A 56046-nucleotide genomic window follows, 5' to 3' on the forward strand; every position below is an offset into this window, starting at 1 on the left:
GTGCAATTCGGTTTCTGCGTGGCGCCGCAGCACCCGTTGGCGGCGCTGGGCCGGCCGCTGGGGGCGGACGATATCGCGGCCTATTGCGCGGTGGTGGTGGCCGACACGGCGCGCCACCTGCCGCCGCTGACGCGCGGCCTGCTGAACAGGCAGCCCCTGATCGTGATGCCCACCATGCAGGCCAAGATCGACGCCCAGGTGCGCGGCCTGGGCTGCGGCTACCTGCCGCTGACGTTGGCCGCGCCGTACATCACGCGCGGCGAGCTGGTGCACTGCGCCATCGACGACGGCGTGCCCATGACCGAGCAGCTGGTTTACGCCTGGCGCGAACCGGCGCCCGGCGCGGCGCTGAAATGGTGGCTGCAGAAGCTGCGCTCGCCGCGGCTATGCGAAAGCCTGCTGGGAATCTAGCGGGCAGCACTCATTCTTCGATACCCAGCTCGCGCAGTTTGCGGGTGATGGTATTGCGGCCGATGCCCAGGCGCGACGCGGCTTCGACGCGGCGGCCGCGGCTGGCGTCCAGCGCGCTTTGCAGCAGGATGCGTTCGAACTGGCGCGTCAGGGTGGCCATGACGGCCGGCTCGCCGCGTTCGAGGCGCTGCCGGGCTTCGCGCAGCAGCGCGGCCTGCCAGTCGGCGGCGCCGGCGTCGGCGCGCACAGCCCCGGCCGACGCGGCGATGGCGGCGGGCGCAGCGGGCGCCGGGAAGCCGCCGTGCACGGCCACGCTGCCCGCGGCTGTTGCTTGCGGCTGCACTTCCATGGCGCGGATCTCGGGCGGCAGGTCGGCGCGTTCGATGGTCTGGCCCGGCGCCATGACGGTGAGCCAATGGCAGAAGTTTTCCAGTTGCCGCACGTTGCCCGGAAAATCGAAGCGCGTCAGCACGGCAACCGCGTCGGGCGTCAGCCGCTTGACCGGCACGCCCAGCGAGCGGGCGCTGGCGGCCAGGAAATGGTTGGCCAGGGCGGGAATGTCTTCGACCCGCTCGCGCAGCGGCGGCAGCCGCAGGCGGATCACGTTCAGGCGATGGAACAAGTCTTCGCGGAACAGCCCTTGTTCGACGCGCTGCTCCAGCGGCTGGTGGGTGGCCGCCACGATGCGCACGTCGACCCGCACAGGCTGGGCGCCGCCCACGCGGTAGAAACTGCCTTCGGCCAGTACGCGCAGCAGGCGGGTCTGCAGCTCGATCGGCATGTCGCCGATTTCATCCAGGAACAGCGTGCCGCCGTGGGCTTCTTCGAAGCGGCCGCGGCGCAGGGTGTTGGCGCCCGTGAAGGCGCCGCGCTCGTGGCCGAACAGTTCGGCCTCGAGCAGGTCGCGCGGGATGGCGGCCGCGTTCAGCGCCACGAACGGCCCGCCGGCGCGCGCGCCATGGCCGTGCAGCGCACGCGCCACCAGTTCTTTGCCGGTGCCGGATTCGCCCGTGATCAGCACCGTGACCTTGGATTGCGCCAGGCGGCCGATGGCGCGGAAGACTTCCTGCATGGCGGTGGAGGACGACTGCGTCATCATCCAGCGTTCGTTGCCCTGCCCCGCGTCGCCGTCCTGGCTTTCGCCCGCGCGCGCGTCCTGCGGCGCCGATTCGTGCACGGCGCGTTCGATCAGCGAAATGGCTTCGTTCACGTCGAAGGGCTTGGCCAGGTAGTCGAAGGCCCCGCCCTGGAACGCCGACACCGTGCTGTCGAGGTCGGCAAAGGCGGTCATCACGATGACCGGCAGGTGCGGATGGCGCTCTTTCAGCTGGCGCAGCAGGTCCAGGCCGTCGCCGCCGGGCATGCGGATATCGGACACCAGCGCCGCGGGGGTTTCGACATCCAGCGCCGCCAGCACGTCGGCGGCCTGCGCGAAGCTGCGCGTGGGAATGCCGGCCCGCGCCAGGGCTTTTTCCAGGACCCAGCGTATGGCCTGGTCATCGTCGACGATCCAAACGGGTTTGCTCACAGCGGTTGCTCCATCGGCAAGACCAGACGGAATTCAGTGTGCCTGGGGCGGGATTCGAATTCGATAATGCCTCCGTGCTGCTGCACGAAATCCTGGGCCAGGCTCAGGCCCAGCCCCGTGCCGCCCGGCCGGGCGGTGACCAGGGGATGGAAAATGCGGTCGCGGATCGATTCGGGCACGCCGGGCCCGTTGTCGATGATGGCCAGCACCAGGGCCAGCCGGTGCTGGCGGTGCGCCAGCATGACCTGCCGGGCCACGCGGGTGCGCAGGATGATCTGCGCCGGCGGCACGTCGACACCCGGCGGCTGCAGCGACAGTTCTTGCGCGGCGTTGCGCGCCACGTTCAGCACGGCCTGGATCAGCCGCGCCGCATCGCCCTGCAGGTCGGGCACCGACGCGTCGTAGTCGCGCACCAGCGCAACCTTGTCGCGGAACTCGGCCTGGACCAGCGCGCACACGCGTTCGCAGACTTCGTGGATGTTGACCGGCCGCGCGGCCAGCGGCACGCGCTGCGGGCCACTGAGGCGGTCGACCAGCACTTGCAGGCGGTCGGCCTCGGAAATAATGACCTGGGTGTATTCGGCCAGCGCCGCACTGGGCAGCTCGGCCTCGAGCAGCTGCGCCGCGCCGCGCAGGCCGCCCAGGGGGTTCTTGACTTCGTGCGCCAGGTTGCGCAGCAATTCGCGATGCGCCTCGATTTCTTCCACCAGCCGGTGGTTGCGGTCGGCCAGCACGCGCTGTTCGATTTCGCGCGCCTCGATCAGCACCGGCCAGGCCTGGCCGGCCAGCGATACTGTGGTGACGGCGACTTCGGCCGATTCGCCGGCGCGCCGCACCGACGACAACTGGCGCACATCGGCGAACTGGCCCGCCACGGCGCGATCGATGGATGACTGCAGGGTTTCGGGATGGCCGAACAGCGTGGCTGCCGACAGGCCGCGCAACTGCTTGCGGGACCGGCCGAACAGGTCTTCGGCCGCGGCGTTGGCATGCTCGACGTGGCCCCGCTCGTTCAGCAGCAGGACGGCTGTGGCCAGTAGGTCAAACGCATCGACATTCATCATTTGCAGCACCGGGGCAGGACGGGCCGGCGAGCCGCCCCGCCCGCCCCGAACAGGGCCCGTTCCCGCTCGGGGAAGCAGGCCCCAGCCAGCAACATCACAGGCTGTAGTACATGTCGAACTCGACCGGGTGCGTGGTCATGCGCAGGCGCTGGACCTCGCCTTCTTTCAGGGCCAGGTAGGCGTCGATCATGTCGTTGCTGAACACGCCGCCGCGGGTCAGGAACTCGCGGTCTTGATCCAGGGCTTCGAGCGCCTGCTCAAGCGACGCGCACACCGTCGGGATCTTCGCGTCTTCTTCGGGCGGCAGGTCGTACAGGTTCTTGTCGGCCGGATCGCCCGGGTGGATCTTGTTCTGCACGCCGTCCAGGCCGGCCATCATCAGGGCCGAGAACGCCAGGTACGGGTTGGCCAGGGGATCCGGGAAGCGCGTTTCGACGCGGCGGGCCTTGGGGTTGCCCACGTACGGGATGCGGATCGAGGCCGAGCGGTTGCGGGCCGAGTAGGCCAGCTTGACCGGAGCTTCGAAGTGCGGCACCAGGCGCTTGTACGAGTTGGTGCCCGGGTTGGTGATGGCGTTGAGCGCGCGGGCGTGCTTGATGATGCCGCCGATGTAGTACATGGCGAACTCGGACAGGCCGGCATAGCCGTTGCCGGCGAACAGGTTCTGGCCGTCTTTCCAGATGGACTGGTGCACGTGCATGCCCGAGCCGTTGTCGCCGACGATGGGCTTGGGCATGAAGGTGGCGGTCTTGCCGTAGGCGTGCGCCACGTTGTGCACGACGTACTTCAGGATCTGGGTCCAGTCGGCGCGCTTGACCAGCGTGCTGAACTTGGTGCCGATTTCCAGCTGGCCCGGGGCCGCGACTTCATGGTGGTGCACTTCGACCGGCACGCCCATCTGTTCGAGCAGCAGGCACATTTCGGAACGCAGGTCCTGGAACGAATCGACCGGCGGCACGGGGAAGTAGCCGCCCTTGACGGCCGGGCGGTGGCCCATGTTGCCGCCTTCGAATTCGGTGCCGGTCGACCACGGGGCTTCTTCGGACTTGATTTTCACGAAGGTGCCCGACATGTCGGTGTTCCAGGTCACGCCGTCGAACACGAAGAATTCGGGTTCCGGACCGAAGTAGGCGGTGTCGCCCAGGCCCGAGGACTTCAGGTAGGCTTCGGCGCGCTTGGCCAGCGAGCGCGGGTCGCGGTCATAGCCCTTCAGGTCGGAAGGCTCGACCACGTCGCAGCTGAGGATCAGGGTGGGCTCTTCGCGGAACGGATCCAGGTTGGCGGTATCCAGGTCGGGGATGAGCAGCATGTCGGAGGCTTCAATGCCCTTCCAGCCCGGAATGGACGAACCGTCGAACGCCTGGCCGCTTTCCAGCTTGTCTTCGTCAACGGCCGTGGTGGGAACGGACACGTGGTGTTCGCGGCCCACCGTGTCGGTGAAGCGGAAATCCACGAACTTCACTTCGTTGTCGGCGATCTGCTTCAGGATGTCTTTCGGGCTTGCCATGTCATCTCCATGTGATAAAAGCGCCGGGGGCTGGGCCTGGTGCCGGCTGGCATGAATAGAAGAAAGCAATATGCATGCCAGGACCCAACGCAGGGCATGCCCACCCAAAATCCGCCATAGCGGGGCACTTACGCACCATAATAGTGCAAAACATGGGGCATGCAAGCACCATAATGGTGCTTTTTATTTACAGGAAGATTTCCTGCAGGTCGTTCAGGAAGCGCCACCCCAGGGCCGTGGCCCGCAGGCGGGTGGGATCGGGATCGAGCAGGCCGCGCGCGGTGGCCGATTGCAGGGGCTGGGCGATCGCGGCCAGCGACAGGCCGGTGCGTTCCTGGAACGAGGCGGCCGCCACGCCGTCTTTCAGGCGCAGGACATTCAGCATGAACTCGAACGGCAGCTCGCCGGCCCCCACCGTGCGGGCTTCGGCGATGTGGCTGCCGTCGCGGGCCGCGGCGGCGGCCATCCAGCTGTCGGGGCTGCGCAGGCGCGCCTCGCGCACGATGCGGTCGTGGAACGACAGCTTGCCGTGCGCGCCCGGGCCTATGCCCAGGTAATCGCCGAACTCCCAGTAATTCAGGTTATGCCGGCAGCGGGCGCCCGGCCGCGCATAGGCCGAGACTTCGTAGCGCAACAGGCCGGCGGCTTCCAGCGCGGCCTCGACGGCATCCTGCATGGCGGCGCTGGCGTCGTCATCGGGCAGTTCCGGCGGGTACTTGGCGAAGACGGTGTTCGGTTCCAGGGTCAGGTGATACAGCGACAGATGCTCGGTGCCGAACGACAGGGCCTGCCGCACGTCGTCCAGGCAGGCTGCCAGGCCCTGCCCAGGCAGCGCGAACATCAGGTCCAGGTTGACCCGCCCGACGGCGCGCCGGGCCATCTCGATGGCGGCCCGGGCCTGGGCGGCATCGTGGATGCGCCCCAGCTTTTTCAACTGGGCGTCATCGAAGCTCTGGATGCCCAGCGACAGCCGGTTCACGCCGCTGGCCGCGTAATCGCGGAACCGCCCCGCCTCGGCCGTGCCGGGGTTGGCTTCCATGGTGATTTCCGCGTCCGGCAGCAAGTTCAGACAGGCGCGCAGCATGGCCAGCAGCTCATCCAGGCCGGCGGCCGACAGCAGGCTGGGCGTGCCGCCGCCCAGGAACACCGACACGACCTGCCGGCCCCATACCGAAGGCAGGGCCTGCTCCAGGTCGGCCCGCAAGGCGTCCAGGTAGGCGCGCTCGGGCAGTTCGGCCGGCGCCGCGTGCGAATTGAAATCGCAGTACGGGCATTTGCGCACGCACCAGGGCACGTGCACATAGACGGACAGCGGCGGCAGGCTGGTCAGGCTGGCCCCGGCGGGCGTCACGACGCGCGCGCCGGATCCGGCCTGGTGGATGGGAATGGTGGTGGCCACGGTATCGAGGGCGGCGGCGCTTAGCGAGGCGCCAGCTTGGCGAGCAGTTGCGCCAGCGCGCGGGCGCGGTGGCTGACACGGTTTTTCTCGGCCGGATCGAGCTCGGCGGCGGTGCGGCCCAGGTCGGGCAGCAGGAAATGCGGATCGTAGCCGAACCCGTGGCCGCCGCGCGGCGCGTCGACGATCTGGCCATGCCACAGCCCCTCGCCGATGAGCGGCTGCGGGTCATCGTGGGCGCGCACCAGCACCAGCAGCGCCACATACCAGGCGTGCCGGTCGGCCACGCCGGCCAGCTTGCTGACCAGCAAGGCATTATTGGCGGCATCGCTGCGCTCGGCGGCGGCGTTGGCCAGCTGCGCATAGCGCGCCGAGTACACGCCGGGCGCGCCGCCCAGCGCCGCCACGCACAGGCCGGAATCGTCGGCCAGGGCCGGCAGGCCGGTCAGCCGGCTGGCATGGCGCGCCTTGGCCAGCGCGTTCTCGACAAACGTGACATGCGGCTCTTCGGCCTCGGGCACGCCCAGTTCGCCCTGCGGAACCAGTTCAATGCCCAGCGGGGCGAACAAGGCGGAGAATTCCCGCAGCTTGCCGGGGTTGTTCGAGGCCAGCACCACGCGGGCCAGGGATGCTTCGGTATTCGTCGAGGTCATGCCGCCATTGTAGTCGGGCGCCCTGGTCACCCGGGTGCGTCCGCGTCGCCCAGGTGTCTGGCTCCCGTCAAGGTGCCAGACACCATACGACTCAGATAGCCGTGCCACACAGCGGTGTCAGGCACCCTGCGGGAGCCAGACACCTGGGGCACCTGGGGCGTTTTGCGCCAGCCGGGCAACGGGCCCGGCGGCCAGCCTGAACACCGCCACGGCGCTGCGCAGCGAGGCCGCCTGCTCTTCCAGGGCCGCGGCCGCGGCGGCGGTCTGCTCGACCATGGCGGCGCTTTCCTGGGTGGCGCGCTCCAGGCTGGCCACCGCGTGGTTCACCGAATCGATGCCGGCGGACTGTTCGCCCGCGGCCTCGGTAATGCCGGACACCAGCCGGGTCACCTGGCCCGCCGCGGCGATGGCGTCGCGCACCGCCACGCCCGCCGCATCGGCCTGGCGCACGCCGTCGCCGACGCGCTGGGCGGCCGCCTGGATCAGGGTGCGGATTTCATCGGCGGCCTGGGCGCTGCGCTGCGCCAGCAGCCGCACTTCGCCGGCCACCACCGCGAACCCCTTGCCCTGCTCGCCGGCATGGGCCGCCTCGACCGCGGCATTCAGCGCCAGGATGTTGGTACGGAACGCAATGCTGTCGACCACTTCCACGATGTCTTCAATGCGCCGGGTGTCGGCGGCGATGTGCTGCATGGCGGCGCCGACGGCGGCCATGGCCTGGCCGCCGTGCTCGGCCAGCCTGGCCGCGTCGCGGGCCTGCCCGTGCGCCTGGCCGGCGTGCCCAGCGGTAATCCGCACCGTATCGGCCAGTGTGGCCATATTGGCGGCCGCCTCTTGCAGCGCGGCGGCCTGCCGGGCGATGCGGTCGGACATCTCGCCGTTGCCGGCGGCGATCTCGCGCGCGCCCACGTGGATTTCCTCGACGCCCTGCCGCACCGCCGCCACCGCGCCGGTCAGCCCGGCCTGCATGCGCCGCATCGCCGAATACAGCACGCCGATCTCGTTGCCGCCGCGCGCCGCAATGGCTTCGCCCAGGTCGCCATCGGCGATCCGGTCGAAATGCGCGCCGGCCTGCTTCAGCGGCCGCAGCACCACCCGGCGGAAGGCCAGCCGGAAAACCAGGCCGAGCGCCGCGACCAGCGCCAGCAAGGCCACGGCGCCCGCCATGGCGCGGTCGAGCACCTGGCCGGCCCGGGCCACGGCGGCCGCGCCCTGCGCGCGCGCATAAGTCTGGAACGCCTCGACCGCGTCCAGGTAGGCGGCGCTGCTTTGCGGCAGCACTTGTTCGACAATGCGGTTGGCCTCGATGCCGTTCCACCCCTGGATGGCTTTTTGCAGCGGCTGCAGCGCCTTGCCGGCCAGGCCCTCGTACGCGGCCTGCACCGCGTCGAACAGCTGCGCGCCCCGCCCCTGCGTATCGGGATTGGCGCGCAGGCGCCCGTGGCTGGCCGCCGCCCGGGCCAGCAGCGCCTGCGCCTGCTGCAGCGCCTGGTCGCGCTGCTCTTCCAGGCCGCCTTCCATATAGGTCTTGGCATCGGTCAGCCAGGCGCGCGCCTGGAACAGCCGGCTGCTCAGGTCGCTGAGGTCGCCGGCGCGTTCGATACTGCCTCGCCCCAGCGCTTCGATGTCGGCGCGGCTGTCGCGCAGCAGCCCGATGCCGGCCGCGGCCGCCGCCACGAACAATGCCACGAATACCGCCAGCATGGCCGACAGTGCCAGGTTCACACTCAGAGTCTTGCGCATAACTTCCCATACAAAGCTTCCGCGGACAGCGCGGAAGTCGGGGCGATTATGCGGGGCGAACTTGGCAGATTCTTGACATTCAGCCCGCGGCGGCCGGCGGCGCGACCTGGCGTTCGTGCTCGGGCACGTCGGCCACCAGCATGTCGACCAGTTCGCGCGCGAAGGCGGGCAGCGCGTCGCGGTCGCGCACGCAGATCTGCAGCTCGCGCAGCGCCCAGTCGTCGGTCAGGGGCACGATGGCGACTTTCAGGGTGCGCGCGAAGCGCAGCGCCACCGATTCCGGAATGACGCCAATGCCCACGCCGGTCTCGATCATGCGGCACACGGCCTCGAAGTTGCCCACTTCGATGCGGAACTTGAAGGTGCGCCCCAGCGCGGCCGCCGCCTGCACCAGGAACGGATGGATGGCGCTCCATTCGGACAGGCCGACATAATCGTTGCCCAGCGTGTCCGCGAAGGCCACGGCGGTCTCGCTGGCCAGCGGATGGCTGGCCGCGGCCACCATCACCAGCCGGTCTTTGCGGTACGGGATGAATTGCAGCCCCTGGTCGGCCGTGCAGCCGGCCACGATGCCCAGGTCGGCCGAGCCTTCGGCCACCGCCCGCACGATCAGGTAGCTGAGGCGTTCGCGCAGCTCGACATTGACGTCGGGATGGGCGGCCAGAAAACGGCCCAGCACGGCCGGCATGAATTCGGTCATGGCGGTGGTGTTGGCCAGCACGCGCACGTGGCCCTTGACCCCGCGGGCGAATTCCTGCATGTCGCCGCGCAGCTGCTCTACCTGGCGCATCACGGTGCGGGCATGGCGCGTCAGGGCCTCGCCCGAGGGCGTCAGGGTGACCCCCTGGCTGGTGCGGTACAGCAGCTGGGTGCCGAAGTGCTCTTCCAGGTTCTTGATGCGCGTGCTGGCCGCCGGCAGCGACAAATGGGTTTTCTCGGCACCGCGGGTCAGGCTGTGCCAGTCGCCGATGTGCACGATCAGCTGCAAGTCGGTCAGATCGAAGTGCCCCGCCATGAATTCCTCTGTTCTTCGGCAATTGCTAACCCGGTATTAAGCAATCATAAATTGGCAATCCGGCCCGGGTTGCGGCAAAGTGCCGGGATTATCTGCAAGCCTCATCATAGAACCCCGCCATGCCCGACACCAATCACGCCTTCCAGGACATCCGCGAAGCCGTACGCGACCTGTGCGCCCAGTTTCCCGGCGAATACTTCCGCAAAATCGACGAAGAACGCGGTTATCCCGAAGAATTCGTGCGCGCCCTGACCGAGGCCGGCTGGCTGGCCGCCCTGATTCCCCAGGAATACGGCGGTTCCGGCCTGGGGCTGACCGAAGCTTCGGTGATCATGGAAGAAATCAACCGCAGCGGCGGCAATTCGGGCGCCTGCCACGGCCAGATGTACAACATGGGCACCCTGCTGCGCCACGGTTCCGAAGCGCAAAAGCGCGAATACCTGCCGCGCATCGCCAACGGCGAGCTGCGCCTGCAGTCGATGGGCGTCACCGAACCCACCACCGGCACCGACACGACCAAGATCAAGACCACCGCGGTGCGGCGCGGCGACCGCTACGTGATCAATGGCCAGAAGGTCTGGATCTCGCGCGTCCAGCATTCCGACCTGATGATCCTGCTGGCCCGCACCACGCCGCTGGACCAGGTGACCCGCAAGTCCGAAGGCATGTCGATCTTCCTGGTCGACCTGCACCATGCGGTCAAGCATGGCATGCAGGTACGCCCCATTCCCAACATGGTCAACCACGAGACCAACGAGCTGTTCTTCGACAACCTGGAAATTTCCGCCGAAAACCTGATCGGCGAAGAAGGCAAGGGCTTCAAGTACATTCTCGACGGCCTGAACGCCGAACGCACCCTGATCGCCGCCGAATGCATCGGCGACGGCTACTGGTTCGTGGACAAGGTGGCGGCCTACGCCAAGGAACGCGTCGTGTTCGGCCGCCCCATCGGCCAAAACCAGGGCGTGCAGTTTCCCATCGCCCGCGCGCACATCAATGTCGAAGCCGCCAGCCTGATGCGCTACGAAGCCTGCCGCCTGTTCGACGCCCACCAGGCCTGCGGCGCCCAGGCCAACATGGCCAAGCTGCTGGCGGCCGATGCGTCCTGGGAAGCGGCCAACGCCTGCCTGCAGTTCCATGGCGGCTTCGGCTTTGCCACCGAATACGACGTCGAGCGCAAATTCCGCGAAACGCGCCTGTACCAGGTGGCGCCGATTTCCACCAACCTGATCCTTTCCTACGTGGCCGAGCACGTGCTGGGCCTGCCCCGTTCGTTCTGATTCCCATGACCGCCAACCATCCCCACCCCAGCGCCGCACTGGCCGAGTTCGCCGCCGGCCTGCGCTTTGAAGACATCCCCGCGCCGGTGCTGCGCCGGGCCGAAGACCTGCTGCTCGACTGCCTGGCCTCGGTCCTGGCGGGCGCCAACGCCCGGGCGGTGCAGGCCATCGAGCGCTATGCGGCCGCCATGGGGCCGGCCGAAGGCGCCGCCCAGGTGCTGATCACGCGGCGCCAGACAACGCCGCTGTTCGCGGCCATGGTCAACGCCGCGGCCGCCCACGTGGTCGAACAGGACGACGTGCACAACGGTTCGGTGTTCCACCCGGCCGCGGTGGTCTTCCCGCCCGCGCTGGCGGTGGCCCAGGCGCTGGGCCGGTCGGGCAAAGACCTGCTGGTGGCGGCGGTGGCCGGCTATGAAGTCGGCATCCGCGTCGGCGAATACCTGGGACGCTCGCACTACAAGATTTTCCATACCACCGGCACGGTCGGCACCGTGGCCGCGGCGGTCACGGTGGGCCGGCTGCTGAACCTGAACGCCGAACAGATGCTGCACGCCCTGGGTTCGGCCGGTACGCAGGCCGCCGGGCTGTGGGAATTCCTGCGCGATGCGGCCGATTCCAAGCAGCTGCATACCGCCAAGGCGGCGGCCGACGGCCTGACCGCGGCCTACCTGGCGCAAGAAGGCTTTACCGGCGCGCGCCGCATCCTGGAAGGCGCGCAAGGCATGGCGGCGGGCATGTCCACCGATGCCGACCCGGCCCGCCTGCTCGACCGCCTGGGCCAGCGCTGGGCGCTGGCCGAGACCTCGTTCAAATACCATGCCTCGTGCCGCCACACGCACCCCGCCGCCGACGCGCTGCAGCAGGCCATGCGCGAATACAAGCTGCGCGACAGCGATCTGGCCGAAGTCGTGGCGCACGTGCACCAGGGCGCCATCGACGTGCTGGGCCCGGTGGTCGACCCCAAGACCGTGCACCAGTCCAAGTTCTCGATGGGCACCGTGCTGGCCCTGATCGCGCGCAGCGGCCGCGCCGGCCTGGCCGAGTTCGACGCCGCGCTGGGCGACCAGGACGTGGCCGGGCTGCGCGGCAAGTTCCGCATGGAACTCGACCCGGAAGTCGACAGCGCCTATCCCGAACGCTGGATCGGCAAGGTCACGGTGCGCACCACCGACGGCCGCATGCTGCATGCGCGCGTGGACGAACCCAAGGGCGACCCGGGCAACACCCTGAGCCGCGCCGAAATCGAAGAAAAGACCCTGCAGCTGGGGGTCTACGCGCAAGCCGCCACCGAAGCCGAAGTGCGCGGCCTGATCGACACCATCTGGAGCCTGGAAAGCCTGCCCCGCGTAGGCGCGCTGCTGCCGCCCAGATAGTTCGCACGCAAGCCCGTGCAGGTGTCTGACTCCCGCGGGGTGTCAGACACCGTTGTGTGGCCTGGCTGTCTCAGTCGTACGGTGTCTGACACCCTGCGGGAGTCAGACACCTGAAGAACAAGAGGCTAAGGCGCCACGGCGGCGCTGTGCGGGGGCGTGGCGCCGCACGCCCGGGAGCCGGGCTGCGGCGGCAGCCACGCGGCATACACGGCGCGGTGATCGGCCCGGGCATAGCGGACCTTCAATGCATTCAGCCTGGCAGTCATTTCCGCCGGGCTGGCGCCGGCATTGATGCCGCCCGCGATCATCATGAACACCGCCCGGGTGCGCAGCTGCCTGTCATCCGGCTGCGCCGCGGTCACCGCCGACAGCACATCGAAATGCCCCCACTCCAGGCCGAAGTCTTCGGCATAGATCAGGTGCGTTTTCGGGTGGTCGAGCACCTTGCGCGCCACCGACTGGATGTCGGTGCGAAAGACGGCATGCTCGGCCGACACCATCACGAACATCTGGCCCAGATAGGGGCTGTTCATGTCGAGTTTGCTGCCCACGTCGCGGAACGCGGCGGGATCGACCAGAATGGGGTAATACGCCATCGGCCGGCCGGCGGCCAGAGACGCCTTCCGGGTTGCCGCGACGCTGCGCGCCACCAGGTCCGCCCGGCCGCCCATGCTGTAGTGCAGGCCGATGAAGCGGCTGCCGGGGTCCTTCACCATGAGCGGCACCATGCTTTCCGGATCGCGCCCATCGAGTTCCACGATGCGCGCCGCGTAGCCATCGCGCACCAGCAACTGCCCGCTGGCCACGGCCAGGCCGCGGTCCCAGTGCGCGCTGAGCGACAGCATGCCGGGGTGCACAAACAGCGTATCGGCGCGGCCGTTCGCGGCAACCTGGGCGCTTGCCGCTGTACATTGCACGGACGCCTGGGCGGCCGGCTGGCCCGCCGGCACGGCAACCCTCCGGTCGGGATGCGCGTAATAGCGTCCGCTGGAGCAGCCTGCCGCCAGAATCAGCAGAGCTGCGCCACAGAATGTTCGCATATTCAAGAATTTTTACCCCCGGACAGGCGCCTTGCTGCCAGGCGAGGCGCGCGGCTTACGCCAGCGCCGCGTGCTGGGCCCGCACCAGTTGGCCGATGCCCTGCTCGGCCAGGGCCAGCATGGCGTCGAGATCGGCGCGCGCAAAGGTGGCGCCCTCGCCGGTACCCTGCACTTCCACAAAAGCGCCCGAGCCCGTCATGACGACATTCACGTCCGCGTCACAGGCCGAGTCTTCCTGGTAGTCCAGGTCGAGCACCGGCCGGCCCGCCACCATGCCCACCGACACGGCGGCCACCGCGTCGCGGATGGGATTGGCGGCCAGGTCGCCGCGCCGCATCAACAGCGCCACCGCATCGGCCGCCGCCACCCAGGCGCCGGTGATGCTGGCGCAGCGGGTGCCGCCATCGGCCTGCAACACGTCGCAGTCCAGGTGCAGCGTGCGCTCGCCCAGCGCCTGCATGTCGAACACCGCGCGCAGGCTGCGGCCGATCAGGCGCTGGATCTCTTGCGTGCGCCCGCTCTGCTTGCCGCGCGCGGCCTCGCGGTCGCCGCGCGTATGGGTGGCGCGCGGCAGCATGCCGTATTCGGCGGTTACCCAGCCTTCGCCGCGTCCCTTCAGGAACGGCGGCACTTTGTCGAGCACGCTGGCGGTGCATAGCACCTGCGTGTCTCCCGCGCACACCAACACCGAGCCCTCGGCGTACCGGGTGTAGCCGCGCTGCAGGCTGAAGGGACGCAATTGATCGACGGCACGGCCGGACGGACGCGGCACGCTGTTAGCGGAAGAAGAGGACACGGGGCAGGCTCCGGACATGGACATTGCGCCGCATTGTACGTGGGGCCGCGCCACCGGACGGCGCCTAAAGTATCTTGAGGTATCCTGCTGTAAAGGGGCCCGCCTGGCGCCCCGCCCTATTTCCGGATTTTCTTCAGGACACCCCCATGATCCGCAGCATGACTGCCTTCGGCAACGCCCGCGCCGACCTCGAACAAGGCACCCTGGCGCTGGAACTGCGCAGTGTCAACAGCCGCTACCTGGACCTGTATTTCCGCCTGCCCGACGAATTGCGCCACGCCGAAACGCCGCTGCGCGAACTGCTGACCACCAGCCTGGGCCGCGGCAAGGTCGAAGTGCGGGCCTCGTACACCCGCAACGCCGGCGCCGAGCTGGCCAGGCTGGACCCCGCCTGGCTGCAGCACCTGGCCGAACAGCTGCAGGCCGCGCGCAACGTGCTGCCCGAAGTGGCGCCGCCGCGCCTGGCGGAACTCTTCAACTGGCCCGGCCAGCGCGGCACCGACGCGCTCGATCCGCAGGCCTGGGGCGCGGCATGCCTGCAGGCGGCCAAACAGGCCCTGGCACAGCTGCAGGAAGGCCGCGAACGCGAAGGCCAGCGCCTGGCCGCCACGATGCTGGAATGCGCCGACGGCGTGGCGCGCATCGTCGAAGCGGTCGAAGCCCATCTGCCCCAATTGCTGGCCGACCACCGGGAAAAGCTGGCGACCAAGCTGCGCGAATCGGTCGAGGCGGCCTTCCCCGGCGGCTTTACCCATATTTCGGGCCCCGAGCTTTCCGAGCGGCTGTCCCAGGAAGCCAACCTGTTCGCCCTGCGCATCGATGTGGCCGAAGAACTGGCCCGGCTGCGCTCGCACCTGGAAGAGCTGCGCCATCTGCTGGGCGGCGGCGGCAAGGCCAAGCCCGACGGCAAGCGCGGCGGCGGCAGCGCCGGCAAGCGCCTGGATTTCCTGTTCCAGGAAATGAACCGCGAAGCCAATACGCTGGGCTCCAAGGCCGGCAGCATGGACGTCACCCGCGCCGCCATGGACCTGAAGCTGCTGATCGAGCAGATGCGCGAGCAGGCGCAGAATATCGAATAGGGCTTCGCCTTTCCCCGGGCAAACCCGAAGGCTGGCGCCCGGCAGTTGGCGCCATAAGTTCACGCTGTGAAAAAGTCGTGCGGCCTCCTGATTCAAATCAGAGGGCTTCGGGAATAACGTTGGACTCCTGTATTTCGACTAAAACGATAAGGAGACCACGTATGTTCAACAAGTTGATCGCGTCCGCCTGCGCCGGCCTGGCCCTGGCCGCCGGCTGCGCCAGCGCAGCGCAGCCCGGCGCGCAAGGCTACCCGGACAAGCCGGTGAGGATCATCGTCGCGGCCGGCACCGCCAGCAGCCCGGACTCCATCAGCCGCCTGCTCGCGGAAAAACTGGGTGAACGGTGGCACCAGCCGGTTGTGATCGAGAACGCGCCCGGCCTGGGCGGCATCATCGGCACTGAACGCGCGTCCAGGGCAACCCCGGATGGCTATACCCTGCTGGTCAGCACCATCGGCGCCATGTCCGTGGGCGTCAGCATCATGGACCACCTGCCCTATGACCCGGTGAAAGATTTCAAGCCGGTGACCATGGTGATGGCCATGCCCAACCTGTTCGTGGTGCACCCCAGCGTGCCCGTCAAGAACCTGGGCGAGCTCCTCACGTATATCAAGCAGCATCCCGACAAACTGCGCTACGGGCACCCCGGCATCGGCACCACGCCCCACCTGTCGGCCGAACTGCTCAAGCAGATGACCAACATCGAGATGCAGGGCATTCCATACAAGACCAGTTCGCAGATGACCACGGATTTTCTGGCGGGCCAGTATGAAGTGCTGTTCCACAACGCCTCGGTGCTGCTGCCCCACATCAAGGCCGGCAAGGCGACCCTGATGGGAATCACCAGCCCCAAGCGCGTGGCGGCGCTGCCGGATGTGCCGACCGTGGCCGAGGCCGGGGGCTCGCTGAAGGGGTTCGCGGTGCATGCGTGGTGGGGCATGTACGTGCCCGCCGGCACGCCTGCCGATATCGTCAAGAAAATCAGCGCCGATGTTTCTGCGGTGTTGGCGCAACCCGATGTCACGCGCTGGGTGGAAGAATGGGGCGGCTCGGTGGGCGGCGGCTCGCCCGACGAACTGGGCGCCTACCAGGCCCAGGAAACCCAAAAATGGCACGACCTCATCGAAAAGGCGCACATCAAGGCGGACTGATCGTCCGCAAGCGCCCTGACACAGCAATGCGGGGCCTGCCGCGCGCAGGCCCCGGACGGGCCGGCATGCGCGCTACAAGGCCTCGACCCGCGGGTACAGGTCGCTGTCTTCACGCAGCATGCGCTCGCGCACTTTCCTGAGCACGATGTTGGCGTCGGCCTTGAAGCCGGCTTCGTTTTCCGCCAGCGCCTGGGCATTGCTCCAGCGATGCGCGAATGCGGCGTAGGCCTGGGCGATCGAGCCCATTTCCTGCTGGAAGCTGCGCCCTTTTTCAGCCAGCGCCGTGTCGGCGCTGCGCGCCAGCGCGGGGTACAGCATGCGGTCTTCGATGGCCAGGTGCAGCTTGATGGTGGAGCTCATGGCGATGATGCCGCGCGCGATGGCCGCCGCATTGCGCCCCACCCCCGCATTGGACAAATGCCGCAGCGCGGCGATGCCCTCCAGGATGTCGAGGTGCTGCTGCTTGAATTTATCGATGTTCATGGTGGCGGTTCCGTAAGGGGGATCAGGCGGGCCGGCCGGCCTGTGCATTGGGGAACAGCACGGTGTTTTCCAGGCGAATGTGATCGGCTAGGTCCTGGCGAAACGCAGCCAGTTGCGCGTACAGCTCGCGCCAGGTGTTGCAGGCGTCGCCCGGCAGCGCCAGCCCGCCGGTCAGCTTGCCCAGCTGCGCCAGGTCTTCGGCATGCTGGTCGTGTTCCATGCGCATCATGGCGATGGGGCCGTCGGCCAGCGCGCCCCGGCCCTGCGCGATCAGGGGAAACAGCACCTGCTCTTCCTTGCGCATGTGGCTTTCCAGCTCTTGCAGCATGGCGTGCAGGTGTTCGGCCAGGCCATGCGGGCAATCGGCATGGCCTTCATGCACCTGCTCGACCTTCATCGCCAGCCGGATCGCCTCGGGCAACTGCTGGCGATGGCGTTCGTGGTAGCGCAGCAGAATATGCTTGATCAGCTCGGACAAAGGCGCCTGCTGCCAGTCGGCAGGCGAGATCGGGGTGGGTGCTGCATGCGGACTCATGAAGATCTCCGTGAAAAGGATTGCTTCTTGTCTTAAGCGAACCGCATGCCAGGAAAATGTTCTTTCGAATCAACGGTGCTTCGTTTGATAGGGTCATATTCACCCTGCTAAAAAGGGTTAATAACACCCCTATCAGGTAGAATTCACCCTTATGGAAAACTTGCTGACGGCCGATCTGGTGGCCGATCTGCCCCCGGCGGTGCGGCTGCAGCGCCTGGTGTCGAGCCTGCGCGCGCACTTTCGCTGCGGCGCGGTGGCCCTGCTGCAACTCGAAGAAGACCACCTGCGCCCCGTCGCGGTGGACGGCCTGGTGCAAGATGCGCTGGGCCGCCGCTACGCCGTCGGCCAGCATCCGCGCCTGGCGGCCATTCTGGGGCGGCGCGGCGTTACCTGCTTTCACCACGACAGCACCCTGCCCGACCCTTATGACGGCCTGATCGACGAACGCGCCGGCCAGCCCCTGCCCGTGCACGACTGCATGGGCGCCAGCCTGCATGTCGAAGGCCAGCCCTGGGGGGTGCTGACGCTGGACGCCCTGCAGGTCGGCACCTTCGACGCCGAGGCCCGCGCCGAGCTGCAGCGCCTGACCATGCTGGTCGAGGCCGCGGTGCGCACCACCCGCCTCGAAGCCGAGATCCGTGCGCTGCGCGCGGTGCGTGGCGCGGCCGCCAGTGATGCGGTGGCGGCGGGCACGGACAGCGAAGTACTGGGACAGAGCCCGGCCATTGCCCACCTGCTGCACGAACTGCACGTCGTGGCCGATTCCGAACTGCCCGTGCTGCTGCTGGGCGAAACCGGCGTGGGCAAAGAGCTGTTCGCGCATCGCCTGCACCAGCTGTCGCGGCGCCGCGCCAAGTCGCTGGTGCATGTGAACTGCGCGGCGCTGCCCGAATCGCTGGCCGAAAGCGAGCTGTTCGGCCATGCCAAGGGCGCCTTTTCGGGCGCCATCAGTGAACGGCCGGGGCGCTTCGATGCCGCCAACCACGGCACGCTGTTCCTGGACGAAGTGGGCGAATTGCCCCTGGCGGTGCAGGCCAAGCTGTTGCGCACCTTGCAGAACGGCGAAATCCAGCGCCTGGGCGACGACCGCCCGCGCCATGTCGATGTGCGCATCATCGCTGCCACCAACCGCAACCTGCGCGACCTGGTGCGCGATGGCGCGTTCCGGGCCGATCTTTACCACCGGCTGTCGGTCTACCCTATCCCCATTCCCCCGCTGCGCGAGCGCGGTGATGACGTCCTGCTGCTGGCCGGGCGCTTCCTGGAAATCAACCGCGCCCGCCTGGGCCTGCGCAGCCTGCGGCTGTCGGGCGATGCACAGGACGCGCTGCGCCGCTATCTTTGGCCGGGCAATGTGCGCGAGCTGGAACACGTACTCAGCCGGGCGGCCATCAAGGCCGTCGGGCGCGGCGTGCGCGCCAATGAAATCGTCACCCTGGAAGCCGCCCTGCTGGATCTGGACGGCCTGCCGGCCGCGCCCGGGCCGGCGGCGCGCCCCGAGGCGCCTCTGCCCGCTTTGGCCCCGCTGCGGGCAACCGTCGAGGCCAGCCAGCGCGAAGCCATCCGCGCGGCGCTGGCCGCGCACGGCGGCCATTGGACACGCGCGGCGCAGGCCCTGGAACTCGATCCCAGCAATCTGCACAAACTGGCGCGGCGGCTGGGGTTGAAGACCAGGCTCTAGGCCAGGACGATGCTGTCGGGCGAAGCCGGATTGGGCCCCTGGGGCGTGCCCGGCACCTGGCCCGGATCGCGGGGCGGCCGGTCAGGATCGGGCGTGGGGGTTTCCGGCTCGGGATGGCCCGGCCAGGCCGGATCATTAGGCGGCGCCCCGGGCGGGCCGTCCGGTTGACGATGATTCGATGCAGACATGGCGTGCTCCATTGCGGCAGGGCCCGTGGGCCAGCAAGCCGCGTGCCGGGCTGCCGGCGTCAGCGGCCGTAGCCGTGCTTGTGTCCGCCCGAGCCGGCGCGTCCTGGCGGCACCTGCGTCTGCGGGGCGGCATCGGGCCGGCCCGGTTCGACGGTGCCCTGCCCGCGCGGCATGGGTTGCGGGGCAGGCTGTTGTGCCGAAGGCCGGGCCCGCCCGTCATCCCGGGATGGATGCGGCGCGCGTGGGCCCGGACTGGCGCTGGGCCGGTCGGGATTCGAATCCGTCTGGCCGCGCGTCGTGGAAGCGCCGTCCGGCGTACGGGCGCTGTCCGGCGCGGCCCGGGACCCCGGCTCGGCCGCCGCAGGGCCTGGCGACGCGGCAGTCTGGGCCAGCAACAGGCCAGGCGCGGCGAACAGGCAGATCGCCAAGGCAGCGCGGCGGGCATGGGCAGATTGCGGACGGAACATGGCGGCCTCCTTGCGGCAATGCCCATCGTGCAGCAATTGCCATACCGCGCTTATTCCGAAGACGCCCGCTTGCGCGCCGCCGTGGCCAGGCGCCGGTATTTCTCGGCGATTTCATTGAGTTCGTCTTCTTCCAGATCTTCGATATCCACCAGCTTGTCGCTGGCGCCTTTCAGGGCCATGAGCAGTTCGTCCAGTTTTACATGCAGCGCGCGGCTGTCCTTGTTCTGGTTCTGCTGGATCAGGAACACCATCAGGAAGGTGATGATGGTGGTGCCGGTATTGACCACCAGTTGCCACACCTCGGAAAATCCGGCCCACGGGCCGGCCACGGCCCACAGCACAATGATCAGCACCGCGCAGCCAAAGGCGATGGGCGAGCCCGTCGCGCGGGCCACCGAGCTGGCGAAATGGTCGAACAGGCGGGCCACGGACGATCCGTGGCGCGGTCCGGCGCCTTCACGGGCCGCGCGGCGCCCGGTCTGATGCTCCGCGCGCGAATGACCGGGTTCGCCGGTATCGGTTTTGTGGCTCATGGCATGCTCCTGGGATGGCGGGGGCACCGCCGCCGGGCCGCTACAGGCCCAGTATGGACAGCATCACGAAAGTGGCGAACAGGGCGAAGTGGGTCATGCCCTCGATGGCGTTGGTCTGGCCGTCGTTCAGGTTGATCGCCGTCACGATCAGCGTGACCAGCACCATCATGGTCTGTATGGGCGTCATCGCCATCTCGAACGGCTGGCCGGTATAAAGCGCCAGGGCTTCCATCAGCGGCACCGTCAGGATGACGGTGGACAGCGAGGCGCCCAGCGCGATATTCACCACCGACTGCATGCGATTGGCCAGCGCCGCGCGCAGGGCGGTCAGTATTTCGGGGCTGGCGGAAATCAGCGCCACCACAATGGCCGGCAGCGCCGGGGGCACCTGCACATGCTCCAGCGACACGCTCAGGCTCTTGGCCATGACTTCGGACAAGGCTCCGATGATGACCACGCCGGCAACCAGCAGGCCTATCGACAGCAGCGTGGAAGGCCCGCGCGCCGGCTGCGCCGCCGGGCGCCGCCGCTTGTCGGGATAGCTGTAGCTGAAAAAATAACTGTGCGGCCCGGTCTGCATGCGCAGGAACACGGTGTACAGCATGATCATGATGACTATCGTGAAGCCCGAATAGAAGTGCCAATGCTCGCGGTCGACGAACTCGGGCACGATCATGGAAATCGCCATGGCGGTCAGGATCATGACGGTGTACACGCGCCCCGAATCGTCGTTGTAGGATTGCTCGCCGTGCTTCAGGCCGCCCATCAGGGCCGCCAGCCCCAGGATGCCGTTGATGTCGAGCATGACGGCCGCGTAGATCGTGTCGCGCACCAGCGTGGGCGACGTGTCGTGCGACATCACGATGCCCAGCACCACCACTTCGACCAGCACCGCGGACAGGGTCAGCACCATGGTGCCGTAGGGGTCGCCCAGCCGATGCGCCAATTGCTCGGCGTGGAAAGCCACCCGCTGCGACGCGCAGATGATGGCGGCGACCAGCAGCACCGTGGCCACGACGGCCGTCGTGGCGCCATTGCCGGTAAGGCGGGCGCCGGCGGCATGGGCCGCCGCGAGCGCCGCGATGGCCAGCAGCAACAGTTTTTCCTGCCTGAGCAGTGCTTGCATGCGGTTTTCCCGGAATCGTACGGCAGCTTACTCCCGGCGCCGCCCCGGCCTCAATCATCGCCGGCCAGCACCGCATCTTCTTCGTGGGAAATGCCCAGCCCATGATACTTGCGCCCCAAGTCCATGGTGGCCTGGAAGAATCCCGCCTTGCCGCCGCAGTCGTAGCGCACGCCGTCGTACTGATAGGCGTGCACCGGGCGCTCGCGCAGCAGCTGGGCAATGCCGTCGGTCAACTGGATCTCGCCCCCCACTCCGGCCTGGGTGGCGCGCAGCAGCTCGAATATCCGGGGCTCGAGAATGTAGCGGCCGACCACCGCCAGCGTGGTCGGCGCATCCGCCGGCAACGGTTTTTCGACGATGCCCTGCAGCCGGACAGTGCGCGCGTCGACGCGGCGCCCCGAAATGATGCCGTACTGGTCGGTCTGGCCGCGCGGCACATTCTGGATGGCCAGCACGCCGCTGTCGTGGCGGTATGCCGTGTCGATAAGCTGCCCGATGGCCGGTACATCCGCATCGATCAGGTCGTCGGCCAGCAGCACGGCAAAGGGCTCGTCGCCCACCAGGGGGGCCGCGCACAGCACGGCATGGCCCAGGCCCAGCGGCGCCGACTGGCGGGTGTACAGGCAGGCCACGTGCGGCGGGATGACGTTGCGCACCGCCTCCAGCAAAGCCGTCTTGTGCTTGGCCTGCAGGCCGGCTTCCAGTTCGGGCATGCTGTCGAAGTGGTCTTCGATGGCGCGCTTGTGGCGCCCTGTGACAAAGATCAGCTCCGTAATCCCCGCCTCGACGGCCTCTTCGACCGCGTACTGGATGAGCGGCTTGTCGACGATCGGCAGCATTTCTTTCGGCATGGCCTTGGTGGCGGGCAGGAAGCGGGTGCCCTGGCCCGCGACGGGAAAGACGGCTTTGCGGATCGGCTTCATGGCGTTCTCGGCAGTGGTGGCGCCACCGCATAGCAAACGCCGTGCCCGCCTGTTATGCCCAAAACGGCGAGGCTGGTATGTCTCCGCCGTAGAGGCTTGTTGCAGTGCTCATGGCTAGTATCGGAACCACCCGCCCGGCGCCGCCGCAGCGCAAGGCGGGAGGATGAAGATACGGGCCACGCCCGCGCGCCTAGAACCAAGGAGACAAGACATGTTGCGATTTTTTGCCGGCTGCATGGCCGCCTTGCTGCTGTCCGGGCAGGCTGCCGCGCAGGAATTTCCCACCAAGCCCATCACCATCATCGTCGGGGTGGCGCCCGGCGGCACGCTGGACACGCTGGCGCGGCTGATCGGCAATTCGTTGTCCAAGACCCTGAAGCAGCCGGTGGTAGTGGAAAACACCACCGGCGCCGGCGGCCTGATCGGCATGCAGCGCCTGTTGAAGTCCGAACCCGACGGCTATACGCTGATGTTCAGCAACCTGTCGATGGCCATCATTCCCCTGCTGCATCCGGATGCCGGCGTGGACCCGGTGCGCGATCTGGCCACGGTGGGCACGGTGGCCACCGTGCCGATGGTGCTGTCGGTCAGCAACAAAAGCGGCATCAAGACCCTGCCGGAACTGCTGGCGCGCATGAAGTCCCCACCGAAACTGAATTTCGGCTCGGGCGGCCCGGGCACCACGGCCCACCTGGCCGAAGGCATGTTCCTGCATCTTTCCGGAACGCAGGGCGAACTGATCCAGTACCGCGGCTCGGGCCCCGCGCTGGCCGACCTGATGGCCGGCGTGATCGATGGCGTCATCGACCAGACCGTCACCATGATGCCGCTGCACAAAGACGGCCGCATCCGCGCGCTGGCGGTGTCGACCCCGAAGCGCCTGCCGCAGATGCCGGACGTGCCGACCTTCGCCGAAGGCGGACTGCCGGCGTTCGACCTGGCCATCTGGAACGGCGTGGTGGCGCCCAAGGGCACGCCGCGCCCGGTCATCGACAAACTGGCCCAGGCCCTGTCGGCCGTGATCGACAGCCCCGAATTCAAGGGCCGCCTGGAACAGCTGGCCGCCCAGGCGCCTAGCCCGGCCGAACGCGGGCCGGACCCATTTGCCAGGCTGCTGGCCCAGGACACCAAACGGGTGGCCGACCTGGCCCAGCAGATCGGCCTGCAACCGCGCTAGGCCGCCTCTTCAACCCAAAGGAACAGTCATGTCAGAAGACACTTACGGATTCATCGGCCTGGGCAACATGGGAGGGCCGATGGCCGGCCGCCTGCTCGATGCCGGCTATGCCCTGGCTGTCTACGACAGCAACCAGGACGCCGTGGCGCGCCTGCGCGAGCGCGGCGCCCGCGCATGCGGCAGCCTGCGTGAAGTGGCCGACACCGCCGCCACCGTGTTCCTGAGCTTGCCCACGCCGGAGATCGTGCAGCAGGTGGCCATCGGCGCCGAAGGCCTGATCGGCGGCGCGCAGGTCAGGCGCGTGGTCGACCTGTCCACCATCGGGCCGCGCGTGGCCGCGCTGGTGGCCAAGGAACTGGACGCGCGCGGCATCCAGTATGTGGACGCCCCGGTCAGCGGCGGCGTGGGCGGCGCCGTGCGCGGCACGCTGGCCGTGATGGCCGCCTGCCCGCGCGGCCACTACGATGCCCTGGAATCCACGCTGAAGCACTTCGGCCCGGTGTTCTACCTAGGTGACAAGGCAGGCATGGGCCAGACCATGAAACTGGCCAACAACCTGCTGTCGGCCGCGGCGGTGGCGGTCACGTCCGAAGCAATGGCAATGGGCGTGAAGGCGGGCCTGGACCCGGCGGTGATGCTGGATGTCATCAACGCCGGCTCGGGCCGCAATTCGGCCACCCAGGATAAGTTCCCCAAGGCCGTGCTGCCAGGCACTTTCGACATCGGCTTCGCCGCGCGGCTGGCTTACAAGGACGTGCGGCTGTGCGTGGACGAGGCCGAGGCCATCGGCGTGCCCATGATCGTGGGCGCGGCCGTGCGCGAAATGCTGGTGCTGACCACGGCGCTGTGCGGCGAGCAGGCCGATTTCACCCACATTGCCAAGGTGGTCGAAACCTGGGGCGGCGTGCCGATCCGCAAGCGCGGCGATTGACCGTTCTGCCTGTGCACTGCCCAGGTGTCAGGCTCCGCCAGGTGCCTGACACCGCACGACCGAGATGGCCGTGGCATACAGCGCTGTCAGGCACCCTGCGGGAGCCTGACACCTGGCACAGCCGCTATCCGGCCCGGATGCCTGCCTTCTTGATGATGGGCTGCCATTTGCGGCGCTCGGCGCGGGCGAAGTCGGCCAGGTCCTGGGCGCTGCCGCCGGCGGGCTCATAGCCCATCTGCAGCAGGTGTTTTCGCGTGGCGGGCTGGCTGAGGATCTGGTTGATGGCCTGGTTCAGGCGCGCCACGATTTCCGGCGGCGTGCCCTTGGGGGCGTACAGCGCGTTCCAGGCAATGACCTCGAATCCGTCCACGCCCTGCGACGCAATCGTGGGCGCGCCCGGCAGCAGCTCGGTGGGCTTGCGGCTGGTCACGCCCAGCACCTTGACCTTGCCGCCCGCGACTTGCGGGCGTGCGGCCGCCACGGTGTCGATGGTCAGCGGAATCTGTTTGCCGATCACGTCGGTCATGGCGGTGGAAGAGCCCTTGTACGGCACGCCGAACAGCGGCGCGCCGGTCTGCTCTTTCAGCAATTCCAGCACCAGCCGCGCCGTGGTGCTGGGCATGCCGACATCCGCGGCGCCTTTCTTGGCGCGCGCGGCGGCCAGCACATCGGGCACTGACTTGAACGCCGAATCGCCGCCCGCCAGCAAGGCCATGGGAAACGTCGCCACCAGCGCGATGGGTTCGAAATCCCGTTCGGCATCGTAGGTCATGGTGGGATACAGGAACTGATTCAGCGCATGGGTGGCATTGGTGCCCATGGTCAGCGTGTAGCCGTCGGGCGCGGCGCGCGCGGCGATGTCGGTGCCGATGTTGCCGCCGGCCCCGCCGCGGTTTTCAACGTAGAAGGTCTGCCCCAGTACTTTGCTGAGCTGTTCGGCAAAATAGCGCGACGCGACGTCGGTGCCCTGCCCCGCCGTATAGGCAACCACGATTTTCACGGGTTTGTCGGGATACGCCTGCTGCGCCGAAGCCGGCGCGGCGGCGGCTGCAAGAACGCAAGCCGCCAGCATGGTGGAACGCAACATGATGATGTCTCCTGAATTATCGGTATGAGAACAACAGGGACTGCTGACGGAGTCAGGTATTTGCGGAACCTGGCTCCTGGGTAATGCCGTTGCCTGCGGGCGCCGGGTCCTGGCCGGATGCTGCCGCCTGCCGCAGCACCGCGTCGCGGTGCTGGTCGAAGCCGGGCGGCGCGGCGCCCGCCTGGCCCGGCGTGACCGAGAGCTTTACCGGCAGGCCGATGCCCTGGTAGGCGCCGTGCGCCACATGCATGTGCCGATGCCGGGCATGGGCATGGGCGAATGCCTGCGGCACCGTATTGACCGGGCCGGCCGCCACGCCCGCCGCCATCAGGTCGCGGCACAGGTCGTCGCGCCGGCATCCCTGCAGCGCAGCCTCGATTTCGGCGCGCAGGGCGGCCGCGTTGCGCAGGCGCAGCGCATTCGACTGGAAGCGCGGATCCTGCGCCAGGCCGGGACGCGCGACCCGCTCGCAGAACTTGCGGAACTGCCCGTCGTTCAATATGCCCAGGAAGATGGGCCCGTCTCCGGCATCGAACTGGTCGTAGGGCGCGATGTTGGGATGCGCGTTGCCGGTCAGCCCCGGCGCCTGCCCCGAGCAGAACCAGTTGGCGGCGTGCGGCACCAGCAGGCTCAGCGCGGTGTCGAACAGCGTGGCCTCCACGCGCTGCCCCGCGCCGCTGTGCTGGCGCGCCAGCAAGGCCATCAAGATGCCCGAGAACGCCACATAGCCGGTCAGGTGATCGACGATAGGCACGCCGATGCGCGTGGGCCCCGATCCGGTGCTGCCGTTCACGCTCATCAGCCCGCACATGGCCTGCAGCACGGCGTCGTAGCCCGGCAGGCCGCCCAGCGGCCCGTCGCCGCCAAAGCCGGTAATGCTGCAGTACACCAGCCCGGGGTAGCGCGGCGCCAGGTCGCGCTCAAAATCCAGCTGCCATTTCTGCATGGTGCCGGGCAGGAAATTCTCGACCAGCACATCCGCGTCGCGCAGCAGGCCGTGCAGCACCTGCCGGTCATCCGGCTGCGCCAGGTTCAGGCCGATGGAACGCTTGCCGCGATTCAGCGCGCCAAAGTAGGCCGCGTCGCCGGACGCCTCGAAAGGCGGCCCCAGCCGCCGGGTCTCGTCGCCGAACGGCGGCTCGACCTTGACGATGTCGGCGCCATGGTCGGCCAGCATCTGTGTGCACAGAGGGCCGGCCAGCACACGCGACAGATCCACTACGCGTATGCCGGCCAGCGCCCCGGCACCCGGGCGCCGCGCCGGCGCATCGCCGGGCAGCTCGGGGGTCCGGGTTTGGGTCATGATGTCTCCTTGGTGGCGCTACTTCCTGCTGGGTAGTTCAACGACGCCGGATCCCACTACCGACAGTTCATCGTGCTGGTTGCGGGCTTCCTGCTCGACGCGCACCAGGTGCCGGCCGTCTTCGACGTACTTGCCCACCACCCTGCCCTTGATGAACAGCATGTCGCCCTCGGGGTTGTGGCGGCGGATCTTGCACTGGGCCTGGCGCAGGAAGCCGTCGTCGCCCATCCAGTTGGTCAGGTGGTGAGTCAGCCACGACGAGCGCTCGGGGCCGTAGTCGTACGCGCCCGGCGCGCCCACTTCGTGCGCGAAGTCTTCTTCCCAGTGCACGCGCTCGGGCACGTCGGGAATGCCGAAGCGGTTGGTGATGCCCACGCCGGGGTGCGCATCGATCAGCTTCCAGGCCAGCTTGTTGGCGCGGATATACAGGCCGCCCCACCCCTGCGCATAGGCGATGAAGCCGGTCACCGTCATCGGCCCCTTGAACATCACGGGCAGCGCCTCGCCCTCGGCCACGTCTTCCCAGTAGCGGGTCTGCGCGCCGCGCACCGGTTCGTCCCGGTACAGCTTATAGGCTTCCTGGATTTCTTCGGCGCTGTAGCGGCGCGGCGCGCGGGCGCGCACTTCGCTGTACTTGGTGCCCTGTTCGCGCGCATGGTCGCGTTCGGTGCGGAAGCACCAGCTGTCGGCCTCGGCCACCCGGTCGCCTTCCTGGTTGTAGAAGTCCACGTGGTAGATCTGCTGGACGGCGCGGCCCGCGAAGCGCGTTTCGTGTTCGACCAGGTCTTTCAGGTAGGCCTCGGTGCGGATTTCGTCGTTGCGCCGCACCGGCCTGTGCCAGGTCCAGTCCGACCCGGACCACATCGCGTGCACGCCAGGCAGCCCGCCCACGTAGCCCGAAACAATGCGGCTGGTGGCGAACAGGAAACTGGGCAGCGCCACGATGCCGCCATGGCGGGTGCGCGCCGCGTAATCGGGATCGCACCACAGCGGGTTGTCGTCGCCGATGCCGTGCGCGTAGTGGCGGATGTTGTCGCGCGTGGCTTCGTGGCACCACGGCTCGGCGGTATTCTCGATTTTGTGGCCAATGCGTTCACGCAGGGCATCGAGGCCTTGTTGCGTGATCTTGGGAAACGTTCTTTCGCCAGTGGCGGACATATTGGAATCTCCTTGGGGGTTGATCAAGCGGCAGCGGCGCGCTGTTCCTGGTCGCGCAGCGCCTTGCGATGGACTTTGCCGGCGGGGGTCTTCGGCAATTCGTCGACAAACACGACATGGCGCGGGTATTCGTGCTGGCTGAGCCGGCTGCGCACCAGGTCCTGGATTTCCTTGATGAAGGGCTCTCCGCCCGGCCGCCCGGCCACCACGAAGGCCTTGACGACCTGGCCGCGCAGCGCGTCGGGCACGCCGATCGCGGCCGCTTCGCGCACGTCCGGGTGTTTCAGGATGGCGTCCTCGATCTCGACGGCGCTCATGGTCCAGCCCGCCGAGATGATCACGTCGTCGGCGCGGCCGGCGTGGTAGAAATAGCCTTCGTCGTCGACGCGCCCCAGGTCTTTGGTGGCCACCCAGGCGCCGCCGCGCCATACCTTCAACTCGCCCGTGACGCCCGGCGCGCATGGCTGGCCCGCCGCATCCTGCACCTGCACCACGCCGCCCGGCACCGGCTTGCCCAGCGAGCCCGGCTTGACGCAGAAATCGTCGGCGCCGGGGTAATTGACCAAAATCACGCCGATTTCCGTCGTGCCGTACATGCTGCAGACCGGCCGGCCGAACGCTTGGCGCACGAACGCCTCGGTCTCGCTGTCCATGGGTTCGCCCGTGAACGACACCTTCTGCAGGCAATAGCGGTAGCGCGCCACCGCGCCCGAGTTGCGCATCATCCGGAAATGCGTGGCAGCGGCGGAAATGCTGTTGAAGCGGCCGTCCTGCAGGGCTTTCAACAGGCGCTCGGCGTTGAATTTGCCGCTGTAGGCGCCGATGGTGATGCCCAGCGCCAGGGGCGCCAGCGTGCCGTGCCACAGGCCATGGCCCCAGGCCGGCGACGACGGGCAGAAAAAGCGGTCGCCGGGCCGCAGGCCGGTGCCGTACAGCCCCGCCAGCATCAGGGTCACCAGGGCGCGATGGGTGTGCTTGACGGCCGCGGGCAGTTCGCGCGTGGTGCCCGACGTGTACTGGAAAATCGCCTCGTCGTCGGCCCGGGTAGCGCTGGCGTAGGTATCCGGGTAGGCCTGCAGCAAGGTATCGAAGCCGGCGTCGGCCACCAGCACCTCGGTGTCGCCCAGTTCGCGGCACATCCCGGCTTTTTCGGTGTTGGTGACCAGCAGGCGCGGCGTGCAGTCGCGCACCCGCAGGCGCACGCCGTCGGGGCCGAACAGCGTGAACAGGGGCACGGCGATGGCGCCGGCCTTCAGCGCGCCGAACATTGCCGCATAGAACGCCGGCGAGGGCTCCAGCATGATGGCCACCCGGTCGCCTTTCTGCACCCCGCGCGCCGCCAGCCAATGGGCGAACCGGCTGGACTGGCGCGCCAGCTGGCGGAAGCTGATCGAGGTTTCGCCGCCATCGGCCTGCGCCACGATGATCGCCGTGCGGTCGCCGGCGGCGTGCCGGTCGACGCATTCATGGGCGATATTGAATGCCTCGCGCGATCCGTCGAACAGGTTCCACAGCTGTTGCGGCGTATACCCGGCCTGAGCCGCGGCGTAGGAAGTCGTGTCGGTAAGCTTGGACATAGTCTGCCAAATTAATTGCGGAATAGGTTTTATGTTTGTACTAATACAATTTTTAGATGCATGGCGCCGACCTCGTCGATCGGCATCCGGCGTGTTGACGGGCAATGGAGCCATTGTTGGAAGCCTGCCTATTTTTTGTCAAATAACACTTTTATTTGTACTGGTACAATCAAAACAGATCCATTCCAAGGAACCCCCATGTCCGCCATTCCGCCCCTTTCTGCCGCCCCGCCCCCGGCCAAGACCCCGCGCCTGCGGCCGGTGCCCGCGGTGTCGCGCGCCGTGGCCATTCTGCGCCTGCTGGGGCGGTCGCCCAATCCCATGGGGGTAAAGGCCATTGCCGAATCGCTGGGCCTGGTCACCAGCACCTGCCTGCACATCGTGCGCGTGCTGGTCGACGAAGGCCTGCTCAAGGTCGATGAAAGCACCAAGCGCTATTCGCTAGGCAGCGGCCTGCTGTCGCTGGCGCGCAATGCCCTGCAGACCAACACCTTTCCGTCGCTGGCGCAGCCGGTGCTGGACCGCATCGCCGCGCAATGGAACGTGACCGCCATCGCCGCCGAAGTCATCGACCTGGACCACATGGTGGTGGTGGCGCTGTCCAAGGCGCATGCGCCGTTCAGGCTGCATGTCGACGTGGGCAGCCGCTTTCCGGGTTTGATCAGCGCCACGGGCCGGCTGATGGCGGCTTTCTCGCGCACGCCCTGGTCGCGCATCGAACAGCGCTTCGGCATGCTGCGCTGGGAATCCCCGCCCAGCTTCGCCGACTGGCGCGCCGAAGTCGAGCTGGCGCGGGTGCAGCGCTACAGCGTCGATGCCGGCAACTACATCGACGGGGTCACGCTGGTGGCCGCGCCGGTATTCGACGCCCAGGGCAAGCTCAGCCATTCGCTGACGGCCGCGGGCATGTCCAGCCACCTGGACGACGAACGCGCCCAGGCGCTGGCCCTGGACGTGCTGCGCGAAGCCGATGCGCTCAGCCGCATGTCGCTGCCCGCCTGAACTGCCCGCCGCGCCTTACGAAAACACCGACGGGTCGGGCGCCCACCGGCCCTGCTCGACCAGATCCTGGATCTGGCGCCGCAGCAGCGTGCTCAGCGCCCGCACGGCATGCGTCGAAGGACGCTGCGTCGATGTGGCGATCACCAGCGTGCGGGTAATGGTGGGCTGCACAATCCGCCAGATCCGCATGCGCCGCTGGGCGATCTGCTCGGCCACGCAGGAATACGACAGCACGGCATAGCCCAGCCCGCTTTCGACCAGGCGCAGCATCGAGTGCATGGCGTCGATTTCCATTTCCACGTTCGGCGCCAGGCCGATGCTGTCCAGCGATTCATCCACCAGTACGCGTATGCCGTGCGGCCGGCTGGGCAGGATCATGGGAATGCGGCTCAGGCGGGCCGCGGGCACCGGGCCGCGGCCTACGCCGGCCGGGTCGCCGGCGGGCCCCAGCAGGAACAGTTCGTCGGTCAGCAGGGCTTCGGTGGGCAAGGCCGGAATGCTGAGGCGCGGCGCGTCGTACAGCACCGAAATATCGGTGCGCCCGGCGGCCAGCCATTCCAGCACGTGGCCGCTGTAGCCTTCCATGAATTTCAGCGACATGCCCGGGTATGCGCCGCGGAACGCTTCGATCAGCGACACCGACAGCACTGTCGATATCGAGGCCGGCATGCCCACCACCACGGGCCCGCTGGGCGCTCCGCCGATTGCCTTGACGGCCGCGGCGGCGCTGCGCGCTGTCTCGACCAGGCCGCGCGCGTATTGCTCCAGCAACGCCCCCGCCTCGGTCAGGGTAACGCCGCGGCCGGTGCGATGGAACAGCGCCACGCCAAGCTCGTCTTCCAGCGCCCGGATCTGGCGGCTGAGAATGGGCTGGCTGATGGACAGCCGCATGGCCGCGCGCGAATACGCCCCCGACTCGGCGATGCCGATGAACAATTCCAGCTGCCGCAGTTCCATGATGCGCCCCGGTCTTGGAAAGCCGTCATCTTAGAGTAGCGGCGCCAGCCTGCGCCGCGCCCGATGCATTACGATCACGGCTGCACGCTGCTGCGCGCGGCTCTGGCCGTACCGCGCGATATTCCGGGATTTGCCCATGACTCCGTTCGACGTGCTGATGGCCGGGTATTACCTGGCCATCGACCCGCTGCTGATACGCCTGCGCAAACAGCCGCGCCTGCGGGCCTGGCCGGCCGGCCCGCAACTGCCGGCCCGGCAGCTGGCCATGCACGCGGCGCAGGCGCACGGCCCCGGCGCCGGCCAGGCGCTGCGGCGCTTTACGCGCATCGCACGGCGCTACGACATGCGCGCCCCCGGCGAAACCGCGGCGGCCGCCGGCCGCCGCGCCACGCCCATGATGCTGGACCTGGCGCAATGCGCGGATGGCGCGGGCTTCGACGCCCTGCTGCGGCGGCATTCCCGCCGCACCCTGCCGAAAATCCGCCAGGCGCAGCGGCTGGGCTATTGCGTCGAACGCTTTGCATTGCCCATGCACGTGCACGACGTGCATGCAGTGAAAACCTCGATGGCGCTGCGCAGCGGCGGGCCGGTGCTGGCGCGCTGGCTGCTCAAGCCGCGCCACATCGGCACGCCGGCCTGCGCCCCCGTCGCATGGCAGGCCCCCGGCTGCGCCACCCACTGGACCACCTGGTGGGGCGTGTTCCTGCCCGAACCCGGTCACTGCAACGGCACGCTGCAGACTGATCGCCGCCTGGTCGCCTACGTGAAGCTCACGCGTTGCGGCGACCTGGTGCATTACCTGGACCTGATGGGCCACAAAGACCATCTGGCCCATGGCGTGATGCCGTTGATGCACGATGCCATCGTGCGCTGGCTGCTCGATGCCGCCGAACCTTGCGCGGCCGGCGTGCAGGCCGTGTGGTACGGCGCGCTGGAACATGGCGGCCCGGGCCTGCTGACCTGGAAAAAGCGCGCCGGATTCGAGCCGGTGCGCGTGATTCTGCAAGCCTGAACCGGCGGGCTCAGCGCAGCGATTTCACCATCGGGTGAGCGTGCAGGTGCGTCAGCAGGTTCTGCTGCTGGCGCGCGGTAAGGGCCGATGCGGCGATCAGGGCCGGCCATTGCGCATGCGCGGCCTTGACGCAATCGCCCACCACCCTGGCCGCGGGTTTTTCGGGAATGCCCAGGCCGGCGCAGAATGCCCGCAGCATGGCCGGCGACAACCCGGGCTTGGCACCGGCGTCCTGCCCCTTGCGGCGGCGCGGCTGCATGGCCGGCGGCACGATATGCAGGGCATGGCCCTGGCAGGCCTGGTAGGCCGCATAGCCCACGATGTCGTAGGCGGGCGCCAGGCGCGGCGTCCTGCCGTCGGGATACACCAGGCCCATGTTCTTCAGGTGCATGTCCGGGTTGCCCAGCATTTCGTTGACCACCATGCGGCGCAGCAGTTCGTGCACGGCGGGTTCGCCCAGCGACTCGAACGCCAGCAGCGCCGCGGCGACATCCAGGTAAGTGGCGGCGCGGTATTTTTCTTCCGGCATGGCGCCCAGTATCTGCGCGAAATCTTCGCAGTGGATGCGCCGGCCCGGCTCGCGGTCGTAGCGCACCACCGCCAGGAAGCGGGTGCGCGCATCGGCATCGCCCAGGTCGTAGCCGTGTTCGGCCGACAGTTTTTCCAGCGGTTCCAGGTAGGCCTGGCAGATCTCGACGCCGGCGGCGCGCGCCAGCTGCAGCGACAGGTCTTCGAGTTCGGGCAGCAGCGGCTGGCCCACCACCGGCAGCTTGGCGATGATGTGGGTGTCGTGGTCGCGCGTGCGCCCCACGTACCGCTCGCCCTGCTTGATGACGCCCAGCTTGGGCTGCACGCCCGACAGCGACACGCCCTGCTCCATCGGGTCGGCGGTAACCGTCATCTCGAGCGCATCCTGGTCTTGCGTGACGTAGTGCGCCAGCGCATCGCGCGACAGCTCCACGGGGCGGGCATAGACATTGCCCGGCAGGTCGGCCCCGCAGGCCGCCAGCATTTCGAAATGGTCTTTGGGATCGCAGCCGCGAATGCGCGCCACGTGGTCGCGGAACACGCCTTCGGGCAGCAGGTTCTGGAAGAAAGCCGGCAGCAGCCAGCCGTTTTGCGGCGAATGGCGGCCATTGAGCGGCTCGCTGCGCACGTCGGCCCAGAAAGCCGCCTGGTCGGCGGGCGACTCGGCAAGATAGGCCGCCGATACCACGGGCGCATCGGCCTGGCGCGCGAAGGCGTCGTCGGCCACGAACCGGGTAACGACCTCGGCTCCGGGCATGCTGTAGCGGAACAGCACGCCGACGCGCCGGGCGCCGATGAATACGGCCAGGGCCTGCACGTTCATTCTGATGCTCCGCCGGCCTGGCGGCGCGCCACGCCGATGCGCGTGGGCACCTTGGGCTTGACGGTGGCCCCGGCATCGACCGCCGCGGCGGCGCCCTTGGGCACCAGGATCATTTCCAGGCCCAGGCGGTCGGCCAGCGCCAACAAGGTGCTGACCTTGAAATCCTGTTCGCCGCTGAGCACATTGGTGAGCGTGCGCTGCGCGATGCCGGCCGCATCGCGCAGGCCGGCCTGGGTCAGGCCCTGCTGGCGCAGGCGGCTGCGCAGGGCATCAGCGATGGCAGGCAAGGTTTTCATGGCAATAAAGTAGTCTTTACGAATCAATTACCACTATAGTGCCAGAATTTTTTGCCAGAAGCTAGGCATTAAAGTAGTAATTATTTAAAAAACACTACTTTAATGCCTATTGAAAAGCGGTTTCCATGAAAGTGCGCAATTTGCGCGAATGGAGCCGTTCGGGCGGCATGTCGCGCAGGCGCTCCAGGGCCCGGATGCCGATCTCCAGGTGCTGGTTGACCTGGTCGCGATAAAAGGCGCTGGCCATGCCGGGCAGTTTCAGTTCGCCATGCAGGGGCTTGTCGGACACGCACAGCAGGGTGCCGTACGGCACGCGGAACCGGAACCCGTTGGCGGCAATAGTGGCCGACTCCATGTCGAGCGCAATGGCGCGCGACTGGGTAAAACGCTGCACCAGTTCGTTGTGGTCGCGCAATTCCCAGTTGCGGTTGTCGATGCTGGCCACCGTGCCGGTGCGCATGATGCGCTTCAGTTCCCAGCCGGACAGCCCGGCGACCTCTTCCACTGCCTGCTCCAGCGCCACCTGCACCTCGGCCAGCGGCGGCACGGGCACCCAGGTGGGCAGGTCGTCGTCCAGTACATGGTCTTCGCGCACGTAGCCATGCGCCAGCACGTAGTCGCCCAGGCGTTGCGAGTCGCGCAGGCCGGCGCAATGGCCCAGCATCAGCCAGGCGTGGGGGCGCAGCACGGCGATATGGTCGGTGATGGTCTTGGCGTTGGACGGCCCCACGCCGATATTCACCAGCGTGATGCCCGAATGGTTCGGCCGCACCAGGTGGTAGGCCGGCATCTGCGGCAGGCGCACGCCCCCGGCCGGCGCGGGCGGCGGCGCATTGTCGCCGCGACGGGTGACACGGTTGCCGGGTTCGACCAGCGCGTCGTAGTCGCCGCTGCCGCTGGCCATCAGGGCGCGGGCCCGCGCGCAGAATTCGTCGACATAGAACTGGTAGTTGGTAAACAGCACGAAATTCTGGAAATACGCGGGCGCCGTGGCCGTGTAGTGCTGCAGGCGATGCAGCGAATAATCGACCCGCGGCGCCGTGAACGGCGCCAGGGGGCGCGGCTCGCCCTCGCGGCCGCGCCACGAGCCATTGACGATGGCATCGTCGGTTACCGCCAGGTCGGGCACGTCGAACAGATCGCGCAGCGGCCGGCGCATGCTTTCCAGGCGCTCGCCCTCGACATAGGCGCCTTCGGGAAAGGCGAAATGCAGCGGAATGGGCGAATCGGACTCTCCCACTTCGACCGCCACGCCATGGTTCTGCAGCAGCAGGCCGATCTGCTCCAGGTAGTAGTCGCGGAACAGCGTGGGCTGGGTGACAGTGGTCTGGTAGATGCCCGGCTCGGCCACGTGGCCGAACGACAGGCGGGTATCGATGGGATCGTAGGTGTCGACGGCAATGCGGATGGCCGGATAGCAGGCCCGCACCGGCCCGGGCAGATCGCGCCCGTTGACCACGTCCTGGAAGGCGGCGCGGATATACGCGGTATTGCGCCCGTAGATCCCGGTCAGCCGGTCGACGGCGGCCTGGGCCTGGTCGAACCGCTCGAAGCCCAGAGGGTCGGGGCTATGGATGGAAGCGGTTAAAAAGTCAACTGTCATATTGCGGTTCCGGTAAGGCGAGGTGCCGGCGGCAGCTTGCTTCCGATTATGCCGCAACGGCATGACGCCTCGAGCGCGCCGCAAGCCAGCGCCATCTGCGTGCATCGCCTCAGTAATAACCCGTAAATGCAAAGAAACATCAATCCTGTAAAATGCCCCGTGGCCACGTTGTATGTGCGCCACACTTTCGCCGGCTTGACGCAGTCAGCCATCCCGCCCGCTCCGAATTCTGAAGTGTCGCAATGACTCCACCGACGCGAAAAGTCCGTCTTGCCCTGTCCGCACTACCCGCTATCCTGGCCGCGCCCCTCCTGGCAGCAGGCCTGTCCTGGTCTCCCCCCGCCCAAGCCACCATCGCGACCGACGCACTGGCCTCATTCCAGGGCCTGCGCCTGATCGACCCGCTTACCGTGCCCTCTTTGCCCGACATGGTCGTGCGCGCCGGCCTGGACACCCTGGGCACCCCCTACGTCTGGGGCGGCGAAGACCCCGACGGCGGTTTCGATTGCAGCGGCCTGACGCAATTCGTGTACCGCGAGATCGCCGGCGTCGAGCTGCCCCGCACCGCGCGCGCGCAGCGCCGCGCCGGCACCGCGGTCAGCAAGAAGCACCTCAAGCCGGGCGACCTGGTGTTTTTCGCCACGCGCCGCCGCGGCGGGGTATCGCACGTGGGCATCTACATCGGCCAGGGCCAGTTCGTGCATGCGCCCACCCGCGGCTCCAGCGTGCGCGTCGACAATCTCGACAACACCTATTGGTCGCGCCACTACGTCACCGCGCGCCGCTACCTGGACACCGCGCCCGCCGCGCCGCAGGGCCACCTGATCGCCACGGCCGACACCGCGCAGTAACCCCCGTTTCGTTCCAAAAAAAAGCGCCCGCGGGCGCTTTTCTTTTTTGCTGCGGCGCAGCCTCAGCCCCGGCCCACGAACGGCATGTTGGTGGCCATGATGGTCATGAACTGCACGTTGGCGTCCAGCGGCAGGTTGGCCATGGACACCACGGCATGGGCCACGTGCGCCACGTCCATGCGGGGCTCGACGCGCTTGTTGCCGTCGGCCTGCAGAATGCCGGCCGCCATGCGCTGGGTCATGTCGGTGGCGGCGTTGCCGATGTCGATCTGTCCGCAGGCAATGCCGTAGCTGCGGCAATCCAGCGAAATCGATTTGGTCAGCCCCGTGACCGCGTGCTTGGTGGCCGTGTAGGCGATCGACAGCGGCCGCGGCGCATGCGCCGAGATCGAGCCGTTGTTGATGATGCGGCCGCCGCCGGGCTGCTGCGCTTTCATCAGCCGGATGGCCGCCTGGGCGCACAGGAACATGCCGGTCAGGTTGACGTCGACCACTTCGCGCCAGGTCTCGACCGGCAGGTCTTCGATCGGCACGGCCGGCGTGTTGCGGCCGGCGTTGTTGAACAGCACGTCCAGGCGGCCATAGGCGCGCTGGGTTTCGTCGAACAGTTCACGCACGGCCTGCTCGTCGCTGACGTCGGTGGGCACCACCAGGGCGCGCGCGCCGTCTTCGCCCGCCGCGGTGCGGGTCTGTTCCAGCATTTCGCGGCGGCGGCCGGCCAGCACCACGCGGTAGCCCTGGGCCAGGAATTCCAGCGCCACGGCGCGTCCGATACCGGTGCCGGCGCCGGTTACCAGGGCGACCTGGGCCCCGGGCTGCTCATTGGATTGCATCGGGTTCTCCCTTTGTTGAACCGCGAAATCCTAACGCAATAGTGAGGCGAAGGTTGCAAGCGGCCGTGACGAGGCCCGCCGCAGGCCTGCCGAGATAAATTATAATATTTGGAAATCTATATATGCTTTTTAGCAATATAACGCCCGGGGCGCCATCTGCGCAGGCCATGCGGCCAGGGCAGCCGCCAATTTGCTATTCTTCGCGTCTTACCCTGTCTGTTTCCGATCCATGTCCGAACACCCCGGCAATGTTTTCATGGTCGTCGCCCCCAGCGGCGCCGGCAAATCCAGCCTGGTCAAGGCTCTGCTCGACCATGACAAATCGCTTGTGCTGTCGGTATCGTGCACCACGCGGGCGCCGCGCAAAGGCGAAGCCGACGGGCGCGAATACCGCTTCATCAGCGCCGAACAATTCGAAGCCCTGCGCCAGAAACAGGCTTTGCTCGAGTGGGCCGAGGTGCATGGCAATTTCTATGGCACGCCGCGCGACCTGATCGACCAGGCCACCCGCGCAGGCCAGGATGTGCTGCTGGAAATCGACTGGCAGGGCGCCCGCCAGGTGCGCCAGCACTACCCGGCCGCCATCGGCATTTTCATCCTGCCCCCTTCCATCGAAGAACTCGAGCATCGCCTGAAGGCGCGCGGCCAGGATGCCCCGCAAGTGATCGCGCGCCGCCTGCTGGCGGCCGGCGGCGAAATCGCGCACGCGCCGGAATGCGAATATGTTATTATTAATCAAGAATTTAGCGTAGCCTTGGCGGAACTTGCGCAGATCATCAGCGCCGCCCGGCTACGCTTTTCGTCTCAGGCTGTCCGCCACGCGCCGCTGTTCGCGCAGCTGGGCATTCCGGCGGCCCACTGAAACGCCCAACCTTTTCACAGCACGTTCCAGGTGTAATCCATGGCCCGAATTACCGTCGAAGACTGTCTGAACCAAGTCCCCAACCGCTTCAAGCTCACGCTGGCCGCCACCTACCGCGCCCGCGAGCTGGCGCAGGGCCATGCTCCGCGCATCGACAGCAAAGACAAGCCCACGGTTACCGCCCTGCGCGAAATCGCCGGCGGCCACACCGGCCTGGAAATGCTGCGCAAAGTCCCGACCTGATCCGGGCCTGGGGGCGGCAACATGGCTTTTCCCCGGCTGAAGTATGCTTCCACGGGCCTGCTCGCCGCCTTGCGCGCGGGCTCCCGGCTGGGGCGCCGCCCCGGTAAAAAGGGCTCTCCCGCCCAGTTGCCCGCTGCCGCGGGCGGCGCCGACGAAACCGGCGCTGTTTCATCGCCAGTGGCATCGCTGGCGCCGCTGACCGAAATCATCGGCAGCTATCTCGACAAGAAAGACATCGAGCGCGTGCGCGAGGCATACCGCTTCGCCGACCAGGCGCACCTGGGGCAGTTCCGCGCCAGCGGCTCGCCTTATATCTCGCATCCCATCGCCGTCACCGAAATCTGCGCGGCCTGGAAGCTCGACGCCAACGCGCTGTCGGCGGCCCTGCTGCACGACGTCATCGAAGACCAGGGCATCGCCAAGCACGAGCTGGCCGAGAAATTCGGCACCGAAGTCGCCGAACTGGTCGACGGCCTGTCCAAACTCGACCGCCTGGACTTCGCCACCAAGGCCGAGCAGCAAGCCGAAAGTTTCCGCAAGATGCTGCTGGCGATGGCGCGCGACGTGCGCGTCATCCTGATCAAGCTGGCCGACCGCCTGCACAACATGCGCACGCTGGACGCGGTCAACCCCGAGAAGCGCCGCCGCATCGCCCGCGAAACCCTCGACATCTATGCGCCCATCGCCCATCGCCTGGGCCTGAATGTACTGTTCCGCGAACTGCAGGACCTGTGCTTCGCGGCCATGTACCCCAACCGCTACCAGGTGCTGTACAAGGCCGTGCTGGCCGCGCGCGGCAACCGCCGCGAAGTCATCAGCAAGATCGGCGACGCGGTGCGCGCCGCCCTGCCCGCCGCCGGCATCGAGGCCGAGGTGTCGGGCCGCGAGAAAACCCTGTTCGGCATCTACACCAAGATGACCGAACAGAAGAAGTCGTTCTCGGAAGTGCTCGACATCTACGGCTTCCGCGTCATTGTGCATACGCTGCCCGAATGCTACCTGGCGCTGGGCACGCTGCACCAGCTGTACCGGCCGGTGCCGGGCAAGTTCAAAGACTACATCGCCATTCCCAAGGTCAACGGCTACCAGTCGCTGCACACCACGCTGGTGGGCCCGTACGGCACGCCCGTGGAATTCCAGTTCCGCACGCGCGACATGCATCACATCGCCGAAGAAGGCGTGGCCTCGCACTGGCTGTACAAGGGCGCCGACGTCTCGCTGAACGACCTGCAGAAGCGCACGCACCAGTGGCTGCAGTCGCTGCTCGACATTCAAAGCCAGACCGGCGATTCGGGTGAGTTCCTCGAGCACGTCAAGGTCGACCTGTTCCCCGACGCGGTCTATGTGTTCACCCCGCGCGGCAAGATCATTTCGCTGCCGCGCGGCGCCACGCCGGTCGATTTTGCCTACGCCATCCACACCGACATCGGCAACCAGGCGGTGGCCGCCAAGGTCAACAACGAATTCGTGCCGCTGCGCACCGAACTGAGCAGCGGCGACGCGGTCGAGATCATCACCTCGCCCGCCTCGCGCCCCAATGCGCAATGGCTGAACTACGTGCGCACCGGCCGCGCGCGCTCGGAAATCCGCCACTACCTGCGCACGGTCAAGTACGAAGAATCCGTGGCGTTCGGCGAACGGCTGCTGGAACAGGCGCTGCAGGAATTGCACCTGGACCTGCCCACGCCCGACGACCCCGCCTGGCAGAAGCTGGCGCGCAGCACGGGCGCCAGCTCGCGCGACGAGATCCTGGCCGATATCGGGCTGGGCAAGCGGCTGGCTACGGTGGTGGCGCGCCGCTTCGCCCCCGAACACCAGCTGGTGGCCACCACCGCGGCCGCCGTGGACGAAATCACCTCGGCCCGCAGCGCGCCCATCCTGATCCAGGGCAACGAAGGCCAGGCCGTGCAGTTGGCGCCGTGCTGCGGCCCGCTGCCGGGCGACCCCATCGTGGCCGGCCTGCGGCTGGGCCAGGGCCTGGTGGTGCACACCGCCGACTGCCCCATCGCCGTGCGCCAGCGCGCGCGCGAGCCCGAGCGCTGGGTCAACGTGGCCTGGGACACGCAAACCGCCAAGCACCTGTCGACCCGGCTGGATGTGATCACCCGCAACGAACGCGGGGTGCTGGGCCGGCTGGCGGCCGAAGTCACGGCGGCCGACGCCAACATCGTGCAGATCACCATGCACGACGACGCCGTCTCGACCGTGTCGCTGCACCTGACCATCCAGGTCGACAGCCGCAAGCACCTGGCGCAGGTCATCCGCGCCATCCGGCACGTGCCGCAGGTGCAGAAAATCGTGCGGGTGAAGGGCTAGCCGCGCCCTGCCCCGCGCCTGCCGCTATTCCACCTTGCCGATGCGCTGCACCGCCTTGGCCATGGCCTGGGCGTCCGTCTTCCAGTAGGCGGCGAACTCGGGCGCGTCCATGTACTGCACCGGGCTGCCCGCCGCCAGGATGGACTGCCGCACTTTCGGATCGTTGAGCACCTTGCGCGAGGCTTCGCGCAGGCGGTCGACCACCGGCGCCGGCGTGCCGGCCGGCACGAAGATGGCGGACCATTGCACGAACTTGACGTCATAGCCCTGCGAGGCCAGCGTGGGCACCTTGGGCAGCGCCGCCAGCTGCGAATCGCCCCAGTGCGCCAGGGCGCGCAGCTTGCCGGCCTGGATGTGCTGCACCACACTGGACGGCCCGGTGGAAATGGCATCCACCTGGCCGCCCAGCAGCGCCGCCACGGCCGGACCGGCGCCGGTAAAGGGCACGTGCGTCAGGTTGATATCGGCGGCGCTCTTGAGCATTTCCATGGGCACGTGCATCGAGCCGTAAATGCCCGAACTGCCGTAGTTCAAGGCGCCGGGCCGGCGCTTGGCGTCGGCCACGAAATCCTGCAGCGTCTTCCATGGCGAGTCGGCCCGCACGACCAGCACCGTGGGGTCGGCCGTCACGCGGGCAATCGGGGCGAACTGGTCGATCTGGAAGGCGGCCTTGCGGCCCAGGATCTTGTCGGCCTCGGGCAGGATCGAAATCGACGACAGGCTCATCAGCACCGTGTAGCCGTCGGGCTCGGCACGCGCGGCCTGCCCGATGCCGACCGCGCCGCCGGCGCCCGCCTTGTTCTCGATGACCACGCTCTGGCCCAGTTCATGCGACAGGGCCTCGGCCACCGGCCGCGCCACGGTATCCGTGACGCCGCCCGGCGGAAACGGCACGATCATGGTGACCGCCCTTTCGGGATATTGCGCCTGGGCGCAACATGCCGCCAGCGCCAGGGCCACGCCGCACCACCATTTGCTTGCAGGAACAACCATGTCTCCAACCCTCCTGAGGCGCGCCGGCGCCGGCCGGCGGGCGCGCATTGATGAACCAATTGGATCGTATTGTTTTGATGCCTGCGTGCCGGGCATGTGGCGCGCAACGCCGCATGCCCCGGGCAAGGCAAGGGCCACTCTAGAACCGTATCGGTTCGAAGGCAAGCATTTTTCGGGGCACAATTTGACCAATTGGTTCGAATCATCTACCCTGCCGCTACTACCGGAGAAAGGATGTGGATGACGTCGTGGCGGGCAGCAGCCTGCGCGCCGAAGGGGCCAAGGCCCTGGCGCATTTTCTAATGGAATCGATGGCCAGCGGCCGCCTGCGCGAAGGCATGCGGCTGCCGCCCGAACGCGCCCTGAGCGAGCGCTTCGGCGCCTCGCGCGGGTCGGTGCGGCGGGTGCTGGCCGAATTGCGCGAACGCGGGCTGATCGTCCAGGCGGTAGGCAGCGGCACCTTCGTGGCCGCGGGCGTGCACGCGCTGGCGCCCCCCGCGGCGGGCCAGCCGGCCCTGAACACCAGCCCCGCCGAACTGATGCAGGCGCGGCTGCTGATCGAACCGCTGATGCCGATGCTGATCGCGCGCAATGCCACCGGCGCTGACTTCACCCGCATGGGTGAATGCCTGGAACGCTCGGAAGCGGCGGCAAGCATCGAAGAGTTCGAACACTGGGACGGCGAGCTGCACAAGGCATTCGCCATGGCCACGCACAATACTTTTTTCCTGCAGATCCTGGAACTGGCCAATCGCGTGCGCGAACAGGGCGAATGGGGCCGGCTCAAGTCCAATTCACTGACGCCCGAGCGGCGCGAACAGTACCAGCAGCAGCACCGCGCCATCGTGGCGGCCCTGAAAGACCGCGATGCCGGACAGGCGCGCGTGCTGCTGCACGCACACCTGGAACAGATCCAGCAGAACCTGTTCGGCTGAGCCCGTTCCAGGTGTCTGACACCCTGCGGGAGTCAGACACCTGGCTGGCCTGGCTCAGGCCACGTGCTGCAGGAAGTCGCGCAGGCGCTGGCTGGGCGGATTCGACAGCAGTTCGGCGGGCGGGCCGTCGTGCGCGACTTTGCCGGCGTCGATGAAGATCAGCCGGCTGCCCACCTTGCGCGCGAATTCCATTTCGTGGGTGACCACCACCATGGTCATGCCCTCTTCGGCCAGGTCGCGCATGACCTTCAGCACTTCATGGCGCAGTTCCGGGTCGAGCGCCGAGGTGGGCTCGTCGAACAGCATCAGCTTGGGCTTGATGGCCAACGCCCGCGCGATGGCCACGCGCTGCTGCTGGCCGCCGGAAAGCTCGGCGGGATAGTGCCCCATGCGCTCGCCCAGCCCCACTTTGCGCAACAGCTCTTCAGCCAGTTTGCGCGCCTCCTGGCGCGGGGCTCCGCGCGTGTGGACGGGGCCGAACATGACGTTTTCCAGCGCCGTCATCTGCGGAAACAGGTTGAACTGCTGGAACACCATGCCGGCCTCGCGGCGGATTTCGCGCACCTGGGCGGGCGAGCCCTTGACGCTCTGGCCGTCGACCAGCAGGTCGCCGCCCTCGATGGTTTCGAGCACATTGATGCAGCGCAGGAAGGTGGACTTGCCCGAGCCCGAGGGCCCCACCACCACCACGACCTCGCCGGCGTCGATGTTCAGGGAAATGCCGTCGAGCACGGTGGAATCGCCGAAGCGCTTGGTGACGTTGTGGAACTCGACCATGCTCATAGTATGCGCATCCTTTTTTCGGCCAGGCGCAGCGCCAGGGCCAGCGCGCCGGTCAGGATCAGGTAGATGATGGCCACCGCCGACCAGATTTCCACCGCCCGGAAGTTGCTGGCCATGATTTCCTGGCCCTGCCGGGTCAGCTCGGCCACGCCGATCACGATGAACAGCGACGAGTCTTTCAGGCTGATGATGCACTGGTTGCCCAGCGGCGGAATCATGCGGCGAAACGCCACCGGTCCGATGATGTGCAGCAGGATCTTGTAGAACGGCAGGCCCATGGCCTGCCCGGCCTCTTTCAGCCCCTTGTGCACCGACAGCAGCGAGCCGCGCACGATCTCGGCGATGTAGGCGCCCGAATTGATGATCAGGGTGGCGATGGCCGCCCAGATCGCATCCACCCGCAGGCCCGGCACCATCAGGGGCAGCGCGAAGTAGATGAACATGACCTGCACCACGATGGGCGTGCCGCGGATGACCGCGATGTACACCTGCGCAATGGCCGACAGCAGCCACGGCCCGTAGGCGCGGGCCACGCCGGCCAGCGCCCCCAGCACGAAGCCGCCCACCAGGCCCCAGAATGTGATCTTGACGGTCATCAGCGTGCCGTCGAGCAGGTTGGGCATGGATGCCCAGATGACAGACCAGTCGAATTGCACGGTCTTCCCCTATTTTGTGCGGCCCGCCAGGCCGTTGCGGCGTGAATTGCGGGGCCGGCGGGGGCCTTGCCCCGCAGCGGCCCCGGCCCGCGCGCCCGCGCTCAGGGCTGCTTGCCGAACCACTTGGTGTAGATGGCGTCGTACTGGCCGTTGGCCTTCAGGGTGGCCAGGGCCTTGTTCACCTTGGCGACCAGGTCGCTGCCCTTGGGAAAGGCGATGCCGTAGAAATCGCCGCTCTTGACCGTGCCCACGACCTTCACGCGGCCCTTGCCGGCGGTATTGGCGTAGTACTGGACGTTGGGCGTGTCGTGCACGGCGGCGTCGACGCGGCCGGTGGCCAGTTCGAGATAGGCGTTGTCGATGTTGGGAAACAGGCGCAGCTTGGCGTCGGGCACTTCTTTCTTCATGAAATCGACGGTGGCAGTGCCGGTCTTGACGGCCACGCTCTTGCCGGCGAGATCCTTGGCCGACTTGATGGAAGTGTCGTTCTCGGCAACCAGGATGGCCAGGCCGCTTTCATAGTAGGGATCGGAGAAATCGATGACCTGCTTGCGATCGTCGCGGATGGTGATACCGGCCAGCGCCGCGTCGATGTTCTTGGTCTGCAGGCCCGGGATGATGCCGTTGAAGTCCATCGGCTGCAGCTTGTACTTCAGGTTGAGCTCTTTGGCGATGGCGGCCCACAGGTCGATGTCGAAGCCGGTGTAGGTGCTGCCCTGCTTGAATTCGAACGGAACAAAGGCCGTATCGGTGGCAACGATCAATTCCTTGTCCTGGGCTGCGGCGGTGGACACGGCGCCGATCAGGCTCAGGCCCACCAGCGCGGCAGCGATTTTGCGCTTAATCATCGAAATTCTCCTGTAGAGACAACGGGCCCCGGTGCAGGCCCGGGGGTGCCAATCTGCATGCCGCGGCGGATGGCCGGGCACGCTCGCCGGCCCATGTTAACGCATCTGTCCCCATGGCAGCCGCGCGCCGGGAAATTACAATCGGATCATTCGCCGGAGGTTATCCATGCCGTTCAAGCCCGTACGCATCGCAGGCACCCGCCGCCAGATTGGCCAGGCGCTGGGCAAGCTGGCCCGCCCGCTGATGGCCGTGTACCTGGACCAGAGCACTACCTGGCGGGCGTTGCGCCCCTGGCGCGGCCACGCCTATCTGCAGGAACTGGCTGGCCACGCGCAGGAAGCCCTGCCCGGCGTCTGGGAAGAATTCGAGGGGCTGGCCGAGGGCCTGCGCATGCCGGCCGACGACCTGCTGCTGTGGCACTGCCGCGGCGACCTGCTGCACAAGACCACCGACGGCTGCACCTCGGTGGCGCTGCAGGCGGCCGGCGGCGCACGCTGGATCGCGCACAACGAAGACGGCGACCCGTATCTGTACGGCCGCTGCCCGGTGGTCGACGTACAACCCGACGACGCGCCGGGCTATGTCAGCTTTTATTACCCGGGCTCGCTGCCGGGGCATACGTTCGGCGCCAACCGCGCCGGCCTGGTGCAAACCATCAACAACCTGCGCACCCGGGCGCGGCGTGCCGGCGTGCCGCGCATGTTCCTGGCCCGCGCCGTGCTCGATTGCGGCACGCTCGACCAGGCCGTCGAGCTGCTGGCGCACATGCCGCGCGCCGGCGCCTTCCACCACACCCTGGGGGCGGCGGGCGACGCGCGCCTGCTCAGCATCGAGGCCACCCCGGGCGCCTGCTCGGTGGAAACCGTGGCGCGCCGCTACGGGCACGCCAACCACCTGATCCACCAGGGCACGCAGGATATCCCGCAGGTCATCACCGATTCGTCGCGGGCCCGCCAGAACCGCATCGACGCGCTGGTCGACACCTGGAACGAAGCCACTGGCGAAGCCGACCTGGTGGCCGCGCTACACGACACCGACGGCAACCTGCCCATTCTGCGCCGCGCCGCCGACGACCCCGACGAAGAAAACACCCTGGCCACGGCCGTGTTCGCCCTGGACGACGAGCACGTCACCCTGCGCATCTACGACCGCAAGGCTCGCGCCGCGCAGGATATCAGCGTCAAGTAAAACGACAGTACGGTGTCTGACACCCTGGCGGGAGTCAGACACCCGGCAAATGGAAAGCCGCCTACTTTTCCCCGTATCCGCCGCCTCCGGGGGTTTCAACGACAAACACGTCTCCCGCCCGCAGGCTGGCGCTGTCTTGCGGCCCCAGTTCCTGGATGCTGCCGTCGGCGCGCTCGATGTAGTTGCGACCCACCTGGCCGGCGCCGCCGCCGGCCAGCCCGAACGGCGCATGAACGCGGTTGTTCGACAGGATGGCCGCGGTCATGTCTTCCAGGAAGCGCACCTTGCGCACGCCGCCGTCGCCGCCGCGGTAGCGGCCGGCTCCGCCCGAGCCGGGACGGATTTCGTACGACTCCAGCCGCACCGGGAAGCGCAGTTCCAGCACCTCGGGGTCAGTCAGGCGCGAATTGGTCATGTGCGCCTGCACCACCGAGGCGCCGGCAAAGCCCTCGTCGCGCGGGCCGGCCGCATCGATGCGCAGCGGCCCTGCCCCCGTGCCGCCCGAGATGGTTTCGTAATACTGGTAGCGCGCATTGCCGAACGTGAAGTTGTTCATGGTGCCCTGGCTGGCCGCCAGCACGCCCAGCGCCCCGTACAGCGCATTGACGATGCACATGGACGTTTCCACATTGCCCGCCACCACCGAGGCCGGCGGGTTCGGCCGCAGCATCGAACCCTCGGGCACAATGATGTCCAGCGGCTTCAGGCAGCCCGCGTTCAGCGGAATGTCGTCATCCACCATGGTGCGGAACACATACAGCACGGCCGCCACGGCAATGGCGCTGGGCGCGTTGAAGTTGTTGTCCAGTTGCGCCGACGAGCCGGTGAAATCGACCACTGCGCTGCGCGCCTGGCGATCCACCCGCACCGCCACGCGGATGACCGCGCCATTGTCCAGCGGGTACTCGTAGCGGCCGTCTTTCAGCACCGAGATCACGCGGCGCACCGCCTCTTCGGCGTTGTCCTGCACGTGGCCCATGTAGGCGCGCACCACGTCCAGCCCGAAGTGGTCGCACATGCGCAGCAGTTCCTGCACGCCCTTTTCGTTGGCGGCGATCTGCGCATGCAGGTCGGCGATGTTCTGGTCGGGGTTGCGCGCGGGCCAGCGTCCCGACGCCAGGATCTCGCGCGCCGCCTGGTCGCGGAATTCGCCGTCGCGCACCAGCTGGAAGTTGGTGAACAGCACGCCCTCGTCTTCCACCGTCCTGGAATCGGGCGGCATCGAGCCGGGCGTGGTGCCGCCGATATCGGCATGGTGCCCGCGCGACCCGACGAAGAACAGGATCTCGCGGCCGGCGCGGTCGAACACCGGCGTAATGACCGTGACATCGGGCAGGTGCGTGCCGCCATGGTAGGGATCATTGACCACGTAGGCGTCGCCGGGCCGCATGCGCCCGGCATTGGCGTGCATGATGGTCTTGATGGACTCGCCCATGGAACCCAGGTGCACCGGCATGTGCGGCGCATTGGCGATCAGGCTGCCTTCGGCGTCGAAAATCGCGCAGGAAAAATCCAGGCGCTCTTTGATGTTGACCGAGTAAGCCGTGTTCTGCAGCCGGTAGCCCATCTGCTCGGCGATGGACATGAACAGGTTATTGAATACTTCCAGCATGACCGGATCGGCCTGCGTGCCGATCGCGCGGCGTTCGGGCCGGGCCTCGACGCGCTTGAGCAGGATGTGGTCCAGCGGCGTCAGTTCGGCCTGCCAGCCCGCCTCGACCACGGTGGTCTGGTTGGGCTCGGAAATGATGGCGGGCCCGGCCAGCACGTCGCCCGGCACCAGGTCGCCGCGCACGTACAGCGGCGCGTCGCGCCAGGCGCCCTGCCCGTACATCTTGACGGTCCGGCGCACCGGCGGCGCGCCGGCGCGGCTGCGCCTGGCCGGCGCCTCGGTGGCGGGCTCGCCGCCGCCGGTGGCCTCGACCGAAATGGTTTCCACCACCAGTTCGCGGCCGGGCATCAGGAACGAATAGCGCTGCCGGTAGGCGGCTTCGAAGTCCTGCCGCACCTGGGCCAGTTCGCCGTAAGCCACTTCCAGCGCGGTGTCGGTGCCGCGGTATTTCAGGTGCAGGCGGCGCTGCACCTGGATCAGCTCGGCCGGCACATGCTGGCGGCGCAGTTCGCCTTCGGCCTGCCCGGCCAGTTCATCCAGCTCGGACTGCAATTCGGGCATCAGCGCCGCGTCCAGCACTTTTTCCACGGTTTTCTGCCGCATGTCGGTCTGGTCGGCCAGGCCCATGCCATAGGCCGACAGCACCCCGCCCAGCGGATGGGCGAACACCGTCGTCATGCCCAGCGCATCGGCCACCAGGCAGGCATGCTGCCCGCCGGCGCCGCCGAACACCGTCAGGGCGTATTCGGTGACGTCGTGGCCGCGCTGCACCGAGATGCGCTTGATGGCCTCGGCCATGTTACCCACGGCGATTTCCAGAAAGCCCTCGGCCAGCTGTTCGGGGGCCATGTCGCGGCCGGTGGCCGCGCGCACCTCGGCGGCCATGGCTTCGAAACGCTGCCGCACCGCGTCGCGGTCCAGCGGCTGGTCGGCCGCCGGGCCGAACACACGCGGGAAGAAATCGGGCTGGATTTTGCCCAGCAGCACATTGCAGTCCGTCACGGCCAGCGGGCCGCCGCGCCGGTAGCAGGCCGGCCCCGGGTTGGCGCCGGCCGAATCGGGCCCCACGCGCAGGCGCGCGCCGTCGAAATGCAGGATCGACCCGCCGCCGGCGGCCACGGTATGGATGCTCATCATGGGCGCGCGCATGCGCACGCCGGCCACCAGGGTCTCGAACTCGCGTTCGAATTCGCCCGCATAGTGCGACACGTCGGTAGACGTGCCGCCCATGTCGAAACCGATGATGCGCGGCAGGCCGGCCAGCTCGCTGGTGCGCGCCATGCCGACAATGCCGCCGGCCGGGCCGGACAGGATGGCGTCCTTGCCGCGGAAGCGGTGCGCGTCGGTCAGGCCGCCGCTGGACTGCATGAACATCAGGCGGATGCCGGGCAGTTCGGACGCAACCTGGTCGACATAGCGCATCAGGATGGGCGACAGATACGCATCGACCACCGTGGTGTCGCCGCGCGAGACGAACTTGATCAGCGGGCTGACCTCGTGCGAGGCCGACACCTGCGTGAAGCCGATTTCACGCGCCAGCGCGGCGGCGCGCTGCTCATGCGCGGGCGCGTGCCAGGCGTGCATGAAAACCACGGCCACGGCCCGGATGCCGCTGTCGTACGCCTGCTGCAGATGCTGGCGCAGGCTGTTTTCGTCGAGCGCACGCACCACGGCGCCGCCGGCATCGACCCGTTCGTCGGCTTCCACGACCGATTCGTACAGCATCTCGGGCAGCGTCACGTTGCGGTCGAACAGGCGCGGCCGGTTCTGGTAGGCAATGCGCAGGCCGTCGCGGAAACCCCGCGTGGTTACCAGCAAGGTGCGTTCGCCCTTGCGCTCGAGCAGGGCGTTGGTGGCCACGGTGGTGCCCATCTTTACGCACTCCACCCGTTCGGCCGGCACCGGTTCGCCCGCGGCCAGGCCCAGCAGCTGGCGGATGCCGGCGACGGCCGCATCGCGGTACTGCTCGGGGTTTTCCGACAGCAGCTTGGCGGTGGCCGTGCTGCCATCGGGGCGGCGCGCCACGATATCGGTGAACGTGCCCCCACGGTCAATCCAGAATTGCCACTTCATAGTGTCCTCGACAAGTAGAAGGAATGGCGCGGCGGGCCGGGCTTGCGGCCCGCCGCCGGCCGAAACGGGTTATAGCGAGGTGGCCGCGCGGGCCGCCTGGTCGTACAGGCCGGACAGCGCGCGCAAGGCCTTGGCCAGCTGCCGGTTGAATTCCACGCCCGCGCCGGCGCCGGCTTCCAGGCCGTCGATCAGGCACTGCTCGCGGATTTCGGTATAGCGCTTGATAAACGCGGCGCCCTCGCCGGTCACGCTGTAGAACACCTCTTTACCGCTGCGTTCGCCGCCCACCACGCCCAGGCGCTCGAGCTTCTTCAGCGAGTAATTGACGATGTGCGTGTCTTCGACATTCAGCGTGAAGCAGATGTCGGCCAGCTTTTTGCTGCGCTGGCGGTGATAGACGTGGTGCAGCACCATGACATCGGTGGCCGTCAGATCGGGCAGCCCGGCAGCCGCCATGCAGCGCACGGTCCAGCGGTCGAACGCATGGCCGGCGATCATCAGGCCGAACTCCACTTCGGAAAGATCCGGCGCGCGGCTGCTGGCCAGATGCGCCGACGAGGCGATGAGATGAGGGTTCACGGAACGCTCCGTAAAATCGATGTGGACGAAATACTAATAATTTATCTATATTTCATCAACAAAAAATTAATCCAACCGGCCCCGCGTCGCTGCGCGGCAGGTTCTTACAGGGGCGTCTTCCGTGAATATCCGCTTTCTGGAAACCTTCATCTGGGTAGCGCGGCTGCGCAGCTTCAAGGCCGCGGCCGGCAAGCTGAACCTGACCCAGGCGGCCATCTCGGGCCGCATCGCCGCCCTGGAAAACGACCTGGGCCAGCAGTTGTTCGAACGCGGCAGCCGCGACACCCGCCTGACCCAGGCGGGCAGCACGCTGCTGGACTATGCGCAGCGCATGCTGGACACCGACCAGGCCATGCGCGAAGCCCTGGCCGGGCCGCCGCGGCTGCGCGGCACGGTGCGGCTGGGCGTGGTCGAGTCCATTGTGCACACCTGGTTCACGCCCCTGATCCGGCAATTGCACGACACCTATCCCGAGCTGGAAATCGAGCTGACGGCAGAATCGACGCGGCGCCTGCAGGACTTGCTCAAGCACGGCAACCTGGACGTGGCCCTGCAGACCGACCCGGTGGTGGGCGACGGGGTACGCAACCGCGACATGGGCATGCTGAAAATGGGCTGGGTGCGCAGCGCGGGCAGCGGGCTGCCGGCCTGCGCCACGGTGGCGGAGCTGGCCGCGCAGCCGCTGGTGACGTTTCCGCGCCATTCGCAGCCGCACCTGCAGCTGCTCGATGTGCTCGATGCGGCCGGCGTGCAGCCTGGGCACATCCATTTCGTGTCGTCCATCGCCGCCTGCACGCAATTCATCGAAGCCGGCCTGGGCGTGGCCACGCTGCCCGTGGCGGCGGTACGGCCCGGCCTGCAGGCCGGACGCTATGAGCTGGTGCAATGCCCGCAGCAATTGCCGCATCTGCGGCTGGTGGCCAGCTGGCGGCCCGATCCGGTGGCGGGGCTGGCCGAAGCCGTGGTGCGCCTGGCCCTGGAACAGATGCGGCATTACGCCCAGCACAACGACGACGCCCTGCCGCCGCTGGATAGCGGCGTGCTGGCGCTGTAACCGGCGCATCGGGGTTTTCCCGGCGGCGGCCGCGCGCGCACGCCATGTACAGGCCGCGCTGGCGCGGCGCGCCGCAGCGATAAGTTTTTCTTTATCGGCGGCACCGGAATAAACCGTTTGTCGCTGCCGCCCCCGCTGCACAGAATGCTTCGCGTAGCGGCCGGCTGTGCGGCCGCGCGATGGAGAAACACGTGGCAGCCCCGATTCGACAAGACCGCGACGCCATGGGCGAACTGTTCATCTGGACGGACATCGACCCGGCGCACGAAGACGACTTCAACCAGTGGTACGACCGCGAGCACATGGCCGAGCGTGCCGGCATCGACGGCTTCCACTGGGCGCGCCGCTATCGCGCGCCGCACGGCGAGCGCCGCTACCTGGCGCTGTACCGCACGGAATCGCTGCATGTATTCGGCAGCCCGGCGTACCGGCAGGCCTTCGAGCACCAGACACCCTGGTCGCTGACCAACTTCGCGCGCATGCGCAACACCAACCGCCGCGTCAGCGTGGTATCGCCGCTGGCCGGCGCCGGCACCGGCGCATCGCTGGGCCTGCTGCCGCTGGGCAGCGTGGAAGCCGCCGCGCGCGCGGCGGCGCTGGCCGAATCGGCGCTGGACATCGACGGCGTGCTGGCGCTGCGCGTGCTGACGCCCGATCCGGACTTGTCGACCCCCCTGCCTTCCGAAGACCCGGCCACGCGCACGCTGGAGCCGGTGCTGCTGGTGGATGCCACCACCGAGCCGGCCGCGGCCGCCGCGGTGCGCCTGATGGCCGACCAGCTGGAATTGCCCAGCGAGCAGGCGCGCACGTTCCACTTGCTGTGGGACCTGCGCTCGGATGACCTGCGCCCCGCGCGCTGACCCTATCCCCCCAAGAAGACAACAAGAGGAAACCCCATGAAGAAGACCTTACTGTGCCTGGCCGCGACGCTGGCCGTCGGCGGCGCCCACGCCGCCACCACCTGGACCATGACGGCCGAACAGCCCGATGCCAACTACCTGACGCAGAACGTGCGCCAGTTCGCCGACGACGTCAAGGCCGCCACCCAGGGCGCGCTGCAGATCAACGTCACGTCCAACAGCACGCTGCTCAAGCGGCCTGAAGTCAAGCGCGGCGTGCAGCAAGGCGTGGTGCAGATCGGCGAAGTACTGGTATCGGCCATGGGCAACGAAGACCCCATGTTCGAAATCGACAGCGTGCCGTTCCTGGCCTCGTCGTTCGACGAATCCGAGAAGCTGTGGAAAGCCACCCGGCCGCTCTTGGCCCAGCGCCTGGACAAACAGGGCGTCGTGCTGATCTACGGTTCGCCGTGGCCCCCGCAAGGCATCTACACCAAGAAGCCGGTCGCGCGCCTGGCCGACCTGGCCGGCACGCGCTTTCGCGCCTACAGCGCCTCGACCAGCCGCATGGCTTCGCTGATGGGCGCCGTGCCCACCACCGTGCAGACGCCGGAAGTGCCGCAGGCGTTCTCGACCGGCGTCATCGACGCCATGCTGACCTCGCCGGCCACCGGCGTGGACACGCAGGCCTGGGACTACGTCAAGTATTACTACGACGCGCAGGCGTTCATTCCGCAGAGCTTCGTCATTGCCAACAAGCGCGCCTTCAAGCGCCTGCCCGAGGCGGCGCAGAAAGCCGTGCTGGAAGCCGGCGCCCGGGCCGAGGCGCGCGGCTGGAAGACCGCCCGCGCCAAGACCGACGAACTGACGCAGACGCTGGCCAGTCATGGCATGGCCGTCGAACCGCTGCCGCCCGAGCTCGCCAGGGAACTGAAGGCCGTGGGCGAAACCATGGTCAAGGAATGGCAGGCCAAGGCCGGCGCCGACGGCAAGCAAGTGCTGGACGCCTACCGCCGGTAAGCGGAAACCGCCATGTCCAGATCCCCAGTCCCCCTGTTCGAGCGGCTGGCCATCGCCAGCGGCGCGCTGGCGGCGTTGTTCCTGGCCCTGATCGGGGTGATCATCGCCGCCCAGATCGCCGGGCGCCTGGCCGGGGTGCAGATCCCGGCCTCGGACGACTTCGCCGCGTGGTCGATGGCCGCGTCGATTTTCCTGGCCCTGCCCTACGCCATGCTGCGCGGCGACCATATCCGCGTGACGCTGCTGCTGCATGTGCTGCCGGCGCGCAGCCAGCGCGGCTACGAGGTGCTGGCGACGCTGATCGGCACCGGCCTGGCCGCATGGGCGGCGTGGCAGGCCGCGCAGTTCGTGTACGAATCGTACGCCTACGGCGAAGTGGCCCAGGGCATGCTGGCCGTGCCGCTGTGGATTCCGCAGATCTGCATGCCCATCGGGCTAGCGCTGTTGGCGGCCATGCTGCTGCGCCGGCTGGGCATCGTGCTGCGCGGCGGCCAACCCGAGGAGACGGCCCATGGGTGACCTGACTCAATCCCTGGTCATCATCTGCAGCCTGCTGGCCCTGCTGGCATGCGGCGTGTGGGTGTCGCTGGCGCTGGTGGCCTGCGGCCTGATCGGCCTGGCCCTGTACACCGACGCGCCGGCCGGCATCATCTTCGCCACCAAGGCGTGGGACGCCTCGGCCAGCTGGGCGCTGACGGCACTGCCGCTGTTCATCTGGATGGGCGAGATCCTGTACCGCACGCGCCTGGCCGAAGACATGTTCACCGGCCTGGGGCCATGGGTGCGGCGGCTGCCGGGCCGGCTGGTGCACGTCAACGTGCTGGGCTGCGGCATCTTCGCCGCCGTCAGCGGCTCGTCGGCGGCCACCGCGGCCACCATCGGCCGCATCTCGCTGCCGGAACTGAAAGCGCGCGGCTACGACGACGGCATCGCGATCGGCTCGCTGGCCGGGGCCGGCACGCTGGGCCTGCTGATTCCGCCCTCGATCGTGATGATCGTCTACGGCGTGGCCGCGCAGGTATCGCTGATCAAGCTCTTCATCGGCGGCGTGCTGCCGGGCCTGATGCTGATGCTGCTGTTCTCGGGCTACATCGGCCTGTGGTCGCTGCGCCATCCCGACAAGGTGCCGCCGCGCGAGCCGGCCGTGCCGCTGAAGGCCATGCTGGCGCGGCTGCGGCTGCTGGCGCCGGTGTCGCTGCTGATCGCGGGCGTCATCGGCTCGATCTACGCGGGCATCGCCACTGCCACCGAGGCGGCCACCATCGGGGTTATCGGCGCGCTGCTGATCGCCGCGGCCGGCAAGTCGCTGACCCGGGCGTCGTTCATCGACAGCCTGATGGGCGCGGTCCGCACCTCATGCATGATCTCGTTCATCCTGCTGGGCGCGGCGTACCTGACCAGCGCCATGAGCTTTACCGGCCTGCCGGCCAACCTGGCGGCCTGGATCTCGTCGCTGGGGCTCAGCCAGTTCGGGCTGATCGCCGTGCTGACGCTGTTCTTCGTTCTGCTGGGCATGTTCCTGGACGGGATATCCATCGTGGTGCTGACCGCCGCGGTGCTGATGCCCGCCGTGCAGGCGGCCGGCATCGACCCGCTGTGGTTCGGCATCTACCTGATCCTGGTGGTGGAAATGGCCCAGATCACGCCGCCGGTGGGGTTCAACCTGTTCGTGCTGCAAGGCATCACGGGGCGCAACCTGTTCGAACTGGTGCGCATGGCGTTCCCGTTTTTCCTGCTGCTGGTGCTGGCCACCGCGCTGATCACCCTGTTCCCGGGCATCGTGACCCTGCTGCCGGCGGCCATGCAATAAGCGGTCACGGCCACGGTTGCAAAACCACCCTAGGAATTACCCCTACGCAGCCCTTTCGGGGGCCTGCCGGGGGGTCTTGCGTCTTAGAATTGCACGGTTTGTGACAGCCGCGGCGGGTGCGCCGCGGCGTACCCGCGATGCCCCCAAGGCCATCCGTCCATGACTGCCTACGAAGGATCTCCCATGAACAAGAAACTTTCCCTGCTGGCCGGCAGCTTCGTGCTGGCCTTCAGCGCCGGCGCCGCCGCCCAGACCACCTGGGACCTGCCCAGTGCCTACCCCGCCAGCAATTTCCATGTCGAGAACCTGAACACGTTCATCAAAGATGTCGAAAGCCTGTCCGGCGGCAAGCTGAAGATCACGCTGCACAACAATGCGTCGCTGTACAAGGCGCCCGAGATCAAGCGCGCCGTGCAGGGCAACCAGGCCCAGATCGGCGAGATCCTGCTCACCAATTACGCCAACGAAGACCCGGTGTACGCGCTGGACGGCCTGCCCTTCCTGGCCACCGGCTACCCCGCCTCGTTCAAGCTGTACCAGGCCCAGAAGCCCTACCTGGAAAAGAAACTGGCCTCGCAGGGCATGATGCTGCTGTACGCGGTGGCCTGGCCGCCGCAGGGCATTTTCGCCAACAAAGACCTGAAGAAAGTCGAAGACCTGAAGGGCCTGAAATGGCGCGCCTACAGCCCGGTCACGGCCAAGATCGCCGAACTGGTCGGCGCGCAGCCGGTGACCGTGCAGCAGGCGGAACTGGCCCAGGCCATGGCCACCGGCGTGATCGATTCGTACATGTCGTCGGCGTCCACCGGCTACGACACCAAGACCTACGAATACATCAAGAAGTGGTACGACACCCAGGCCTGGCTGCCCAAGAACGCCGTCATCGTCAACAAGAAAGCCTATGACGCCCTGGATGCCGCCACCCAGGCGGCCCTGAAGAAGGCCGGCGCCCAGGCCGAAGAGCGCGGCTGGAAGCTGTCGGAAGAAAAGAACAAGTGGTACCAGCAAGAGCTGACCAAGAACGGCCTGGAAATCATCACCCCCACGCCCGAACTGCAATCCGGCCTGACCAAGGTGGGCGAGCGCATGATCAACGACTGGCTGGAGCGTTCCGGCGCCGA

General features: G+C 67.7%; 52 protein-coding genes (2 of these 52 running past the window's edge). 22 read left to right on the forward strand and 30 right to left on the reverse strand.

The window, feature by feature from the left end; genetic code table 11:
• Positions 1 to 411: the end of a LysR family transcriptional regulator gene (locus J2P76_RS03445; protein ID WP_207404478.1), read on the forward strand. 501 nt of this gene lie to the left of the window's left edge; the window shows 411 of its 912 coding nt (coding positions 502–912); its start codon lies beyond the left edge, outside the window; its stop codon occupies positions 409 to 411.
• Between the two features lie 10 nt (positions 412 to 421).
• On the opposite strand, the gene ntrC is transcribed toward J2P76_RS03445, so the two are convergent.
• The 7 genes from ntrC to J2P76_RS03480 form a co-directional block, all read right to left on the reverse strand.
• On the reverse strand, positions 422 to 1939 hold the full coding sequence (gene ntrC / locus J2P76_RS03450) for a nitrogen regulation protein NR(I) (RefSeq protein ID WP_207404480.1): 1518 nt from the start codon (positions 1937 to 1939) through the stop codon (positions 422 to 424).
• Positions 1936 to 3000 (reverse strand): nitrogen regulation protein NR(II), encoded by a 1065-nt coding sequence (gene glnL, locus J2P76_RS03455; protein ID WP_207409104.1) that lies wholly within the window; start codon positions 2998 to 3000, stop codon positions 1936 to 1938. Before glnL ends, ntrC begins: the two co-directional genes overlap by 4 nt.
• A 97-nt stretch (positions 3001 to 3097) precedes the next feature.
• A complete protein-coding gene (glnA, locus tag J2P76_RS03460) occupies positions 3098 to 4510 on the reverse strand; it encodes a type I glutamate--ammonia ligase (RefSeq protein ID WP_207404481.1) in 1413 nt (470 codons plus the stop codon).
• A gap of 187 nt (positions 4511 to 4697) precedes the next feature.
• The gene (hemW, locus tag J2P76_RS03465; protein WP_207404482.1) at positions 4698 to 5909 is read right to left on the reverse strand and encodes a radical SAM family heme chaperone HemW; all 1212 of its coding nucleotides are present in this window, start codon (positions 5907 to 5909) and stop codon (positions 4698 to 4700) included.
• A gap of 20 nt (positions 5910 to 5929) precedes the next feature.
• Positions 5930 to 6559 (reverse strand): RdgB/HAM1 family non-canonical purine NTP pyrophosphatase, encoded by a 630-nt coding sequence (gene rdgB / locus J2P76_RS03470; RefSeq protein WP_207404484.1) that lies wholly within the window; start codon positions 6557 to 6559, stop codon positions 5930 to 5932.
• A 117-nt stretch (positions 6560 to 6676) separates the two neighbouring features.
• Positions 6677 to 8302 (reverse strand): methyl-accepting chemotaxis protein, encoded by a 1626-nt coding sequence (locus J2P76_RS03475; RefSeq protein WP_207404485.1) that lies wholly within the window; start codon positions 8300 to 8302, stop codon positions 6677 to 6679.
• A 79-nt stretch (positions 8303 to 8381) separates the two neighbouring features.
• On the reverse strand, positions 8382 to 9317 hold the full coding sequence (locus J2P76_RS03480; RefSeq protein WP_207404487.1) for a LysR family transcriptional regulator: 936 nt from the start codon (positions 9315 to 9317) through the stop codon (positions 8382 to 8384).
• A 119-nt stretch (positions 9318 to 9436) separates the two neighbouring features.
• On the opposite strand from J2P76_RS03480, the gene J2P76_RS03485 reads away from it, so the two are divergent.
• Together J2P76_RS03485 and J2P76_RS03490 are read left to right on the forward strand one after the other, a co-directional pair.
• A complete protein-coding gene (locus J2P76_RS03485) occupies positions 9437 to 10597 on the forward strand; it encodes an acyl-CoA dehydrogenase family protein (protein WP_207404488.1) in 1161 nt (386 codons plus the stop codon).
• A 5-nt stretch (positions 10598 to 10602) separates the two neighbouring features.
• Entirely contained in the window at positions 10603 to 11973 is a 1371-nt protein-coding gene (locus tag J2P76_RS03490; protein WP_207404489.1) for an MmgE/PrpD family protein, read from the forward strand.
• Positions 11974 to 12098: 125 nt separating this feature from the next.
• Here the strand turns inward: J2P76_RS03490 and J2P76_RS03495 are convergent, their stop codons facing one another.
• Together J2P76_RS03495 and rph are read right to left on the reverse strand one after the other, a co-directional pair.
• Positions 12099 to 13013: a hypothetical protein gene (locus tag J2P76_RS03495; protein ID WP_207404491.1), complete on the reverse strand. Its 915-nt coding sequence runs from the start codon at positions 13011 to 13013 to the stop codon at positions 12099 to 12101.
• A gap of 55 nt (positions 13014 to 13068) precedes the next feature.
• Positions 13069 to 13809 (reverse strand): ribonuclease PH, encoded by a 741-nt coding sequence (rph, locus tag J2P76_RS03500; RefSeq protein ID WP_207404492.1) that lies wholly within the window; start codon positions 13807 to 13809, stop codon positions 13069 to 13071.
• Positions 13810 to 13955: 146 nt separating this feature from the next.
• On the opposite strand from rph, the gene J2P76_RS03505 reads away from it, so the two are divergent.
• Both J2P76_RS03505 and J2P76_RS03510 read left to right on the forward strand, forming a co-directional pair.
• Positions 13956 to 14888, forward strand: a complete 933-nt coding sequence (locus J2P76_RS03505) for a YicC/YloC family endoribonuclease (RefSeq protein ID WP_207404493.1) — start codon at positions 13956 to 13958, stop codon at positions 14886 to 14888.
• A 161-nt stretch (positions 14889 to 15049) separates the two neighbouring features.
• Entirely contained in the window at positions 15050 to 16039 is a 990-nt protein-coding gene (locus J2P76_RS03510; RefSeq protein ID WP_207404495.1) for a Bug family tripartite tricarboxylate transporter substrate binding protein, read from the forward strand.
• A 72-nt stretch (positions 16040 to 16111) separates the two neighbouring features.
• On the opposite strand, the gene J2P76_RS03515 is transcribed toward J2P76_RS03510, so the two are convergent.
• Entirely contained in the window at positions 16112 to 16522 is a 411-nt protein-coding gene (locus J2P76_RS03515; RefSeq protein ID WP_207404496.1) for a hemerythrin domain-containing protein, read from the reverse strand.
• Between the two features lie 22 nt (positions 16523 to 16544).
• Positions 16545 to 17057, reverse strand: coding sequence for a hemerythrin domain-containing protein (locus J2P76_RS03520; protein WP_207404498.1), 513 nt, complete (start codon positions 17055 to 17057; stop codon positions 16545 to 16547).
• A gap of 151 nt (positions 17058 to 17208) precedes the next feature.
• Here J2P76_RS03520 and norR point away from each other — a divergent pair, with 151 nt between their 5' ends.
• On the forward strand, positions 17209 to 18738 hold the full coding sequence (gene norR, locus J2P76_RS03525; protein ID WP_207404499.1) for a nitric oxide reductase transcriptional regulator NorR: 1530 nt from the start codon (positions 17209 to 17211) through the stop codon (positions 18736 to 18738).
• On the opposite strand, the gene J2P76_RS03530 is transcribed toward norR, so the two are convergent.
• The 4 genes from J2P76_RS03530 to galU form a co-directional block, all read right to left on the reverse strand.
• Positions 18735 to 18926, reverse strand: coding sequence for a hypothetical protein (locus J2P76_RS03530; protein WP_207404500.1), 192 nt, complete (start codon positions 18924 to 18926; stop codon positions 18735 to 18737). The two genes, norR and J2P76_RS03530, sit on opposite strands and share 4 nt — an antisense overlap.
• A 517-nt stretch (positions 18927 to 19443) precedes the next feature.
• On the reverse strand, positions 19444 to 19926 hold the full coding sequence (locus tag J2P76_RS03535) for a low affinity iron permease family protein (protein ID WP_207404502.1): 483 nt from the start codon (positions 19924 to 19926) through the stop codon (positions 19444 to 19446).
• Positions 19927 to 19966: 40 nt separating this feature from the next.
• The gene (locus J2P76_RS03540; protein WP_207404503.1) at positions 19967 to 21052 is read right to left on the reverse strand and encodes a calcium:proton antiporter; all 1086 of its coding nucleotides are present in this window, start codon (positions 21050 to 21052) and stop codon (positions 19967 to 19969) included.
• Between the two features lie 50 nt (positions 21053 to 21102).
• Positions 21103 to 21975 (reverse strand): UTP--glucose-1-phosphate uridylyltransferase GalU, encoded by an 873-nt coding sequence (gene galU / locus J2P76_RS03545; protein ID WP_207404504.1) that lies wholly within the window; start codon positions 21973 to 21975, stop codon positions 21103 to 21105.
• A gap of 211 nt (positions 21976 to 22186) precedes the next feature.
• Between galU and J2P76_RS03550 the strand changes: the two genes are divergently transcribed.
• Together J2P76_RS03550 and J2P76_RS03555 are read left to right on the forward strand one after the other, a co-directional pair.
• A complete protein-coding gene (locus J2P76_RS03550) occupies positions 22187 to 23152 on the forward strand; it encodes a Bug family tripartite tricarboxylate transporter substrate binding protein (RefSeq protein WP_207404506.1) in 966 nt (321 codons plus the stop codon).
• A 28-nt stretch (positions 23153 to 23180) separates the two neighbouring features.
• Positions 23181 to 24083: an NAD(P)-dependent oxidoreductase gene (locus J2P76_RS03555; protein ID WP_207404507.1), complete on the forward strand. Its 903-nt coding sequence runs from the start codon at positions 23181 to 23183 to the stop codon at positions 24081 to 24083.
• Positions 24084 to 24207: 124 nt separating this feature from the next.
• Here J2P76_RS03555 and J2P76_RS03560 read toward each other — a convergent pair whose 3' ends face one another.
• The 4 genes from J2P76_RS03560 to J2P76_RS03575 are packed head-to-tail and all read right to left on the reverse strand — an operon-like array spanning position 24208 to position 29208.
• On the reverse strand, positions 24208 to 25170 hold the full coding sequence (locus J2P76_RS03560; RefSeq protein WP_207404508.1) for a Bug family tripartite tricarboxylate transporter substrate binding protein: 963 nt from the start codon (positions 25168 to 25170) through the stop codon (positions 24208 to 24210).
• A gap of 52 nt (positions 25171 to 25222) precedes the next feature.
• Positions 25223 to 26473 carry a CaiB/BaiF CoA transferase family protein gene (locus J2P76_RS03565; protein WP_207404510.1) on the reverse strand — a complete coding sequence of 417 codons (1251 nt, stop codon included), beginning with the start codon at positions 26471 to 26473 and terminating at the stop codon, positions 25223 to 25225.
• Between the two features lie 18 nt (positions 26474 to 26491).
• Entirely contained in the window at positions 26492 to 27631 is a 1140-nt protein-coding gene (locus J2P76_RS03570) for an FAS1-like dehydratase domain-containing protein (RefSeq protein WP_207404511.1), read from the reverse strand.
• A gap of 23 nt (positions 27632 to 27654) precedes the next feature.
• The gene (locus tag J2P76_RS03575; protein WP_207404512.1) at positions 27655 to 29208 is read right to left on the reverse strand and encodes an acyl-CoA synthetase; all 1554 of its coding nucleotides are present in this window, start codon (positions 29206 to 29208) and stop codon (positions 27655 to 27657) included.
• Positions 29209 to 29406: 198 nt separating this feature from the next.
• On the opposite strand from J2P76_RS03575, the gene J2P76_RS03580 reads away from it, so the two are divergent.
• The gene (locus J2P76_RS03580) at positions 29407 to 30210 is read left to right on the forward strand and encodes an IclR family transcriptional regulator (RefSeq protein ID WP_207404514.1); all 804 of its coding nucleotides are present in this window, start codon (positions 29407 to 29409) and stop codon (positions 30208 to 30210) included.
• 15 nt (positions 30211 to 30225) lie between these two features.
• Here J2P76_RS03580 and J2P76_RS03585 read toward each other — a convergent pair whose 3' ends face one another.
• Positions 30226 to 31167 (reverse strand): LysR family transcriptional regulator, encoded by a 942-nt coding sequence (locus tag J2P76_RS03585; RefSeq protein WP_207404515.1) that lies wholly within the window; start codon positions 31165 to 31167, stop codon positions 30226 to 30228.
• 136 nt (positions 31168 to 31303) lie between these two features.
• Here J2P76_RS03585 and J2P76_RS03590 point away from each other — a divergent pair, with 136 nt between their 5' ends.
• Positions 31304 to 32179 carry a hypothetical protein gene (locus J2P76_RS03590; protein ID WP_207404517.1) on the forward strand — a complete coding sequence of 292 codons (876 nt, stop codon included), beginning with the start codon at positions 31304 to 31306 and terminating at the stop codon, positions 32177 to 32179.
• 10 nt (positions 32180 to 32189) lie between these two features.
• Here J2P76_RS03590 and J2P76_RS03595 read toward each other — a convergent pair whose 3' ends face one another.
• The 3 genes from J2P76_RS03595 to J2P76_RS03605 all read right to left on the reverse strand — a co-directional run bounded on the left by J2P76_RS03595 (position 32190) and on the right by J2P76_RS03605 (position 35429).
• Positions 32190 to 33530 (reverse strand): type II toxin-antitoxin system HipA family toxin, encoded by a 1341-nt coding sequence (locus tag J2P76_RS03595; RefSeq protein WP_207404518.1) that lies wholly within the window; start codon positions 33528 to 33530, stop codon positions 32190 to 32192.
• Positions 33527 to 33826: a helix-turn-helix domain-containing protein gene (locus tag J2P76_RS03600; protein WP_207404519.1), complete on the reverse strand. Its 300-nt coding sequence runs from the start codon at positions 33824 to 33826 to the stop codon at positions 33527 to 33529. The genes J2P76_RS03595 and J2P76_RS03600 overlap by 4 nt, the downstream gene beginning before the upstream one ends.
• Positions 33827 to 33932: 106 nt before the next feature.
• Positions 33933 to 35429, reverse strand: a complete 1497-nt coding sequence (locus tag J2P76_RS03605; RefSeq protein WP_207404521.1) for an AMP nucleosidase — start codon at positions 35427 to 35429, stop codon at positions 33933 to 33935.
• Positions 35430 to 35671: 242 nt separating this feature from the next.
• On the opposite strand from J2P76_RS03605, the gene J2P76_RS03610 reads away from it, so the two are divergent.
• Positions 35672 to 36280, forward strand: coding sequence for a C40 family peptidase (locus J2P76_RS03610; RefSeq protein WP_207404522.1), 609 nt, complete (start codon positions 35672 to 35674; stop codon positions 36278 to 36280).
• Positions 36281 to 36342: 62 nt separating this feature from the next.
• Here J2P76_RS03610 and J2P76_RS03615 read toward each other — a convergent pair whose 3' ends face one another.
• Positions 36343 to 37113 (reverse strand): SDR family oxidoreductase, encoded by a 771-nt coding sequence (locus tag J2P76_RS03615; RefSeq protein ID WP_207404523.1) that lies wholly within the window; start codon positions 37111 to 37113, stop codon positions 36343 to 36345.
• Between the two features lie 229 nt (positions 37114 to 37342).
• On the opposite strand from J2P76_RS03615, the gene gmk reads away from it, so the two are divergent.
• From gmk to J2P76_RS03630, 3 genes are read left to right on the forward strand one after another with little or no spacing between them, the layout of a single operon-like run.
• Positions 37343 to 37975: a guanylate kinase gene (gene gmk, locus J2P76_RS03620; protein ID WP_207404524.1), complete on the forward strand. Its 633-nt coding sequence runs from the start codon at positions 37343 to 37345 to the stop codon at positions 37973 to 37975.
• A 39-nt stretch (positions 37976 to 38014) separates the two neighbouring features.
• Positions 38015 to 38218: a DNA-directed RNA polymerase subunit omega gene (gene rpoZ / locus J2P76_RS03625; protein ID WP_012249158.1), complete on the forward strand. Its 204-nt coding sequence runs from the start codon at positions 38015 to 38017 to the stop codon at positions 38216 to 38218.
• A 21-nt stretch (positions 38219 to 38239) separates the two neighbouring features.
• Entirely contained in the window at positions 38240 to 40534 is a 2295-nt protein-coding gene (locus J2P76_RS03630) for a RelA/SpoT family protein (RefSeq protein ID WP_207404525.1), read from the forward strand.
• 24 nt (positions 40535 to 40558) lie between these two features.
• Here the strand turns inward: J2P76_RS03630 and J2P76_RS03635 are convergent, their stop codons facing one another.
• Complete coding sequence (locus J2P76_RS03635; protein WP_207404526.1) at positions 40559 to 41527, reverse strand: tripartite tricarboxylate transporter substrate binding protein; 969 nt, start codon at positions 41525 to 41527, stop codon at positions 40559 to 40561.
• 236 nt (positions 41528 to 41763) lie between these two features.
• On the opposite strand from J2P76_RS03635, the gene J2P76_RS03640 reads away from it, so the two are divergent.
• Positions 41764 to 42462 (forward strand): FCD domain-containing protein, encoded by a 699-nt coding sequence (locus J2P76_RS03640; protein ID WP_207404527.1) that lies wholly within the window; start codon positions 41764 to 41766, stop codon positions 42460 to 42462.
• 54 nt (positions 42463 to 42516) lie between these two features.
• Here J2P76_RS03640 and glnQ read toward each other — a convergent pair whose 3' ends face one another.
• The 3 genes from glnQ to glnH all read right to left on the reverse strand — a co-directional run bounded on the left by glnQ (position 42517) and on the right by glnH (position 44749).
• Positions 42517 to 43245 carry a glutamine ABC transporter ATP-binding protein GlnQ gene (gene glnQ / locus J2P76_RS03645; RefSeq protein WP_242697282.1) on the reverse strand — a complete coding sequence of 243 codons (729 nt, stop codon included), beginning with the start codon at positions 43243 to 43245 and terminating at the stop codon, positions 42517 to 42519.
• Entirely contained in the window at positions 43242 to 43901 is a 660-nt protein-coding gene (glnP, locus tag J2P76_RS03650; RefSeq protein WP_207404528.1) for a glutamine ABC transporter permease GlnP, read from the reverse strand. The genes glnQ and glnP overlap by 4 nt, the downstream gene beginning before the upstream one ends.
• Before the next feature lie 101 nt (positions 43902 to 44002).
• A complete protein-coding gene (glnH, locus tag J2P76_RS03655) occupies positions 44003 to 44749 on the reverse strand; it encodes a glutamine ABC transporter substrate-binding protein GlnH (RefSeq protein WP_207404529.1) in 747 nt (248 codons plus the stop codon).
• Between the two features lie 166 nt (positions 44750 to 44915).
• Here glnH and J2P76_RS03660 point away from each other — a divergent pair, with 166 nt between their 5' ends.
• Positions 44916 to 45938, forward strand: a complete 1023-nt coding sequence (locus J2P76_RS03660) for a C45 family autoproteolytic acyltransferase/hydolase (RefSeq protein ID WP_207404530.1) — start codon at positions 44916 to 44918, stop codon at positions 45936 to 45938.
• Positions 45939 to 45999: 61 nt separating this feature from the next.
• Here the strand turns inward: J2P76_RS03660 and J2P76_RS03665 are convergent, their stop codons facing one another.
• Positions 46000 to 49623, reverse strand: a complete 3624-nt coding sequence (locus tag J2P76_RS03665) for a hydantoinase B/oxoprolinase family protein (protein WP_207404532.1) — start codon at positions 49621 to 49623, stop codon at positions 46000 to 46002.
• A gap of 69 nt (positions 49624 to 49692) precedes the next feature.
• Complete coding sequence (locus J2P76_RS03670; RefSeq protein ID WP_207404533.1) at positions 49693 to 50202, reverse strand: winged helix DNA-binding protein; 510 nt, start codon at positions 50200 to 50202, stop codon at positions 49693 to 49695.
• A gap of 121 nt (positions 50203 to 50323) precedes the next feature.
• Between J2P76_RS03670 and J2P76_RS03675 the strand changes: the two genes are divergently transcribed.
• The 6 genes from J2P76_RS03675 to J2P76_RS03700 form a co-directional block, all read left to right on the forward strand.
• Positions 50324 to 51256 (forward strand): LysR substrate-binding domain-containing protein, encoded by a 933-nt coding sequence (locus J2P76_RS03675; RefSeq protein ID WP_207404534.1) that lies wholly within the window; start codon positions 50324 to 50326, stop codon positions 51254 to 51256.
• A 179-nt stretch (positions 51257 to 51435) separates the two neighbouring features.
• Positions 51436 to 52116: a DUF4286 family protein gene (locus tag J2P76_RS03680; protein WP_207404536.1), complete on the forward strand. Its 681-nt coding sequence runs from the start codon at positions 51436 to 51438 to the stop codon at positions 52114 to 52116.
• A 36-nt stretch (positions 52117 to 52152) separates the two neighbouring features.
• On the forward strand, positions 52153 to 53115 hold the full coding sequence (locus J2P76_RS03685; protein WP_207404537.1) for a TRAP transporter substrate-binding protein: 963 nt from the start codon (positions 52153 to 52155) through the stop codon (positions 53113 to 53115).
• Between the two features lie 12 nt (positions 53116 to 53127).
• Positions 53128 to 53634 carry a TRAP transporter small permease gene (locus J2P76_RS03690; RefSeq protein ID WP_207404538.1) on the forward strand — a complete coding sequence of 169 codons (507 nt, stop codon included), beginning with the start codon at positions 53128 to 53130 and terminating at the stop codon, positions 53632 to 53634.
• Positions 53627 to 54925 (forward strand): TRAP transporter large permease, encoded by a 1299-nt coding sequence (locus J2P76_RS03695; protein ID WP_207404540.1) that lies wholly within the window; start codon positions 53627 to 53629, stop codon positions 54923 to 54925. The genes J2P76_RS03690 and J2P76_RS03695 overlap by 8 nt, the downstream gene beginning before the upstream one ends.
• A 183-nt stretch (positions 54926 to 55108) precedes the next feature.
• Positions 55109 to 56046: the 5' portion of a TRAP transporter substrate-binding protein gene (locus J2P76_RS03700; protein ID WP_207404541.1), read on the forward strand. Its footprint extends 37 nt past the window's final position; the window shows 938 of its 975 coding nt (coding positions 1–938); it begins with the start codon at positions 55109 to 55111; the stop codon falls past the right edge of the window.

This window comes from Bordetella petrii (assembly GCF_017356245.1).
In the GTDB taxonomy this organism is placed as follows: Bacteria; Pseudomonadota; Gammaproteobacteria; order Burkholderiales; family Burkholderiaceae_B; genus Bordetella_A; species Bordetella_A petrii_D.

Bases quoted from the DNA above. Each gene is read 5' to 3' on its own strand.
- glnL (WP_207409104.1), bottom strand. From the start codon at position 3,000: ATGAATGTCGATGCGTTTGACCTACTGGCCACAGCCGTCCTGCTGCTG.
- glnA (WP_207404481.1), bottom strand. From the start codon at position 4,510: ATGGCAAGCCCGAAAGACATCCTGAAGCAGATCGCCGACAACGAAGTG.
- rdgB (WP_207404484.1), bottom strand. From the start codon at position 6,559: ATGACCTCGACGAATACCGAAGCATCCCTGGCCCGCGTGGTGCTGGCC.
- J2P76_RS03475 (WP_207404485.1), bottom strand. From the start codon at position 8,302: ATGCGCAAGACTCTGAGTGTGAACCTGGCACTGTCGGCCATGCTGGCG.
- J2P76_RS03480 (WP_207404487.1), bottom strand. From the start codon at position 9,317: ATGGCGGGGCACTTCGATCTGACCGACTTGCAGCTGATCGTGCACATC.
- J2P76_RS03485 (WP_207404488.1), top strand. From the start codon at position 9,437: ATGCCCGACACCAATCACGCCTTCCAGGACATCCGCGAAGCCGTACGC.
- J2P76_RS03490 (WP_207404489.1), top strand. From the start codon at position 10,603: ATGACCGCCAACCATCCCCACCCCAGCGCCGCACTGGCCGAGTTCGCC.
- J2P76_RS03495 (WP_207404491.1), bottom strand. From the start codon at position 13,013: ATGCGAACATTCTGTGGCGCAGCTCTGCTGATTCTGGCGGCAGGCTGC.
- J2P76_RS03505 (WP_207404493.1), top strand. From the start codon at position 13,956: ATGATCCGCAGCATGACTGCCTTCGGCAACGCCCGCGCCGACCTCGAA.
- J2P76_RS03510 (WP_207404495.1), top strand. From the start codon at position 15,050: ATGTTCAACAAGTTGATCGCGTCCGCCTGCGCCGGCCTGGCCCTGGCC.
- J2P76_RS03515 (WP_207404496.1), bottom strand. From the start codon at position 16,522: ATGAACATCGATAAATTCAAGCAGCAGCACCTCGACATCCTGGAGGGC.
- J2P76_RS03520 (WP_207404498.1), bottom strand. From the start codon at position 17,057: ATGAGTCCGCATGCAGCACCCACCCCGATCTCGCCTGCCGACTGGCAG.
- norR (WP_207404499.1), top strand. From the start codon at position 17,209: ATGGAAAACTTGCTGACGGCCGATCTGGTGGCCGATCTGCCCCCGGCG.
- J2P76_RS03530 (WP_207404500.1), bottom strand. From the start codon at position 18,926: ATGTCTGCATCGAATCATCGTCAACCGGACGGCCCGCCCGGGGCGCCG.
- J2P76_RS03535 (WP_207404502.1), bottom strand. From the start codon at position 19,926: ATGAGCCACAAAACCGATACCGGCGAACCCGGTCATTCGCGCGCGGAG.
- J2P76_RS03540 (WP_207404503.1), bottom strand. From the start codon at position 21,052: ATGCAAGCACTGCTCAGGCAGGAAAAACTGTTGCTGCTGGCCATCGCG.
- galU (WP_207404504.1), bottom strand. From the start codon at position 21,975: ATGAAGCCGATCCGCAAAGCCGTCTTTCCCGTCGCGGGCCAGGGCACC.
- J2P76_RS03550 (WP_207404506.1), top strand. From the start codon at position 22,187: ATGTTGCGATTTTTTGCCGGCTGCATGGCCGCCTTGCTGCTGTCCGGG.
- J2P76_RS03555 (WP_207404507.1), top strand. From the start codon at position 23,181: ATGTCAGAAGACACTTACGGATTCATCGGCCTGGGCAACATGGGAGGG.
- J2P76_RS03560 (WP_207404508.1), bottom strand. From the start codon at position 25,170: ATGTTGCGTTCCACCATGCTGGCGGCTTGCGTTCTTGCAGCCGCCGCC.
- J2P76_RS03565 (WP_207404510.1), bottom strand. From the start codon at position 26,473: ATGACCCAAACCCGGACCCCCGAGCTGCCCGGCGATGCGCCGGCGCGG.
- J2P76_RS03570 (WP_207404511.1), bottom strand. From the start codon at position 27,631: ATGTCCGCCACTGGCGAAAGAACGTTTCCCAAGATCACGCAACAAGGC.
- J2P76_RS03575 (WP_207404512.1), bottom strand. From the start codon at position 29,208: ATGTCCAAGCTTACCGACACGACTTCCTACGCCGCGGCTCAGGCCGGG.
- J2P76_RS03580 (WP_207404514.1), top strand. From the start codon at position 29,407: ATGTCCGCCATTCCGCCCCTTTCTGCCGCCCCGCCCCCGGCCAAGACC.
- J2P76_RS03585 (WP_207404515.1), bottom strand. From the start codon at position 31,167: ATGGAACTGCGGCAGCTGGAATTGTTCATCGGCATCGCCGAGTCGGGG.
- J2P76_RS03590 (WP_207404517.1), top strand. From the start codon at position 31,304: ATGACTCCGTTCGACGTGCTGATGGCCGGGTATTACCTGGCCATCGAC.
- J2P76_RS03595 (WP_207404518.1), bottom strand. From the start codon at position 33,530: ATGAACGTGCAGGCCCTGGCCGTATTCATCGGCGCCCGGCGCGTCGGC.
- J2P76_RS03600 (WP_207404519.1), bottom strand. From the start codon at position 33,826: ATGAAAACCTTGCCTGCCATCGCTGATGCCCTGCGCAGCCGCCTGCGC.
- J2P76_RS03605 (WP_207404521.1), bottom strand. From the start codon at position 35,429: ATGACAGTTGACTTTTTAACCGCTTCCATCCATAGCCCCGACCCTCTG.
- J2P76_RS03610 (WP_207404522.1), top strand. From the start codon at position 35,672: ATGACTCCACCGACGCGAAAAGTCCGTCTTGCCCTGTCCGCACTACCC.
- J2P76_RS03615 (WP_207404523.1), bottom strand. From the start codon at position 37,113: ATGCAATCCAATGAGCAGCCCGGGGCCCAGGTCGCCCTGGTAACCGGC.
- gmk (WP_207404524.1), top strand. From the start codon at position 37,343: ATGTCCGAACACCCCGGCAATGTTTTCATGGTCGTCGCCCCCAGCGGC.
- rpoZ (WP_012249158.1), top strand. From the start codon at position 38,015: ATGGCCCGAATTACCGTCGAAGACTGTCTGAACCAAGTCCCCAACCGC.
- J2P76_RS03630 (WP_207404525.1), top strand. From the start codon at position 38,240: ATGGCTTTTCCCCGGCTGAAGTATGCTTCCACGGGCCTGCTCGCCGCC.
- J2P76_RS03635 (WP_207404526.1), bottom strand. From the start codon at position 41,527: ATGGTTGTTCCTGCAAGCAAATGGTGGTGCGGCGTGGCCCTGGCGCTG.
- glnQ (WP_242697282.1), bottom strand. From the start codon at position 43,245: ATGAGCATGGTCGAGTTCCACAACGTCACCAAGCGCTTCGGCGATTCC.
- glnH (WP_207404529.1), bottom strand. From the start codon at position 44,749: ATGATTAAGCGCAAAATCGCTGCCGCGCTGGTGGGCCTGAGCCTGATC.
- J2P76_RS03660 (WP_207404530.1), top strand. From the start codon at position 44,916: ATGCCGTTCAAGCCCGTACGCATCGCAGGCACCCGCCGCCAGATTGGC.
- J2P76_RS03665 (WP_207404532.1), bottom strand. From the start codon at position 49,623: ATGAAGTGGCAATTCTGGATTGACCGTGGGGGCACGTTCACCGATATC.
- J2P76_RS03680 (WP_207404536.1), top strand. From the start codon at position 51,436: ATGGAGAAACACGTGGCAGCCCCGATTCGACAAGACCGCGACGCCATG.
- J2P76_RS03685 (WP_207404537.1), top strand. From the start codon at position 52,153: ATGAAGAAGACCTTACTGTGCCTGGCCGCGACGCTGGCCGTCGGCGGC.
- J2P76_RS03690 (WP_207404538.1), top strand. From the start codon at position 53,128: ATGTCCAGATCCCCAGTCCCCCTGTTCGAGCGGCTGGCCATCGCCAGC.
- J2P76_RS03695 (WP_207404540.1), top strand. From the start codon at position 53,627: ATGGGTGACCTGACTCAATCCCTGGTCATCATCTGCAGCCTGCTGGCC.